The following is a 54,264-nucleotide window of genomic DNA, read 5'->3' as shown; positions in this document are numbered from 1 at the left end:
GTGTCGACCTGGTGCTGGTCTCGCACAACCATTACGACCATCTCGATGCCGCTTCCGTGCTGGCGCTCGACCGGCAGCCCGGCGGCCCGCCGCTGTTCGTGGTGCCGCTGGGCCTCAAGCCCTGGCTGGCAGCACGCGGGATCACCCGCACGGTCGAGTTGGACTGGTGGGACCGGCAGAGCCTGCAAGGGCCGCAGGGCACGGTCGAGGTGGCGCTGGTGCCGGCCCAGCACTGGTCCTCGCGCGGCCCGCGCGACGCCATGGCCACGCTGTGGGGCGGCTTCGTGGTGCTGGCACCCGATTGCCACCTCCTGTTCACGGGCGACACCGGCTATTCGCGCGACTTCGGCGACATCCGCCAGCACTTCAGCGCCCGCCAGACCGTGGCCCAGGGCGGCGGCTTCGATCTCGCGCTGATCCCGATCGGCGCCTATGCGCCGCGCTGGTTCATGCGCGACCAGCACGTGGACGTGGGGGAAGCCCTGCGCATCCACGCCGATGTCGGCGCCAAGCGATCGCTCGGCATCCACTGGGGCGTGTTCCAGCTGACCGACGAGGCGCTGGACGAGCCGCCGCGCAAGCTGGCCGAACTGCGCAGCCTGCGGGGAATGGCCGAGGAGGAGTTCTTCGTCACCGCGCTCGGCCAGACCGCCAGGCTCGCACCGCGCCGCGCCTTCAGCCCGCCTTGCGAAACGTGAGGTTGATGCGCGAGGCGCCCAGCAGCGGATGCTGCGCGTCCTTCAGGGGCAGCACGCCGTGGAAGCTGAGCCGCGCCGGACCGCCCCAGACGACCACGTCGCCATGGGCCAAGGGCACGCGCTGCAGCTTGTCGGTGCGCCGTGTGCCGCCGAACTGGAACATGGCCGGCACGCCAAGCGAAACGGAGACGATCGGCTGGCCGTGGTCGCGCTCGTCGCGGTCCTGGTGCAGCGAAAGCCGCGTGCCGGGAAGGTAGCGGTTGACCAGGCAGGCATCGGGCGCGAAGCCGCCGAAGCCGGCCTCGGCCGCGGCGTCGGCGGCCAGTTGCTCGAACTCGGCCGGCATGGGCGGCCAGGGGCGACCGCTGTCGGGGTCGTGGGTGTCGTAGCGGTAGCCGCGGCGGTCGCTGACCCAGCCCAGCGCGCCGCAGTTGGTCATCGCCACCTGCATCCGGAAGCCGCCCGGCGTGACCAGGTGGCGGAACGGCGCCGCCTCGACCACGGCTTGCACGGCCGCGAGCAAGGCCGCATCGCGGCCGCTGGCGAAGCGCCGCAGCACCACCGCGCCGGGCGCGAGCGGCTCGCGCCAGGGGGCTTCGGTCTCGAACAGTTCCAGCGTCATTCAGGTCGCGTCGTGGAAGACGATGCCCAGCGTATGCCGCCGGCCCGAGCACACGCGACTGACGCCATGCCGCAGGTTGACCCGGTAGACGCCGCGCGTGCCCTGCACCGGCCGCTGGTGCACCGCGATCACCGCTCCGTCGCCCTGATTCAGCGGCAGCACCATCGGCCGCGACTGCATGCGCGGGCGCTGCTCGGTCATGACGAATTCGCCACCCGTGAAATCGCGCCCGGGCTCGGACAGCAGGAGCACCAGTTGCAACGGAAAGACCTGCTCGCCGTACAGGTCCTGGTGCAGGCAGTTGTAGTCGTCGGGCCCGTACTGCAGCAGCAGCGGCGTCGGCCGCAGTTGGCCCGCCGCATGGCAGCGCGCGATGAACTCGGCATGCTGCGCAGGAAACCGCGCATCGATGCCCATGGCCTCGTTCCAGCGGTTGGCGATCGGCGCGAGCCGCGGGTAGATCGATTCGCGCAGGCCCGCGACCCGCGCCGGCAGCGGATAGTCGAAGTACTTGTATTCGCCGCGACCGAAGCCGTGGCGCTCCATCACGACCCGGCTGCGGAAGGGCTTCGGTTCGGCGTACAGCGCAGCCAGCGAGCGGCATTGTTCGGGCGTCAGCAGGCCCTGGATCACGGCGCTCCCCTGCGCGTCGAGATCGCTGCCCACCTGCGCCCAGTCGACGCCGTCCGGATCGCGAGCACTCATGACGGCTCCGCCTCTCGCCGCAGCAGCGCACCCTTGCGCTCCACGCCCCAGCGGTAGCCCGACAGGCTGCCGTCGCTGCGCACCACGCGGTGGCAGGGAATCGCCACCGCCAGCGTGTTCGCGCCGCAGGCCTGGGCCACGGCGCGCACCGACTTCGGTGCGCCGATGCGCTCGGCGATCTCGCTGTAGCTCGCGGTCGTGCCCGCAGGGATCTCGCGCAGGGCCTGCCAGACGCGCATCTGGAAGGCGGTGCCGCGCAGATCCAGCGGCAGTTCGAGCCCCAGGGCCGGGGCCTCGACGAAGCCGATCACCGTCGCGACCAGGGCCTCGAATCCGGCATCGTCGCCGACCAGCCTGGCGTGCGGAAAGCGGTCCTGAAGATCGCGTGCCAGCGCATCGGGATCGTCGCCCAGCGCGATCGCGCAGACCCCGCGCCCGCTCTGCGCCACCAGGATCGCGCCGAGCGCGCACTCGCCGATGGCGAAGCGGATCTCGGTGTCGGCCCCGCCGGCGCGCCAGGCCGTGGGCGTCATGCCGAGGGTGCGGTCGGCGTCGGCGTAGAAGCGGCCGTTGGAGTTGTAGCCGGCGCTGTAGATCGCGCTGGTCACCGAGTCGCTGCGCACCAGTTCTTCGCGCACGCGCCGGGCCCGATGCGCCGCCGCGTAGGCCTTCGGCGTGAATCCCGTGACCTGCTTGAAGAGCCGGTGGACATGGGAGGCGCTGAGGCCGGCACGGTCTGCCAGATCGTCGAGCGTGGGCGGCTGTTCGGCTGACTCGATGAAGCGGCACAGCGCCGCGACCTGCGCCGCCTGCCGTTCCGACCGCGCCGGCTGGTCGGGCTTGCAGCGCATGCAGGGCCGGAAGCCCGCGCGCTCCGCATCCGCGGCCGAGGCATGGAACTCGACGTTCTCGGGCCGCGCCGGCCGCGCCCCGCACGACGGCCGACAGTACACGCCGGTGGTGCGTACCGAGTAGAAGAAGCGGCCGTCGGCGGCCGGGTCGCGCGCGGCCACTGCCGCCCAGCGCGGATCGCTCGCCGTGGCGAGGGCCCGCATTTCGTTGGCGTTGCTCATGTTCATCTGCGTCCTCTGGAGTGCTTGTTGATCGGTGCCTTCAATGTAGAAAAAGGCGATCGGCCACGCACTCCGTGTCTTGCTTTCGAATTCGACTGTAGGACCATGCCGGCATGACGGTTACTTCAGGCTTCGGCCTACGGCCCCCCATGCATCGCGTCGCTAGATTGGGGCCACATGATCGATCGTCGCTCACTTCTCTCGGCCGGTGGCGCCTCGCTGGCCCTCGCCGCCCTCGGACTGCCCGCTAAAGCGCTGGCGGCCGGCGGACTCCGCCTGGGCCAGCCGGCGCCCTTTTCTTTCGATCGCCTGGTCGCACTGGCGAAGTCGCTGGGCGCCAAGCCCCTGGCGGCCGACAGCTCCCTGCCTGCCGATGTGCTGCAGCGCATCGACTACGACGCCCACGGCAAGATCCGGTTCGACACTGCCAACGCACTGTTCAGGGACGGGCCCGGCCAGTTCCCCGTGACCTTCTTCCACCTTGGACGCTATTTCCCGGTGCCGGTTCACATGCACGTGCTCGAGACCGCCGGCAGCGACGCCTTCGCACGCGAGATTCTCTACGACCCCGCCTCTTTCACGATGCCCGCAGACAGCCCGGCGAGGCAGCTGCCGCCGGGCGCCGGCTTCGCGGGCTTCCGGCTGCAGGAAAGCCGCCTCGGCGACCAGGGCAAGCGGCCCTGGGAAAAGAACGACTGGGTGGCCTTCCTCGGCGCGTCGTACTTCCGTGCCATCGGCGAGCTCTACCAGTACGGGCTGTCGGCGCGCGGCATCGCGCTCGATGCCGCGGTGCCCGACCGGGCCGAGGAGTTCCCGAACTTCACGCGCTTCTACTTCGAGCCGCCGGCGCCGGGCTCGGACGCGATGACGGTCTACGCCCTGCTCGAAGGCCCGAGCCTCACGGGCGCCTACAAGTTCGTGATGAAGCGCGGCAAGGGTGTCCTGATGGACATCGAGTGCCGATTGTTCGTGCGCCGCGAGGTCGCCCGCTTCGGGCTCGCGCCGCTCACCTCGATGTACTGGTACTCCGAATCCGTGAAGCCCACCGCCATCGACTGGCGCCCCGAGGTGCACGACTCGGACGGCCTGGCGATGTGGAACGGTGCCGGCGAGCGCATCTGGCGTCCGCTCAACAACCCGACCCAGACCCGGGCCTCCGCGTTCACCGACAACGACCCGAAGGGCTTCGGACTGCTGCAGCGTGACCGCGGCTTCGATCACTACCAGGACGGCGTCTACTACGAGAAGCGTCCCAGTCTCTGGGTCGAGCCGATCGGTGCCTGGGGCGAAGGCGCGGTGCAGCTGATCGAGATCCCGACCGATGACGAGATCCACGACAACGTGCTGGCCTGCTGGGTGCCCAAGGCACCGGTCGTCGCAGGCTCGAGCGTGGTGCTCAAGTACCGGCTGCACTGGACTGCCGAAGAACCTTTCCCCTCGCCGCTCGCGCGCGTTGTCGCGACCCGCATGGGCCGCGGCGGACAGCCGGGCCAGCCGCGGCCGGCGGGGGTGCGCAAGTTCATGGTCGAGTTCATCGGCAAGCCGCTGGAATCGCTGCCCTTCGGCGTCAAGCCCGAACTGGTGCTGACCACCTCGCGCGGCAAGTTCTCGTACATCTTCGCGGAGCCGGTGCCGAACGGCGTGGCGGGGCACTGGCGAGCACAATTCGACTTCGCGGTCGAGGGGACGGAGCCGGTGGACATGCGGCTCTTCCTGAAGAACGGGGATCAGACCTTGTCTGAGACCTGGCTTTATCAGTATCAGCCGCTTTAGGGGCTTGCTGGGCCGGGCGCCCGGCACGCACCGCATGCCGGGCTCAGGGGTGTGCGAACAATCCCAACTTCTCCAACGCCGATGCAACCCCGACGTCTCAGCGGTGGCGGGCGGTATGCCCTGGGCCGGCCGTTGAGGCACCGCCGAGCAGCGCAGCGGCAGGCGGATCAGGGCCGCGCGTGTCTGAGTGGAGCGCAGCGGAGCGAGTTTGCGCGGACCCCGCCTGTCGCGAGCAGCGCAGGGAAGCCCGAAGGGCCGGTGACGTCGGCCGGCCCAGGGCATACCGCCCGCCATCGCCACCCCAGACGCAGCCCGAAAGTGCTGACTACTTCCCCTTGACCCCGATCAGCTCGATCTCGAAGTTCAGCGTGGCATTCGGCGGAATCACCCCGCCCGCGCCGCGCGTGCCATAGGCGATCGCCGGCGGGCAGGTCAGCTTGGCCTTGCCGCCGACCTTCATCAGCTGCACGCCTTCGGTCCAGCACGGGATCACGCCATTGAGCGGAAACTCGGTCGGCTCGCCGCGCTTGTAGGAGCTGTCGAACTCCTTGCCGTCGGCGGGGAAGGTGCCGCGGTAGTGCACCTTGACGACATCGGTGGCCGCCGGCGAGGCGCCCTTGCCGTCGACCAGCGACTGGAACACCAGGCCGCTGGGCTTGGTGACCGGCGCCGATTGCGCAAAGGCGCTCGGCAGGACGAACATCGAAACAACGGCGGCACAAAGAACTGATCGCACGGCAAACCCTTGGTTGATTGGAAAAACGGCCTCATTATTGCCGGGTCGGCGCCGGCCTGGCACCGCTCTTGCACAACGTTGCCAACGACTCATCGAGGCCCTCCACGCCACCATGCGCTACCGCACCACGATCGATTCGCAGGTCTTCGACTTCGACGACCTGAAGCAAGTCATGGCTTTCGCCAGCCCGGCGCGCTCGGGCGACTACCTCGCCGGAATCGGCGCGGCCACCGCGCAGCAGCGCATGGCAGCGCGCCATGTGCTCGCCGAAACGCCGCTCAAGCAGTTCCTCAACGAGGCGCTGATCCCCTACGAAGCCGACAACATCACGCGGCTGATCATCGACGGCCACGACGCCGCGGCTTTCGAGCCGGTGTCGCACCTGACAGTCGGCGACCTGCGCAACTGGCTGCTGTCCGACCGCGCCGATACCGCGAGCCTGACCGCCCTGGCAGCCGGCCTCACGCCGGAGATGGCGGCAGCCGCCTCGAAGCTGATGCGCAACCAGGACCTGATCGCGGTGGCGCGCAAGTGCAGCGTGGTCACGCGCTTTCGCGACACCCTCGGACTGCCCGGCCACCTCGCGGTGCGGCTGCAGCCCAACCACCCGACCGACGACCTGCGCGGCGTCGCGGCATCGACACTCGACGGCCTGCTGATGGGCGCCGGCGATGCCGTGATCGGACTCAACCCGGCCTCCGACAGCATGCCGGTGCTCGGCGAACTGCTGCGCCTGCTCGACGAGGTCATCCAGCGCTTCGAGATCCCGACCCAGAGCTGCGTGCTGACCCACGTCACCAACACCCTGAAGCTGGCCGAATCCGGGGCGCCCATCGACCTCGTGTTCCAGTCCATCGGCGGCAGCGAGAAGACCAACCTCTCGTTCGGAGTCACGCCGGAGTTGCTCGACGAGGCGCATGCGGCGGCGCAGTCTCTGAACCGCGGCACCGTGGGCCGCAACTGCATGTACTTCGAGACCGGCCAGGGCAGCGCGCTGTCGGCCAACGCCAACTTCGGCGTCGACCAGCAGACCTGCGAGGCCCGCGCCTATGCCCTGGCACGGCGCTACCAGCCGCTGCTGATCAACACCGTGGTCGGCTTCATCGGACCCGAGTACCTGTACGACGGCAAGCAGATCATCCGCGCCGGCCTCGAGGATCACTTCTGCGGCAAGCTCCTGGGCCTGCCGATCGGCTGCGATGTCTGCTACACCAACCACGCCGAGGCCGACCAGGACGACATGGACACACTGCTGGTGCTGCTCGGCACGGCCGGCATCAACTTCATCATGGGCGTGCCGGGCGCCGACGACGTGATGCTCAACTACCAGAGCACCTCCTTCCACGACGCCCTCTTCCTGCGCGACACCATGGGCCTCAAGCGCGCGCCCGAGTTCGAGGCCTGGCTGCAGCGCATGCGCATCAGCGACGGCGGCGGCCGCCTGCATCCACCCTCGGCCAACCGCCTGCTGGCCGACATGGGCGCCCTGACGGCGCTGACGCGATGAACGACATCGTCACCCCGAGCCCCTGGAGCGACTGGCGCCGTGCGACGCCGGCACGGCTGGCGCTCGGCCGCGCCGGCGCCGGCATGCCGACCGACGAGGTGCTGCGCTTCGGCTGGGCGCATGCGATGGCGCGCGACGCGATCCATGCGGCGCTCGACGTGCCGGCGCTCGCCGCTGCGCTGGGCGATGGCGGCTGGGCGGTGGCGCAGGCCCGCAGCCGCGCGCCCGACCGCACGGCCTACCTGCGGCGCCCCGACCTGGGCCGCCAGCTCGATGCCGGCGACGCGCAGCAACTGCGCGCCGGCAGCCTCTCGCCGGTCGACCTGTGCATCGTGATCGGCGACGGCCTGTCCTCGCTGGCGGTGGCCCGCCATGCGGCGCCGCTGCTCGCAGCCCTGCGGGAGCAGCCCCCGCCCGGGCTGGCGCTGGCGCCCGTGGTGATCGCGACGCAGGCGCGCGTTGCCCTGGCCGACGAGATCGGCGAGGCCTTCGGCGCGCGGATGTCGGTCATGTTGATCGGGGAAAGACCGGGCCTGAGCTCGCCCGACAGCCTCGGGATCTACATCACCCACACACCGCGGCGCGGCCGCCACGACGCCGAGCGCAACTGCATCTCGAACGTGCGGCCCGAGGGCCTGCCCTACGCCAGCGCCGCCTTCAAGCTCGGATGGCTGCTGCGCGAAGCCTTGCGCCGCGGCCTGACCGGGGTCGAGCTGAAGGACGACAGCGAGCTCGTTCTTCCGCACTCCCTATGATCCTGCGGCTGCCCAGACAAGGGAACCAAGGAGACCCCATGACCGATCGCTACCCCCTGGCCGAACTCAAGGACCTGCCTGACGACATCCGCGCCGCGGTGCTCGAAGTCCAGGAAAAGGCCGGCTTCGTGCCCAACGTGTTTCTCGCGCTTGCCCGCCGGCCGGCCGAGTGGCGCGCCTTCTTCGCCTACCACGACGCGCTGATGCTGAAGGAGGAAGGCTCGCTCACCAAGGGCGACCGCGAGATGATCGTCACCGCCACCAGCGCGGTGAACAAGTGCCTCTATTGCGTGGTCGCGCACGGCGCGCTGCTGCGCATCTACGAGAAGAAACCGCTGGTGGCCGACCAGGTGGCGGTCAACTGGCGCCGCGCCGACATCACGCCGCGCCAGCGCGCGATGCTCGCGTTCGCGATGAAGGTCTGCGAGCGGTCGCACGAGATCGACGACAGCGACTTCGCGCCGCTGCACGCCCACGGCTTCGACGACGAGGACATCTGGGACATCGCCGCCATCACCGCCTTCTTCGGCCTGTCGAACCGCTTGGCGAGCTTCAGCGGCATGCAGCCTAACCCGGAGTTTTTCCTGATGGGACGGCTGCCGCGCGAGAAGAAGTAGCCGCCACCGCATCGTGCCCGCGGCACGCCGCCAGGGCATCGAGCGCCGGCTTGTAGGTCGGCGTCGCCACATCCATCACGCCGAGCACCGTGTGGTACAGGTTGTCGTGCGTGAGCGGCGTGTCCAGGCCCGATTCCATGCAGGCCGTGGAGAGGCGCCGCCGGGCCTTCATGCCGTCGCTGAACCAGGTCACCATGGGCACGTGCTTCTGCACTTCGGGCGCGAAGCCATAGGGCACGCCATGCAGGAACAGGCCGTACTCGCCGAGCGACTCGCCATGGTCGCTCAGGTAGAGCAGCGCCGGATCGAAGCGGCCCGACTGCGCCTTGAGCCAGTCGATGGTCTTGCCGAGGAAGCGGTCCGTGTAGGCGATCGAGTTGTCGTAGCCGTTCAGCAGTTCGTAGTGGCTGCACTCGGCCAGCGCGTTGCTGGTGCACTCGGGCAGGAAGCGCTTCACGTCGGGCGACGAACGCTTGAAGTACGACGGGCCATGGCTCCCCATCTGGTGCATCACCAGCACCACGCCCTTGGCGCGGCGCTCGGCCGGCAGTGCGGCCAGGCGCTCGTCCAGGCCCTTGAGCATGACGTCGTCGAGACACTCGTCGCCCTCGCACAAGGCGCTCTTCACGGCCGGGTCCAGCGGGTCGAAGGCCGAGGCATGGGGAATGCGGTCGCACACGCCCTTGCAGCCGCCGGCCTGGTTGTCGAGCCAGAACACCGCCAGGCCCGAGGCCTGCAACACGTCCATGAGGTTCTCGTAGTCGTCCTTGCGCGCCTCGTAGCCCAGCTTGCCCAGCGGCGAGAACATGCACGGCACGGAGGCCAGCGTGTTAGTGCCGCAGGAATGCACGTCGCGATAGCTCAGCACCTGCCGCGCCGCGAGCTGCGGCGTGGTGTCGCGCGCATAGCCATTGAGGCCGAAGTGATCGGCGCGTGCCGTCTCGCCCACCACCAGCACGAACAGCGGCGGCTTCGCCTGCGCCGCGTAGCTCGCGCCCAGCGCGGTGCCTGCGGTCACCGGGATCAGCTTGCGACTGTGCTTGAAGAGCGGCCGCAGCGTGACGGAGCCGGTCGAGTAGAGGCTCGCCAGCGGGTTCATCATGTAGCGCAGGTGGATGTTGTTCCGCATCAGAGGCGCCAACTGCCGGTTGGCCGCCATCACGCCGCCGGCGGCCAGGGCCGCCACCGCGAGCAGCAGCACGCCGTTGCGCCAGGCCTGCGACACGAAGGGCTGCGGCGTCAGGCGGACACGCCAGAGCGCCCAGGCCGGCAGCGCGCCGACCCACAGCACGTTCAGCGCGAGCCGCCAGCTCAGGAGGTCGCGCACTTCGTTGGCATCGGTCTGCATCGCGTTGGCGAGCATCGTCGGATCCATCACCACGCGATAGCTCAGCATGTAGTGCTGGGCCACCGCGGCCAGCACCACGACGCCGAACCAGATCGGCTTCATCCAGCGCGACCAGGCCGTGAACGACAGCAGCGCGACCGTGCCGCACACCATGAGCAGCAGCATCGTCGCGATCGAAGGCAGGTAGACGCTGGGCGCACCGCCGATGCGGGCCAGTTCGTTCCATAGGGGCCAATTGGCCGCGACCGCAAGGTACAGGCTCAGCCAGACGACGACCCGGCGCGGCGAGCGGGGCCGCGCCAGCCAGTCGTCGATGGCCTGCCAGGGCGTGACGCCCGCGGCCTGGGCGGCGCCGGGGAGCGCACCCTTGGCGGGGGCTGTGTGTTGGGGAAAGGAGGGCGGGCGCGAAGGAATTCCAAGCATCCGCCAAGACTAGGCAGCGGGACTGAAATCCCCCTGAATGCCCGCATCAGCTTTCGTTCAGCTTCGGCAAGGCGGGCGGCAAGTCGCGCCGGCTCGCGCGCGCCTGCACCAGCGAATCGATCGCGAAAGCCGTGACCCAGCACAGCCAGGCGGTCCACAGCGTATGGCTCATGTAGTGCGCGCCGCGCAACTGCTGCGACAGGCCCAGCGCCAGGCCCGCGACCAGCGCGCAGGCGAACCAGGCGCGCGCCACCGCGGGCGAGCGCCGGCGAAAGACGAAATACCCGCCCAGGTAGGCGAAGGCGGCCGAGGCATGGCCGGCCGGAAAGCACTTGCCCGGGCCGCCATCGCGCAGGCCCCAGGCCCAGTGCGACACATGCTGCGCCGTGCCGCCGAAGACCTGGAGGTCCCAGGGGCAGCTGGTCCTGCTGGTGTACTTGAAGGCCGAGATCACGGTGACGGAGGCCAGCGCCGTGAGGGCGAGCTGGATCCTTTCGCCGCGCCCCAGCCGGCGCAGCAGGCCGACCGGCCAGCGGATGGCGACGAAAAGCCCGATCACCAGCAGCCAGCTCAGCGACTTGGCGCCCTCGTGCATCACCTTCACGACGAAGGCGTCGTCGCGCCAGGGAAAGCCCGTCGGCGTGCCGGCCAGCCTGGCCAGCACGAGGTCGAGGCCGCTGGCATCCCAGGCCAGCAGCAAGGCGAGTGCGAAAAGGGTCAGGGCGAGCGGACGGGCAGCGGCAGAGCGAATCATGCGGCGCAAGCTTAGTCGGCACGCATGAACCCAGCCTGAAGCGGCGCCGGACGCCGCGTGAACAGGGCCCGGGCGTGTTCGCTCTAGACTCACTGCTTTTGAAAGGACCGTGTCGTGCGCATATTGCTGGTGGAGGACGACGTCGCACTGGCCGGGGCCGTCTGCAGCTACCTGGAGGCCAAGGCCTTCGTGGTCGACGTCGCGCCCGGTCTTGCGGAAGCCCGTGCCGCGCTGGCCGCCGTGCAGTACGCGGCCGTGCTGCTCGACCTGCACCTCGGCGACGGCGACGGCCTGTCGCTGCTGCCGACCATCCGGGCCCTGCGCGAGCGTCCGATCGTGATCGTGCTCACCGCCCGCGACCAGGTCACGGACCGCATCCGCGGGCTCGACGCCGGCGCCGACGACTACCTGATCAAGCCCTATGACCCGGCGGAACTGCTGGCCCGGCTGCGCGCGGTCGAACGCCGGCGCAGCACCAGCAGCGCCCCGGTGCTCAAGCTCGGAACGCTGGAGATCGACCTCGCGCACGACCTGGTGCGCAAGGACGGCTTCCCGGTCACGCTGACCCAGAAGGAGTGGGCACTGCTGCGCGTCATGGCCACCCGCCCCGAGCGCATCCACACCCGGGAGAACCTGGCCGACGCGCTCTACGGCTTCGGCGACGAGGCCGACAGCAACACGCTGGAAGTCTTCATCAGCCGACTGCGGCGCAAGCTCGGGCGCAAGTACATCCAGACCCTGCGCGGCCTGGGCTACCGGCTCTCGTTCGCACCGGACGAAGAAGAAGAATGAACTTCAAGCAATTGCAGCATGCCGGCGCCGAGCGGCTGAGCCGGCGGGATTCCCTCGCGGGCCGCCTCACGCGCACCCTGATCGTCTGGGTCGGCGGCGTCTGGCTGCTGTGCGTGCTCGGCGTCGTCTGGTATGTGGACCGCGAGATCAACCACAATTTCGACAGCGAGCTTATCGAGGTCTCGCATCGCATGTTCGACATGGCGGTGCACGAGCTCGACAAGCTGCAGCGCGAGAACCCCGATACGCGGAGCCCGCTGATCGCGCCGCCGCAGCTCTATCCGACCGACGCCGTGATGTACCAGGTGGTCAACCTGCACGAACGCGTGCTGCTGCGCTCGGCCGAGGCGCCGGTCAGCGCCTTCGACGTGCCGTTGGCCCCCGGCTTCGCCAACACCGAGCAGTGGCGCATCTACACCGTGCGGCATCCGACGCGCGAGCTGTTCCTTCAGGTCGCCGATCCGCTGGACGAACGACGCAGCGCGCTCAACCGCACCCTGTTCGGCCTCATCATCCCGCTCGGGGCGGTGCTGCCGCTGCTGGCACTGGTGCTGCGCAACGTGGCGCGCAGCGAACTGCGGGTGCTGCAGCAGCTGGCCGGCGAGATCGAGCAGCGCAGCGGCGTCGACCTGCGCCCGATCCGGCTGCCGGGCCTGCCCAAGGAACTGCGCTCCGTGGCCGACCACGTCAGCCTGCTGCTGGAGCGCCTGTCGCAGTCGCTGGACGTCGAGCGCGCGCTGGCGGCCAACGCGGCGCACGAGCTGCGCACCCCGCTGGCGGCGGCGCGCCTGCGGCTGCAGACCGCGCTCGAGCACGACCTCAAGCGCGAGGACGTGCAGGCCGCGCTCGACGCGCTGCAGATGCTGGGCCACCGCACTGAAAAACTGCTTCAGCTGTCCCGGGCCGAATCCGGCGCCGCACTGACGCGCGCGCCGATCGATCTGGTCCAGCTGGCCGGCACGGTGGCGCAGGAGTTCTGGCAGGACCCGCGCGTCAACGAACGCCTGTCGCTCAAGGTGCCCGACAGCGAGCCGCCGATCGCGCTCGGCGATGTCGACGCGCTCGCGATCGCGCTGCGCAACCTGGTCGAGAACGCCTTGCGCTACGGGCGCGGCCGCGTGGTGATCGAAGTGATGGCGCCGTGCACGCTGGCGGTCCGCGATTTTGGCCCCGGCGTCAACCCGGAGCAGCTGCGCACCCTGCAGAACCGCCACGTTCGCCATGGCTCCGACCGCGCCGGCTACGGCCTTGGGCTGTCGATCGTCGGCACCATCGTCGAGAAGCTCGGTGCGCGACTCGACCTGGCCTCGCCGGCCTCGGGGGCCGCCACCGGCTTCGAGGCGCGCATCGTGCTGCGCCCGGCCTGAGCGGGCGCCGCTACGCCGTCACCAGCGTTCGGAGCCAGTCGGGCAGCGGCAGCGCTTTCTGCTTCGGGAAGTCGACCCAGATCGTGGTCGCGCCGCCGGCCGCGCAGATCACATCGGGCGCATCGGCGCGGGCCATCGTGGCCCAGCTCTCGAAGGTGGTGCGGCCTGGATCGCTGACATACATCTTCAGCAGCACGTCGCCCGGGTACTCGAGCTGGCGGTAGAAGTTGCAGAAGGCGTTGACGATCACCATGCCATGCCCTTCCGGCTCGGGCTCGTGGCCGATCGAATGCATCCAGTCGATGCGCGCGATCTCCAGGTAGCGGAAGTAGCTGGTGTTGTTGAGATGGCCCATCGCGTCCATGTCGCCCCAGCGGATCGGGATCGACATCTCGTACACGAGCTTCTTGGTGGCGGGAATTTCATATCTCATCGGTGTGCCCTGATCGAAGCCATGATGCCGAGGACGAACAGCACCGCGGCGGCCGATTCGCTCGCCGCCGGCCAGCGGCCGTCCCAAAGAAAAGAATAAAGCAGGGCGAACAGCGTCTCGCTGACGATCAGCTGGCCGCAAAGGCTGGCCGACAGCCGCTGGCTGGCGAGGTTCCAGAGCACGGTGGCCAGCCACGAGGAGCCGATGCCGCCGGCCAGTGCCAGCAGCAGGAACAGCGCGCCGTTCGGCTGCGCGCGCAGGGTCTGGATGTCGGACCCCGCGAGCAGCCACAGCGCGGCGGCGCCGAGCCCGGTCGCGACGCCGAGCCAGTTGGCCCAGTCGGCCGCATGCACCTCGGGGTGGCGCTGGAGCCAGGCCGCATTGAGCAGCCCGAAGGCGGTCCAGCTCGCCATCGCGAGCAGCGCCAGCGACAGGCCCCAGCCGAAGCGCGCGCTGCCCGCGCCCTCGACGCCGCCCTCGGGCCAGGACCCGGCGACCATCATGCCGATGCCGGCGGCGGTCAGCGCCAGCCCCGGCAGCAGCGCCTGCAGGCGCAGGCCCGCGGGCCGGCCGAGCAGCATCATCCAGACCGGGATGGTGCCGATGATCAGGCTCGGCACCGCGGTGCCCGAGGCCTCGATCGCGAAGGCCAGCAGCAGGTAGTAGCCGGTGAAACCGAGCACGCTGAGCCCGAGCGCCGAGACCGCCTGGTGCGCGGTCGGCCAGCGCCGCGAGGCCGGGCGCGTGGCGGCGATCACGCCGGCAACCGCGCCGAAGACGACGAAGCGCCCGGCGGCGATATCGACCATGCCGAAGTTGCCGACCATGCGCGGCGCCACGAAGACCAGGCCCCAGAGCGCGCCCGCGGCCAGCCCGGCCGCGATGCCGATGACCGCGCGCCGCCTCAGAGCGCGAATCCGTCGTCGGCGGCGATCACCGCGCCATTGACGAAATGGCTCTGGCCGCTGGCCAGCAGCACGATCAGGCCGTCGAGGTCTTCGGGCTTGCCCACCCGCTTGCGCGGCAGCATGCCGACCAGTTTCTGGCCGCCGTCGGTGACCCAGTGCTCCTCGTTGAGCTCGGTGGCGATGTAGCCCGGGCACAAGGCGTTGACGTTGATGCCGAAGCGGCCCCATTCGAGCGCCATAGCCTTGGTCATCTGCACCAGCGCGGCCTTGCTCATGCAGTAGACGCCGATCTGGGGCAGCACCTTGAGGGCGGCCACCGAGGCGATGTTAATGATCCGCCCACCGATGTAGGTGCCCGGCGCGGCGCCCTTGGCGCGCGCCAGCATCCGCTTGCCGACCTCCTGCGCGACGAAGAAGGAACCCTTGACGTTGGTGTCGAAGATGAAGTCGTAGTCGTCGCCCGTGACGTCCTGCAGGCGCTGGGTGGTGCTGACGCCGGAGTTGTTGACCAGCACGTCGATGGGGCCGACCTCGGTCTCGGCGCGCGCCACCGCGGCCTTGATGCTGCCGAGGTCTGTGACGTCGAGCTCGACCACGTGGGCATCGCCGCCCTCGCCTTCGATGCGCGCGCGAAGCTCCTTGAGGCGGTCGGTGTTGCGGCTGGCCAGCACCACCGCCGCGCCGGCCCGGGCCAGCGTCTTGGCGAACTGGGCGCCGAGCCCGCTCGACGCCCCGGTGACGAAGGCCACGCGGCCGGAGAGATCGATGCTGTAAGCCATGGAAGAAACGTCCTGTTGGAGTCGCCGAGGCGACGCCCCGGAACGCACGCGGGTGACGCATAAAATGGCCCGGCCCGCCGCGGTGCCTCGCACCCTCAAATCATTATCGACGAGACCCCACATGACGCATGACGAAATCCTCGCCCAGTTCGGCCCCCGCGAAGCCATGGAATACGACGTGGTCGTGGTCGGCGCAGGCCCGGGCGGCCTGGCGACCGCGATCCGCCTGAAACAGCTGGCTGCTTCGCACGGCAAGGAGATCTCGGTCGTCGTGCTCGAGAAGGGCTCGGAGCCCGGCGCCCACATCCTGTCGGGCGCCATCATGGACCCGCGCGCCCTGTACGAGCTGCTGCCCGACTGGGAGGAGCTCGGCGCGCCGCTGAACCAGCCGGTCACGCGCGACACCTTCCTCATGATGACCGAGACCGGTGCCACCCGGACGCCGAACTTCATGCTGCCGAAGAACTTCCACAACGAAGGCAACTACATCGTCAGCCTGGGCAACGTCGTGCGCTGGCTGGCGCAGCAGGCCGAGGCGCTGGGCGTGGAGATCTTCCCCGGCTTCCCTGCGGCCGAGGTGCTCTACACCGAGGACGGCCGTGTGCGCGGCGTCGCCACCGGCAACCTCGGCATCGGCAAGGACGGCGAGCCGACCGAGAACTTCCAGCTCGGCATGGAGCTGCTCGGCAAGTACACGATCTTCGCCGAGGGCGCGCGCGGCCACCTGGGGCGCCAGCTCATCGCCCGGTACAAGCTCGACGACGGCAAGGACCCGCAGAGCTACGGCATCGGCATCAAGGAGCTGTGGGAGATCGATCCGGCGCGCCACGAGCCGGGCCTGGCGGTGCACACGGCCGGCTGGCCGCTGCCCTCGGACACCTATGGCGGCTCCTTCCTGTACCACGCCGAAAACAACCAGCTGATCATCGGCTACGTGGTCGGCCTGGACTACCAGAACCCGCACATGAGCCCGTTCGAGGAGTTCCAGCGCTTCAAGACGCACCCCAACATCCGCTGGTACTTCGAAGGCCAGGACAAGGGGCTCAAGGCGCCCAAGCGCCTGAGCTACGGCGCCCGAGCGATCACCGCGGGCGGGCTGCTGTCGCTGCCCAAGACCGTGTTCCCGGGCGGCGCGCTGGTCGGCTGCGAGGCCGGCTACCTCAACGCCAGCCGCATCAAGGGCAGCCATGCCGCTATCAAGACCGGCATGCTGGCCGCCGAGGCCGCCTACGACGCCGTGATGGCCGGGCGCCAGCACGACGAGCTCGCGGCCTACCCGGCCGCCTTCGAGAAGAGCTGGCTGCACGCCGAGCTCAACAAGGCGCGCAACTTCAAGCAGTGGTTCAAGAAGGGCCTGGGCGTCGGCACGGTGATGACCGGCATCGAGCAACTGGTGCTGCGCGGCCACATCCCGTGGACCATCCACCGCCACCAGGCCGACCACGAGCGCCTCAAGCCGGCCGCCCAGTGCAAGAAGATCGCCTACCCAAAGCCGGACGGCAAGCTCACCTTCGACCGCCTCTCCTCGGTGTTCGTCAGCAACACCAACCACGAAGAGAACCAGCCGGCCCACCTGACGCTCAAGAACGCCGCGGTGCCGACCACCATCAACCTGCCCGAGTACGCCGGCCCCGAGAGCCGCTACTGCCCGGCCGGCGTGTACGAATTCGTGCCGGACTCGGAAGGCAAGGAAAAGCTGCAGATCAACGCCCAGAACTGCGTGCACTGCAAGACCTGCGACATCAAGGACCCGACGCAGAACATCGTCTGGGTCACGCCCGAGGGCGGCGGCGGCCCGAACTACGTGGGGATGTAGCGCGGGAGGGCGCGTTGCTATTCGCGGAACTGGGCCTGGATGTCCTGGGCACCGTGCAGGATCCGCACGATCAGCAGCACGTCATCATGTGATTGAAAGTAGATCACGTAGCGGCCATGCGCGCAGGAGCGCAGCCCCTCGGCAAGTTCCTGCCTTGGCCGATACGCCTGTGGACTGGATGCAATCTTCTTGCAGTGGTCGCCCAACTCCTCGATGAAGCTCAACGCACGGCGAGGGTTGTCCAGCGCAATGTAGTCACCGATGGCTTCGAGATCCGCCTGCGCAAGCCGCGTGAAGACGATGTGGCTCACGCCTTGCTGCCGGCGCGGGCCTTGGCCTTGTACTTGGTCTCGAGCCGAGTGAATACCTTCTCGGCGTCCTCGCCCGCGCCGCTGTCCAGACCCGCCGTGATGGCGTTCTTGAGTTCGGCCAGCTTCAAGTCGTTGAGCCGCTCCTGGTCCTCGAGCAAGCGCAAGCCTGCACGCACGACTTCGCTGACATTGTTGTAGCGGCCGGCTTCGACCTGCTCTCGAATGAACGACTCGAAATGGGGGCTCAGGGCAACACTGGTCGGCATGGGGTCTCCACTAACAGTTAATAACTATTATGGGAGATTCCTCATTTCCCCACCAGTTGCGTCAGCCGCTCGGCCTCGAAGCACTCGTCCCGGGCCGCGTCGCCCGGCACGCAGTCCTTCTTGCCGGGCTGGGCCGAGAGCGCCTCGATCGCCTTCCAGAGCAGCGCGATCTGGTGCTCCTGGCTCGAGGCGTTGTCGATCAGGCCTTTCATGGCCTGACTCAGGGGGTCGTCCTCCAGCGTGATGCCGTAGGCCGAGAACTTCGGTGCCGCCGGGCTGGCCAGATCGGCGCTCTCGCCGGTCTTGGACGGGATGATCCGGGCCGGGATGCCGACCGCCGTGGCGCCGGCGGGCACCGGCTTGATCACCACCGCATTGCTGCCGATCTTGGCGCCATCGCCGACCACGAAGCCTCCGAGCACCTTGGCGCCGGCGCTCACCACGACATTCCGGCCCAAGGTCGGGTGCCGCTTGGCGCCCTTGTAGAGCGAGGTGCCGCCCAGGGTCACGCCCTGGTAGATCGTGCAGCCGTCGCCGATCTCGGCGGTCTCCCCGACCACCACGCCCATCGCATGGTCGAAGAAGACGCGTTCGCCGACGATCGCGCCCGGATGGATCTCGATGCCGGTGAGCCAGCGCGAGACCTGGGAGACGAAGCGGCCGAACCACTTGAGCCCGTGGCCCCAGCACCAGTGCGCGAGCCGGTGCAGCACCACGGCATGCAGGCCGGGGTAGAGGGTCAGGACCTCCCAGCGCGAGCGCGCCGCGGGATCGCGATCGAGGATGCACTGGATGTCGGAACGCAGCCGCGAGAACATGCTTCTTGTCGTTATATGGATATCGGGCCGGCAGTCTAAAGCCCCGGCTCTTCGCGCACAGGGGATGGGGTTTTCGCTCCACCGCCTGCCGCCGCCTCCGACATCGCCTTGGCGATGCCGCGCAGGATGTGGATCTCCTCGGGCGTCGGCTGGGCACGGTTGAAAAGCTGCTGCAGGCGCGGCATCAGCTTCTTGGGCGCGCCCGGATCGAGAAAGCCGATATCGACCAGCGAACGCTCCCAGTGGTCGAGCATGCCCGCCACCGCCTTGGCATCGGCCGCGAGCGCTGCCGGCGTGGCGTCGCGCACCGCGTAGCCGCCCAGGGCCAATCGCCACTCGTAGGCGATCACCTGGATCGCGGCGCCCAGGTTCAGCGAGCCGAAGCTCGGGTCCGTGGGGATGCTGAGCGCGACATTGCAGCGATAGACATCCTCGTTGCGCATGCCGAAGCGCTCCGACCCGAACAGGAAGGCGACGTGCTGCTCGTCGCCGCCGGCGAGCGGCTCGAGGTGCTCGCGCGGGGTGCGGGTGGGCGGGCCGAAGTCGCGCGGGATCATCGCGGTCGCGCACAGGTGGGTGACGCCGTCGAGCGCCTCGTCCAGCGTGTCGACGATGCGGGCGTTGTTCAGCACGTCGAGCGCACCGCTGGCGCGCTGGATGGTTTCCTCGCGCCGCAGCACGTTGGCCCAGCGCGGGGCCACCAGCACCAGGTCGCTGAAACCCATGGTCTTCATGGCACGGGCGGCGGCGCCGACATTGCCGGCATGGCTGGTCTGGATCAGGATGAAACGGGTACGCATGGGGGGCTCGGCCAGGGGTTCGGGACACCGGCTTCGCGGAGCCGGTAAAATCCCCCGATTCTCGCCGCCCGCATCGCCGGGCCGCATTCCAGGGGGCAGCCGCATCAACCGATGGTCCCTTTTCCGTTCTTCACACAATTCATGTCGTCCCCCAACCTGCACCCCATGCTCAACGTGGCCGTCAAGGCCGCCCGCGCCGCCGGCGCCATCATCAATCGCGCCGCGCTCGACGTCGAAGCGGTGCGCATTTCGCAAAAGCAGGTGAACGACTTCGTCACCGAAGTCGATCATGCGAGCGAGCGAGCGATCATCGAGACGCTGCTCACCGCCTACCCGGGGCACGGCATCCTGGCCGAGGAATCGGGCACCGAGCACGGCGCCAAGGATTCCGACTACGTCTGGATCATCGATCCACTCGACGGCACCACCAACTTCATCCACGGCTTCCCGGTCTACTGCGTGTCGATCGCGCTGTCGGTGCGCGGCAAGATCGAGCAGGCGGTCATCTACGATCCAAGCCGCAACGACCTGTTCACCGCCACCAAGGGCCGCGGCGCCTTCATGAACGAGCGCCGCATCCGCGTCAGCAAGCGCACTCGCCTCAACGAGTGCCTGGTCTCGACCGGCTTCCCGTTCCGCACCGGCGACAACTTCAAGCAGTACCTGGCGATCATGGCCGACCTGATGCCGCGCATGGCCGGCCTGCGCCGCCCGGGCGCCGCGGCGCTTGACCTGGCCTATGTCGCGGCCGGCTTCACCGACGGTTTCTTCGAGACCGGCCTCAACATCTGGGACGTGGCGGCCGGCTCGCTGCTGGTCACCGAGGCCGGCGGCCTGATCGGCAATTTCACCGGCGAGCCCGAGTTCCTCGACCAGCGCGAATGCCTGGCCGGCGCACCGCGCATCTACGGCCAGCTGGTGCCGCTGCTGGCCAAGTACTCCAAGTTCGCGGGCATCGACGACAAGCTGCGCGCCAGCGACCGCATGCGCGCGGTCGACCCGTCGGCCCAGTCCGGCGACACCTACGCCCGCAGCACCATCGAGGCCGCGCCGACCCCGCCCGCCGCCGACGAGCCCGCGGCCGACGCGGCGCCCGCACCGCGCAAGCTCACCCGCATCCGCCGCGAAGCCCCCGTGACGCCCGCCGAGGGCGACGCCGCCGCGAAGTGATGGAGGCGCAGCGCGCGGCCGCCGTCCGCAGCCGCGCCGCCATGCGCGTGGCGCTGGGCCACTACATCGCCAACGGGATCTCGGTCGCCTTCGGGCTGCTGCTGATCTCCGGCGGCGTGCATCTGGTGCTGGGCACGCTCGCGGCCTCGGCCGCCTCGGTGGGCGTGATCGTCACCGCGCCGCCCGACCTGCCGGGCCCGCGCCGCGGCAAGCTGCTGCAGATGCTGCCGGCGCCGCTGATCGGGCTGCCGCTGTTCTTCCTCGTACAGCTGCTGCATGCGGCCCCGCTCAAGCTCGGCCTGGTGCTGGTGCCGGCCACCTTCCTGGCCTTCCTGGCGATGGCCTGGGGCAAGCGCGGCATCCCGATCGCGATCGCCGTGATGTTCTCGATGATCTTCTCGATGGCCACGCAGAAGCCCGCCGACATGGCCGAGGCGGTGCAGCGCACCCTGCATTTCGGCCTCGGCGCCGGCCTCTACGTGATCTATGCGGTGCTCGCCAACCTGGCGCTCAACGCCCGCTACCGGGTGCAGGTGATGGCCGACCTGCTGCTGTCGCTGGCGGCGCTGATGCGCACCGAGGCACGCCAGTTCACGCCGGTCGACGAATCCGGCGATGTGCGCGAGGTGCCGGCCTCGCTGCTCGGCCAGTTGCTGGGCCAGCAGGCGGCCCTGGCCGACCAGCTGCAGGCGGCCCGCGACATCGTGCTCGAATCGCCGCGCACGCCGCAGCGGCAGCGCCTGGCGGGCATGCTGATGACGGTGCTCGAGCTGCGCGACCTGCTGCTGGCCAGCGAACTGGACCTCGATGCGCTCAAGGCCCACCCGGGCCACGCGGCGGCCCTGGTCGAGATGCGGCGCATCCTCGAAGCCCTGGCCGGAGACACCGCCGCCCTGGCCGACGCCCTGCTGCTCGGGCGCCACCCCGAACCCGTGCCCGACCGGCGCCACGACCTGACCGCGATCCACCTCGACAAAGACGCCGCGTCCCAGCGCAGCTACACCGGCCCGACGCCGGCGATGCTGGCGCGCGGGCTGGCCAGCCGCATCGGCCACATCAACGACGAGGTGCTGCGGCTGTCGGCCCTGGCGCGCGGCGACCGCGAGCCCGACCTAGCGGTGGTGCGGGCGAGCTGGCAGATGTTCGTGAGCCCGACCGAATGGTCGCTGCGACCCTTCCTCGCGCTCTGGCGCTGGGATGCGCCGCCGCTGCGCCACGCGATCCGGGCCGCGCTCGCGATCGCCGCCGGCTACGGCGTCGCCCTCGCCCTGCCCTGGGGCTCGCACGACTACTGGATCCTGCTGACCATCGTGGTGGTGCTGCGCGGAAGCCTCTCGCAGACGCTGGAGCGGCGCAACAGCCGCGTCGCCGGCACCCTGCTGGGCTGCGTCTTCGCGGTCGCCCTGCTGGCGGCTCAGCCCAGCCCGCTGGGCCTGCTGGCCGCGATGACCGTGGCCCAGGCGATCGCCCACGGCTTCGCGGTGCGGCGCTACCTGATCACCTCGGTGGCGGCCACCGTGCTGGGGCTGGTCCAGGCCCACATGCTGAACACCGGCATGAGCACCACCTTCGCTCTCTTCGAGCGCGTTGCCGACACCCTGATCGGCGCCGCGCTGGCCTGGGGCTTCTGCTACGTGCTGCCGTCCTGGGAGCGCGGCCAGATCCCGGCGCTGGTGGCCCGCGTGCTGAGCGCGCAGGCGCGCCATGCACGGCTCGCGCTCGGGCTCGGCCAGCTGCGCTCGGTCGGCATCACCCCCGAACTCGAATGGCGGCTGGCCCGCCGCGAGGCCTACGACAGCCTGTCGGCGCTGGTGCAGGCAACCCAGCGCTCGCTGTCCGAGCCGCGCGCCGTGCGCCCGCCGCTGGAGCCGCTGGAGCATCTGCAGGCCCACAGCTACCAGCTGCTGGCCCAGTTGAGCGCTGTGAAGTCGATGCTGGTGCTGCGGCGCGACCGCCTGACGCCGTCCGAGATCGAGGGCCCGCTGGCGCGCACCTCGCAGCGCATCGAGGCCGCCATCGGCGCCACGCCCACCAGCGGCCCGATGATGCCCGAGGGCGCGCCCGCCACCACGCTGGCCGGCCCGATCCGGCTGCCCGATCCGTTCGACAACGACATCACGCCGTGGCTGCTGCGCCGGCTCGACCTCGCCACCGGCATCGCGGCCCAGTTGCGCGACGACGCGGCACGCATCCTGCAACCCCTCGCCGAGCAAAGCCCCCAGCCCGCCTGATGTTCCTGAAACTGCTTGCCTATCCCTGGGCGGCCCCGCTGCTCGTCGCGCTGCTGGCACTGCCGCTGGCGCTGCTGGCGCACCGGGTCGCCGCGCTGGTGCTCGACCGCCTCACGCGGTCGGTGCCGACGCTCCACGCCACGCTGCTGGCGATCCGGCGGCCGGCGCAATTCGTGCTGCCGCTGATCGCCTTGCAGCTGATCTGGCAGGCGGCACCCGACGACCTGCGCTTCATCGGCAATGTGCGGCACCTCAACGGCCTGCTGCTGATCGCGGCGGCGACCTGGCTCGCGGTGCAGGCGGTCAACGGCTTCGCCGAAGGCATGGTCAGGCAGCATCCGTCGGACGTGCGCGACAACCTGCAGGCGCGCCGCATCCTCACGCAGGCGCGGGTGCTGGCGCGCACCGCCAACTCGGTGCTGCTGGTGGCCGGCGCGGCACTGATCCTGATGACCTTCCCGGGGGCGCGCCAGGTCGGCGCCAGCCTGCTGGCCTCGGCCGGCGTGATCGGCATCGTGGCCGGCCTGGCGGCCAAGCCGGTGTTCAGCAACCTGATCGCGGGCCTGCAGATCGCGCTGGCGCAGCCGATCCGCATCGACGACGTGCTGGTGGTCGAAGGCGAATGGGGACGGGTGGAGGAGATCACCGGGACCTTCGTGGTGCTGCGCATCTGGGACGACCGCCGGCTGATCCTGCCGCTCACCTACTTCATCGAGAAGCCCTTCCAGAACTGGACCCGGCACGACTCGCAGCTGCTCGGCTCGGTCTTCGTCTACGCCGACTACGGCATGCCGCTGGCGCCGCTGCGCGCCGAGGTCGAGCGCATCGTGAAGGCGGCGCCCGAATGGGACGGCCGCTTCTTCAACCTGCGCGTGACGGACACCACCGAACGCGCGATGCAGATCCGCGTGCTGTGCACGGCGGCCTCGTCGGCGCTGGCCTTCGACCTGCGCTGCACGGTGCGCGAAGGGCTGATCGGGTTCATGCAGCGCGAGTACCCGCAGTTCCTGCCGCGGATGCGGATCGAGGCCGACGACGGGCGGCCCCCTGCTGCGGCTGCTGCGCCCGCGGAGCCGCCGCGGCCCTGAGCCCGCTGCGGGCGCGGCGCGGCGCGGGGCGCCGCTCAGCCGCCGCGCCGGCCGCGGTCGGCCTTGGGCAGATCCGCCTCGCCGGCCATGCGCTCGGCGCGCGCCTGCAGCCGCCGCAGCGCATCGTCGAGCCCGGCCACGGCATCGGCATCCAGCGCGGCCATGAGTTCGGCATTGATCTGCGTCACCAGCGGGAACAGCTGCTCGTACACCGCCTGGCCGCGCGCCGTTAGGCCCAGCAGCACCTGGCGCCGGTCGCCCGCCGGATGGACGCGCGACAGCAGCCCCTTGGCCACCATCGAGCCCACCGCCTTCGAGGTCCGCGCGCGGTCGAGCTGCGCATGCTCGGCCAGCTGCGAGGAACTCAGTTCGCCGCGGCTGGCCAGCGTGGCGAGCAGCCGCCACTCGCGCCGCGTGATCCCGAAGCGTCCCTCGCACAAGCGGATGACCATGCTGCCGCCGACCGCGAGCAGGCGCGACAGCCGGTACAGCAGCAGGTCGTCCAGGGGCCGGCGTGGCTCGCTCATCTAGTGGTAAATCCTTGGAATGGTTGATTTGATCAATCGAATGCCCTGACTCTAAAGTCAATCCGAAGGAGACCAGAACCCCATGCACCACGGAATCGACCGCCGCCATGTCCTGGCGGCCCTCGGCGGCCTCGCGCTGTCGCCGCTGGCGCGCGCCCAGGCCTTCACGCCGGGCCAGCCGATCAAGGTGCTGATCGGCGTCCCCGCCGGCGGCACCCAGGACGTGCTGACGCGGGCCATCGCGCACGAAGTGCGCGACTCGCTCGGCCCGCTGATCGTCGACAACCGCTCCGGCGCCGCCGGCCGCATCGCGGTCGAGGCGGTGAAGAACGCCGCGCCCGACGGCCGCACGCTGCTGCTGGGCACGGCCAGCATGATGACCATGTTCCCGAGCGCCTACCGCAACCTGTCGTACGACCCGATGAAGGATTTCATCCCGATCGTCAACGCGGCCCGCTTCGAGCTCGCGCTGGTGGTCGGCAAGGAGGTGCCCGCCAACACGCTGCCCGAGTTCCTGGCCTGGGCCAGGGCGCAGGGCGACAAGCTGAGCTTCGCCTCCTATGGCGCCGGCACGCCTTCGCACTTCCTCGGCGAGATGCTGAACCGCTCGGCCGGGCTCAAGATGGTCCACGTGCCCTACCGCGGCTCGACGCCGGCCCGCCAGGACGCGATGGGCGGCACCATCCCGGTGTACTTCGACACCGTCGGCGGCGCCTTGCAGATGCTGCCCACCGGGCGCGTCAAGGTGCTGGCCACCAGCGGCGACAAGCGGTCGCCATTGATGCCCGACCTGCCGACCTTCGCCGAAGCCGGGCTCAAGGACGTGGTCGCGACCGCCTGGTTCGCGTACTACGCCCCCCTGAAGACGCCGCAGCCGATCGTCGACAAGCTGCGCGCCGAGTTCACCCGGGCGGTCAACTCGCGCGAGGTGCGCCAGCAGCTGGTGCAGAACGGCATGTACCCGGTGGGCGACGGCCCCGAGGCGCTGTTGAAGACAATGCGGGAGGACACCGCCCGCTGGGGCGGCATCATGAAGGCCGTGAATTTCCAGGCCAACGACTGACCTCGCCCATTGGAGCCCCCATGTTTTCTCGTCGAATCATCCCCCGCCTCGCTGCCGCGCTCGCTCTCGGCGCCTCCCTGGGCGTGCAGGCCCAGGCCCTCGAAGGCGGACCGCTGCGCATCGTGGTGGGCTACGCCGCCGGCGGCGCCACCGACCGCGTGGCGCGCATCGTCGGCGACAAGCTGCAGGCCAAGCTGGGGGTTCCGGTGGTGGTCGACAACAAGCCCGGTGCCGGCGGCCGGCTGGCGGCGCAGCAGGTCAAGGCGACGCCGCCCGGCCAGAACGTGCTGATGGTCGCCAACCCGGCCGTGATGGTGGTGGCGCCGCTGGTCTTCAAGGACAACGGCTACGACGCCGAGCGCGACTTCGTGCCGGTCTCGCACGTCAACGACTACGAGTTCGCGCTCGCGGTCTCGACCGCGGTCCCGGTGCGCGAACTGTCGCACCTGCTGGCCTGGATGCGCGCCAACCCCGAGAAGGCCAACTTCGGCGTGCCGGCGACCGGCAGCCTGCCGCACTTCTTCGGCCTCATGATGGGCGACAAGGCCAAGGTGCGCGCCGAGGTGATCGGCTACCGCGGCTCCGCCCCGCTGCTGACCGACCTGATCGGCGGCCAGGTGCCGATGGCCTTCGACACCTTCGACGTCGACCTGCCGCAGCACCAGGCCGGCAAGATTCGCATCCTGGCGGTTTCGGGGGCCAAGCGCTCGCCCTTCGCGCCCGAGATCCCGACCTTCAGGGAAGCCGGGCTCGACCTGGTCGCCACCGGCTGGAACACCTTCTTCGCGCCGGCCGGCATGCCGAAGGACAAGGTCGCGCGGATTTCGCAGGCGATCCGCGAAGTGATGCAGGACCCCGACACCCAGCGCCGCTTCAAGGACACGCTGATGACGCCGGTGGTCAGCACCCAGGCCCAGACCGAGGCCATGCTCAAGGCCTACCGCGCGCAATGGGCGCCGGTGGTGCAGAAATCCGGCTACCAACCTTGAACCACATGCAAAGACCCAACATCATCTTCATCGTCGCCGACGACCTCGGCCATGCCGACCTCGGCTGCTACGGCGGCCGCGATGCGGCTTTCGGCCCGGTCTCGCCGGTGCTCGACGGCCTGGCGGCGAAGGGCATCCGCCTCACGCAGGGCTATGCCAATTCGCCGGTGTGCTCGCCGACCCGCTTCGCGATGATCACGGCCCGCTACCAGTACCGGCTGCGCGGCGCGGCCGAGGAGCCGATCAACAGCAAGAGCCGCGGCAGCGCCACGCTGGGCCTGCCGGCCGACCACCCGACCCTGCCCTCGCTGCTGCGCGGCGCCGGCTACCGCACGGCGCTGGTCGGCAAGTGGCACCTGGGCTATCCGCCGAACTTCGGCCCGCTGCGCTCGGGCTACGAGGAGTTCTTCGGCCCGATGTCGGGCGGCGTCGACTACTTCACGCACTGCGACTCGAGCGGCCGGCACGACCTCTGGTCGGGCGAGGCGGACAGCCCGCAGGAGGGCTACCTGACCGACCTGCTGTCGCGCCGCGCGGTCGACTATGTCGAGCGGATGGCGCAGCAAGTGGCGCCCTTCTTCCTGAGCCTGCACTACACGGCGCCGCACTGGCCCTGGGAAACGCGCGACGACGCGGCCAAGGCGCCGGCCGTGAAGGACAACCTGTTCGACCTCGCGGGCGGCAACATCGAAACCTACCGCCGCATGATCCACCACATGGACGAGGGCATCGGCTGGATCATGGCCGCGCTCGAGAAGCACGGCATGGCCGACAACACGCTGGTGGTGTTCACCAGCGACAACGGCGGCGAGCGCTTCTCGGACAACTGGCCGCTGGTCGGCGGCAAGATGGACCTGACCGAAGGCGGCATCCGGGTGCCCTGGATCGCGCACTGGCCGAAGGTGATCGCCGCCGGCTCGGTCAGCGAGCAGCAGTGCCTGACGATGGACTGGTCGGCCACGATGCTCGACGCGGCCGGCGTGCAGGCCGACCCGCAGTACCCGCTGGACGGCGTGTCGCTGCTGCCGGTGCTGCGCGATCCGGGTCAGACCTTCGCGCGGCCGCTGCACTGGCGCATGAACCATCGCGGTCAGCGTGCGCTGCGCGACGGCGACTGGAAGTACCTGCAGGTCGACGGCAACGAGTATCTGTTCAACATCCCGGCCGACGAGCGCGAACGGGCCAATCAGGCGAAGAAGGAGCCCGGGCGCCTGGCCGCGATGCGCGAATCCTGGCTGGCCTGGAATGCGATGATGCCGCCGATTCCCGAAGATGCAACCGTGAGCCTCGGCTACTCCGTCAAGGACATGCCGGGCAGATAGGCTCGCCCGAGGTTGCGCCGGGCGTGAAAAAGCCCGCCGGAGCGGGCTCTTCCGGAGACCGCTCGACTCAGCTTGCTTGCAGGGCTTGCGCGGGGCGCTGGGCCGAGGCGCGCAGGAAGTGCACCGTGCGCACCAGGGTCCAGAAGGCGGCGCGCAGGCGCTTCAGGGCCGGGGCGAACACCGAGGGCTCGTCGCGACCGAGGTGGTTGGCCTCGTCGTTGGCGAGGTCGCGCTCGAAGGCGTCGGTGAACTTGGGGTTGCGGGGGAAATAAGCAGTGGAAGCGGTCATGGGCTCTATTTTAGGGGTTTACCCTAGTTTTCAAGACCCTTGGCCCGGATGACCACGCGCCCGAAACGGCAATTCGTCACGTTCTGGCGGCCTCTGCGGCGCTGGAAGCCCATTGCACGGTCAGGATGCTGCCCAGCACCAGCAGCAAGCCGACCAGCGACAGCCCCGTCATCGACTGACCCAGCAGGGCCCAGCCGAGGGTCACCGCCGTCAGGGGGCTCAGCAGGCCCAGCGAGGACACCGCCACCGGGGGCAGCTTCGCGATGCCGCGAAACCACAAGGCATAGGCCAGCATGGCGCCGACCAGCGAAAGGTAGGCGTAGGCCAGCCCCTGGCTCGCGCTGAGGGCCTCGAGCGGTGGATCGATGGCCCAGGCCAGCGGCAGCAGGATCAGGCCGCCGGCCAGCAATTGCCAGCCGGTGAAGGCCAGCAGCGGCACCTCCGGACGCCAGCGCCGCGCCAGGAAAGTGCCCGCCGCCATGCACGCCGCCCCGGCCAGCGCCGCGGCGATGCCGATCGGATCCCAGGCGGCCCCCGGCGACAGCAGCAGCGCCGCCATCCCGAGGATCCCGGTCAGCGCGGCCGCCACCGCCAGTCGGGCGGGCCGGCGTCCGTCCAGCGCCCAGGCCAGGCCCATCACCAGCAGCGGCTGGATCGCGCCGACCACTGCCGCCAGGCCGCCGGGCAGCCGGTACGCCGCCACGAACAGCAGGGCCTGGAAGAAACCGATGTTGAGCGCCGACAGCAGCGCCAGCCTGCCCCAGTCCCGCCGCGCGGGCAGTTGCCGCACGAACAGCGTGAGCAACAGGCCCGCCGGCAGGCAGCGCAGCAGCGCCGCAGTGAACGGCCGGTCGGGTGGCAGCAGTTCGGTGGCGACGATGTAGGTCGAGCCCCAGATGACGGGCGCGAGCGCCGTCAGCAGGATCTCGCTCCAGCGAAGAGGCTTGGATTTCATCTTCATTTATCTTCAATTCAAGATATCAAGCCTAGCAGATAATCTCGACTTCAAGATAAATGAGGTTTGAGAATGGGTACGCAGCGAGAGCCCGACGCGGTGGATGCCATCCTGGCCCAGTGGCACCGGGAGCGGCCCGACCTGGACGTCACGCCCATGGGGCCGATCGGGCGCATCAACCGCTGCTCCGCGCTGCTGCAACGCAGGCTGGACCAGACCTTCTCGGCCTTCGGGCTGACGAATTGGGAGTTCGATGTGCTGGCCACCCTGCGCCGCTCCGGCGCGCCGTTCCGGCTGGCGCCGACCACGCTGTTCTCGGCCTTGATGGTCAGCTCCGGCACCATGACGCACCGGCTCAAGGGCCTCGAGGCGCGCGGCCTGGTGCAGCGCCTGGCCCATCCTGACGACGCCCGCAGCCTGCTGGTGCAGTTGACTCCCGACGGGCTCGCGCTGATCGACCGCGCGGTGGCGGCACACGTGGCGAACGAGCATCGGATCCTGGCCGGCTTCAAGGGGTCCGAGCTTTCAGCCCTGGACGCGCGCCTGTCGAAACTGCTGGCGCTGCTCGAATCCGCCGGCGAGTGACGCCCGAGCGATGCCCTACAGCGCCCGCACGGGCATGCACAGTTCGCACTCGAAGGCGCCGGTCTCGGCATCGATCGCGAAATCCTTGCCGTAAACCTCGACCGGCGGCGCTTCGTCGGCCTGGAAGCCGCTGTCGGGCAGCCAGTCGCACAGCCGGACCCAGGCGCCATGGATCTCGCCCGAAGTGCCCGAGAACCCGACGCAGGCGAAGCGCCCGCCCCTGAGCGCCTGCACGCCGATTTCGCCGGCGGGCCGGAAATCGGCGTCGACCTCGATACAGGCGTCGTAGCGGCATACAGCCGGCGGCGTGAGGTCCGCGTTGTCCTGGCTGATGCCGTACATCAGGCGGCGCGGCTGCATGAACCCCTGCCCGGCGCACCAGCCTGCGAAGCGCTGCCACAACTGCGCGATGCCCGAGCTCCCATAGGGGCCGACATGCCGCATGTAGGCGACGCGTGCTGGCGCGAGGAGCTTGATCTCGACCTTCATCGGCGCTCCTGAACTGCGAGGGAGCGGAGCCTGCGGCCAGGAATGCGCATCCTGGCCGAAGGCGTCGATGACGGCTCGAGGACTCATGCGGTCCGCTTGATGGATCTTGCGCAGCTGCATGCGGCGGCCCTCTGCCCAGGCGCGGAAGGCGCCGCGCCGCCAGGCCGTCGGCGTGACATCGAAATGGGCGCTGAACGCGCGCGTGAACACCGCCGCCGACCCGAAGCCGACATCGAGCGCGATCGCCAGCACGGTTTCGGGCGGCGCGATCAGGAGCCGCGCGGCCGCCACCTCCAGCCGCCGCCGCCGCACCCGGTCGGCCAGCGTCTCGCCGGTCATGGACTGGAACACGCGATGGAAATGCCAGGCCGAAAAGTGCGCCACCGAGGCCAGCGTCGCCAGGTCGAGCGGCTCTGCCAGATGGCTGTCGATGTGATCGGTCACGCGGTTGATGCGCGCGACGTAGGCACGACGCGGGTCGTCCACGACTTGACTCCGATGCTATTTCGATATATCTTTACTGAATCAGATAACAGATTGAAGGATCTCTTCCATGCGAACTCACAGGGGCTTTTTACACGGCAATCCACGCGGCGAACACGGCGACGGGCTGGGTGGCGGACGAGCCGGCGCGATCGACCACCGGGGTGGGCGAGGCGGTGGCGGCGGCCGGATCTTCGGCCACGGCGGGCTGCGCTTCGTGCTGCTGCAACTGATCGCCGACAAGCCGAGCCACGGCTACGAACTCATCAAGGCCATCGAGGAACGTCTGGGCGGCCGCTACAGCCCGAGCCCCGGCATCGTCTACCCCACCCTGACGCTGCTCGAGGAACTGGGCTATGTCAGCGTCGATGCCGCGGATGGCGGCGGACGCAAGCGCTACAGCGTCACGGCGGCCGGCCTCGATTTCCTGGCTGCCAACCGCGCGATCACCGACGAGATGATGGCCCGCATGTCGGGCGGCGTCGACGGTGCCGGCCCGCGCGCCGGCCGGCCGCCCCAGGTGGTCCGCGCACTCGAGAACCTCAAGCTCGCGATGCGCCTGCGCCTGGCGGCCCCCCTCACCGAACAACAGGCCCACGAATTCGCCGCGGTGCTCGACAGCGCCGCACAGCAACTGGAACGCATTTGAACGCCATGAACGAACCCTCTTCCGTTTCCCCCGCCCCCGACCGTCTGCCGCGCCGCGTGCGCCACGAACTGCGCTTTCGCAAGCTCGAGGTGCGTGCGGTGCAGCGCATCACGCCGCACCTGATCCGCATCACGCTCGGCGGCGACGACCTGGCGGGCTTCAACAGCCCCGGCTTCGACGACCACGCGAAGCTGTTCTTCCCCGACCCGGCGACCGGGCAGCTCACGGTGCCCACGTCAGGACCCGAAGGCCCGGTCTGGCCGCCCGGCCAGAAGCCGGCGATGCGCGACTACACGCCGCGCCGCCACGACAGCGCCGCAGGCACGCTCGAGATCGACTTCGCGCTGCACGATGCCGGTCCGGCCACGCAATGGGCCGAATCGGTCCGCCCCGGCGAGATGGTGGGCGTGGGCGGCCCGCGCGGATCCTTCATCATCCCTACCGCCTTCGACTGGCACCTGCTGGTCGGCGACGACACCGCCCTGCCCGCGATCTCGCGGCGCCTGGCCGAACTGCCGGCCGGCTCGCGTGCCGTGGTGCTGGCCGAAGTCGACAGCGAAGCCGACGAGATCCCCTTCGAGACCCAGGCCGCGCTCGAACTCCGATGGGTGCACCGGCGCGGCGCCGAGCCCGGCACCGGATCGCCGCTGCTCGATGCGCTGCGCGGCATGCAGTTGCCCGAGGGCGATTTCCATGCCTGGGTGGCCTGCGAGTCCGGGGCCGCCAAGACCCTCCGCAGCCACCTGGTGGGTGAGCGGGGCGCGCATCCGAAATGGGTCAAGGCCGCCGGTTACTGGCGCCGCGGCAGCGCGGCCACGCACGACACGCACGACGACTGACTCGCAGCCCCCCCCCAAACGCGCTATGCCACGCGGCCGTTTGACGGTGCCCCTGCAGCGCTCGAAAATCCAGCCTTCTGAGTACTTACGAATTAATTGCTGACGAAGCCAAGGGGGCGAGCAAGAGATGAGCATCGGACCTGCACACTGGCAGTTGCTGATTGCCGTGTTGACCGGGGCGCTGCTGCTGGCAGTTGCCATGTGGGGTTGGCGGCGAGTCGCGATGCGCCGCGAGGCGGAGCGGCGCATCGAAGCCGCGAGAGTGCGCTCCGGCCATGTGCCGCTGGAGATCCCGACCGTGCGTGGCGGGCCCGGGCCGGCGGGCGACTCGGTCCCCGACACCTTGCCCGAATGGTTCATCCAGGGCAAGGGCGAGCACGCCGTCGTCGACGAAACCCCTCGTATCCGGGTCCGCTATGTCGACGGCCACGACCGCAAGATCGAATGCGTGCTGCAGGTCGATCATCTCGACCTGCAGAAGAAGCTGATCATCGGCCACGGGGAGCTCCCCGGCGACGCGCGACGGCTGCAGTTGCATCGCATCATCTCCGCCCGCATCGCGGACTCGGGCCAGCGCTTCAACGTCGACACCTGGGTCGATGCGGTGCGCGTCGCCCGCCGGCGCCGCGGCCAGGCCTGAGCCTGGAAGCCAGGGACTCGCGGCGCGGTCTTGCCGAGGGTGAATCAGCCGGCGATCCGGATGTGATCCGGCGGCAGGCCCTGGCTGTGCCGCTGCCACATGGCATCGAATGCCGACTCGAGCCGCCGTGCAAAGCGCTCCGAATCGAACAGCGGCGCCGTCGTGCGCAGATGCTGAAGCCGCTCGCGCAGCGCGGCCAGGCGCTGCGGCGAGCCCGCCAGTTCGAGGGCGAGGCCCTCGTACGCCGCCACGCTGCGGGTCACGAGTTCGGGCAGACCGACCGCCGCCAGCAGGCTGGCACCGACGCGCGCCGGGAAACTGGCGCCGGCCAGCGTCAGCACCGGGACGCCGCCCCACAGCGCGTCGCAGCAGGTCGTGTGCGCGTTGTAGTGGAAGGTGTCCAGAAACAGGTCGGCATGCCGGTGGCGCGCCAGGTGGTCGGCCAGCGGCAGGCGTCCGGCCCAGACGATGCGCTGCGGATCGACGCCGCGCCGGACTGCCTCGGCGACCAGCGCACGCTGGGCCTCGTCGTTGCTCTTGAGCAGCCACAGCACGCTGCCGGGCACGGCGCGCAGCAGGCGCATCCAGACCTCGAACACATCGGGCGTGATCTTGTGGTTGCTGTTGAAGCAGGCAAACACCATGGCGTCCGCCGGCAGGCCCTGGTCGGCGCGAGTGCCCGGCGCGCTGCCGATCGCCTTGGTGTCGTCGTTGGGGAAATAGCTGTCGGGCAGCCAGACCACCTTTTCCGCGTAGTGGCCGAATTCGTCCTCCGGGATGACGGTCGCGTCGGCCAGGATGTAGTCCATGAAATCGCAGCCCATCGACCCCGGAAAGCCCAGGTAGTTGACCTGCACCGGCGCCGCGCGGCCGGCGAAGATGTTCGGCCGCCCGCCCTCGCTGAAGCCGTTGAGGTCCACTGCGATGTCGATGCCCTGTGCCCGCGCCAGCGCCGCGATCTCGGCGTCGCTGCGCGCGGCAACGTTGCCGAAGTGCTCCAGCGCCGCGGCGATGCGCGCGCCGACGGCGTCCGGCGGATGCGTGCCGAGCGCGAAGCCGAAGGTCTCGTAGCGGTCGCGGTCATGGCATTCGAGCACGCGGGCGATCAGCTGCGACATCGGATGGTTGCGGAAGTCCGACGAGAAGTAGCCCACGCGCAGGCGGCGTGCCGCATCGCGAGGCGCGGCGGCGCTCACCGCCAGCGGCTGCGGCGGACACTGGTCCTGCGCATAGATGCGCGCCGATCGCAGCAGGACGGCCGGGCCGGCGGGCACCGGCATCAGGGTGAAGGGCGTCGCGGCCCTTTCGCCGGCTTCGACCCGGGCCAGCGTCCGCTCCACCTGCTGCGCCCATTCGTCCCACCGGCACACCGCCATCGCGGCGTGCAGCCGGTGCCCGGCCAGGTAGTCCCATTGCGGCGCCAGCCGCTCGACCTGGTCGTAGCACGACAGCGCCTCGGCCGGCCGCTTGAGCAGCGTCAGCGTGGTGGCCTGGTTCATCCATGTCGGGACGTCCTGCGGCGCGAGGGCCAAGGCCCGGCGGTAGCTTTCGAGGGCTTCGCCGCCGCGGCCGAGTTCGGTCAGCGCGGCGCCGCGATCGGCCCAGTCCTTCACGCGCCCAGGAGCGAGCGCCAACGCGCGCTCGTAGTGCGGCAAGGCGTCGCTGAACCGGTGGAGGGCGGCCAGCGTGCCGGCGAGGTTGGACTGCAGGTCCGGGGAGCGGGGATTCAGCCGCTCGGCGCGGCGAAAGGCATCCAGCGCCTTCTCGTGTTCGCCAAGGGCACCGTGGGCCACGCCCAGTTCGTGCAAGCCCTCGAAGTAGGTGCCCGCCAGCTTGAGCGAACGGCCGAAGGAGCCGATGGCCTCGCGTGCGCGGCCCTGCTGCAGGTGTACTCGTCCGAGATAGAACAGCGCCTCCGGGGAGCAGGAAGGCAAGGCCGCGGCCTTCTGCAGCCAATCCTCGCAGGCCGCGAGCTCCTGGCGGTTGCCGCAGATGTAGGCAAGCAGTTCGCAGGCCCGGCCGTTGCGCGGATCGAGCTCGAACGCCTGGCGCAGCAAGGCCTCGGCCTGCGCGATCCGTCCGGCACGGAAATGGGTCTCTGCCTGTGCGACCAGTTGCATGAGGTCTTCGTCCAGCGCTGCGAAAAACAAGGTCCGGGCAGAAGCACAGCGCGAGGCGCCCTCCCCGCATCGTCCACGCCTATCGGGCGCCGCCATTGTGCGGCCCCGTCCCGCTGGAAGACAAGCTCGGGTCCGCCGCCGCAGGCAGCTGGCCGGCTACACGGCCACTCGAGTTGCCTGCGAGCAGATGAGATCACATCGCCTAACACCATCGCCTTGACCTCGCGCTCGGTGTTCGTCGTGGGATAGTCGGACGACCTCTTGCCACCAAGCACCAGAAACTCGGACGCGTCTGGTGCGGTGTTTGGCAAGTTCATGCCGATAGTCGATGGCCTGCGTGCAATCCTCGCGCTGGAGGGTCTGGTTAGAGATCTAGAGCGAAAACTCAGGACCGAACAGCCAGAGATTTTCGCTCGATCGACTTGTGCATGGCCGCCATGCCTGAGCGATTTGCATCTCTCGTCCCTACTGAACCTTGTGAGAGCAACCTTGAGCAGTGGTTGCGCGCTCTCCTGTACACGCCCCGGGAGTTCGCAGTTTTCCTTGAACGCATCCCCTCCGGTCGTCAGGTGCTCGCGGAGTCCATCAGCCTCGATCTCCATGCAGCCGCTTCAGCAGCTTCGGGGGGGAAAAATCTGAGCCGCGTGAGCGCTAGGGAATCTCCCTAACCATCAGTCGGCGTTGCAGCGTTGAAACTGTGAGAGCACATCAAAAAAAAAGGAACCCGAATGCCCAGGAGGATCGAGTCGGTTCAGGACCTCGCACAACTTCCACAGCCTGAGCTTCTTCCCTGTTTGATGGCGTTGCGAAAAGCGATAGAAAAAGCCAGGCAATGCCACGCTGACGATTGTCTCCATGGCCGATCCCCAGCAGAAGCGCCACTGCGCTTCGACGCGTTTGAATGGGGCGTCCGGAGAAAGACGGGGGATCTCGATCAACCCATTCGATTGGACCCGTCCACGCCCATCGACGAGATTCCATTGAGGAGAGAGGCCCGGGCCGCACTCAACAGCTTGGGGATTTACTACGTAGAGGACCTGTCGGCGATCAGCGAGCAGGAGCTGCTGGTCAAGAATTCGATAGGGCGCCAGACCGCGGGGCGCCTGAGAGCGGCGTTGCTCCGAGTCGGCATGGATTTTCTGCCGAACGACAGTTGAGCGCCCAAGCGGACGGATGGCCCGGAATCCTTGCTTAAAAAAAAAAAGAAACCCGCGGGATGCGGGCTTGAGGGCTGCCGCGAGTCAAGAGGAACCGAGGAGGGCGGCAACAGCGTGAGTATCTGCGCTCCCGAGCACAAAGGGGCAGGGCCCCGGAGAGACCAGACCAATACGGCGTAGTCGGGGACGTTTCCAAGCGTAAGAACACGCCTCTATGGCAACGGACCCAAGGCCAGTGTCACGCTCGGGAACTCCTAGGCACCGCAGTTCGCATCGGCTCCCTCTTTCAGCGCAAAAATCTCGACTGCTGGCGGCCGAGCCGCACCTCAGCGGCCGGTTCCCCGGCTGCACGGCATTCCGCGGATTCTGCTGGACGACCCCGACCTGGTGATCCGCCATCGCGAGGCCGATGGCGAGTTCTATGTCTACGTCGAGGACGTCCGCCGCCGGCAACTGGCCGGCTACACGGTCTTCAACCGCCTGATCGAAGTGCATCGGCGCGCCGACCGCTACGTGCGCGCCCCGCACTCCAAGTACGACCCGCAGTACCAGCGGCGCGGGCTGGCCACCGCCATCTACCGCTGGGGGCTGGATGCGGGACTGTGCATGCTCACCGGTGCGCGCCAGTCGCCGGCCGCCCATGCGCTGTGGCACAAGCTGGCCGCCCGGTACGAGCTGGGCTACGTCGACCTGCGCGACAAGACCTTGACCTATCTGGGCCCCGAGATCTCGCCGCAAGTGCTGGGCGACCTGCACACGCGCATGCTGCTGCTGGGCCGCGGCTGGACGCTCGGCAAGTTCTCGGCGGCCACCGGGATGCGCTGACATCGTGGAGATGCCGTACCGGCGGAAGGAATCACCTGCCCCGATATAATCGCCGCCCTCACGGTCCCGCCCATGCTGAACAGCCCGCACGCCAACTCCTGCCGCCCCGCCCTGCGTGGCGCAGCGGCGCGCGCACGTTCGGCTTGCGGTTCGACCGCCCTGCTTTCCCACGCCGTGCGGGGAAAGCAGGAAGCAGCCACTTCCTGATCTCCCTCGCACGGCCGCCTGCACGCCTGCGCCGCGAAGTGTTCGCGGCGTTCAACTTTGCACGCCCGGGATCGTCATGGAACTCACCAAGAATTTCGTCAAGGCCAAGCGCCCCTGCGCCGACGGCTACCGCTGGTTCATCCGCCACGGACAAGACAACTGCGACTATCAACACCTGCTCGACGCGCTGGTCGCCGACGGCCGCATCGACGACGCCTGCTGGCTGCTGACCCAGTTCGGCCCGACGGACGCGGTGCTCGCGCTCGATGCGCTCGAGGCCGATGCGATCGTCTTTGCCGGCTCGCTGCAGGTGCGCACCGGCATCGATGTCGAGGGCATCGTGCGTGCCGGCCGCGCGATCCGCGCGGGCGCAGGCATCCGTGCCGGCGGAGCGATCGGCGCCGGCGAGGACATCGAGTCCGGCGCCGGCATCTTCGGGGGCGCCGCGCTCGACGCCGGCGGCCACGTCAAGGCCCGTTGGGGCGTCGAGGCCGAAGGCCCGATCCGCTGCGGCGGCAATCTGCGCGCCGGCTGGGACCTGCGTGGCGCCGACGCCATCGAGATCGCGGGCAACGCATGGGTCGGGCAGAACCTGATCGCCCAGGGTGCGCTGCGCTGCGGCAAGGGCATCAGGGCCGGCGGCGGCGTCGATGCCCGCGGCACGGTGTGCGCGGGCCACGGCATCGAGGCCGGCGGCTCGATCGAATGCGGCCGCCACCTGGAGGCGGGCTGGGGCATCCGCTCGCGCGGCGCGATCCTCGCCGAGGGCGCGATCAAGGCCGGCGAGAGCCTGCATGCGGAGGACGAGATACGCGCCGGCGCCGGCTACGGGATCTTCGCGGGGCTGGATGTGCAGATCGACGCCTGGAAGGCCAGCGCAAAGGTGTTCGCAGGGCGCAGACCCGAGGGACTGATGAGCGGGTGGTGGGAAGGATCCGTCGTGTAGCCGCCGGTGCTTCTCAGTTGACGTGCGCTGCGCGCCTCGACAGCGGCTAGGATGCCGGAGATGGAAGCCAGCCCCCTCGCCCGCGAGCTCATCGTCATCGCGCTGACCATTTCCGGGCCGGTCGGCGCGGGCTTGCTATGGATACGCAGCCGGCGAGCATCCGCGGTGCTCTGCTTCCTTCTCTTCGCCGCGGTGGCAAGCTGCCTGGTTGCGCGCTGGAACATCACGGTCGGGCTGTAGCGCCTTCCGCGCATCGGAAATATCTGAGTTCTCGACCGATAACTCGTGCATTGGCGCGAGCGCGCCCGCGAGCGCCACGAACCGCCGGACTGACCCTAGGATGGCGCTCCATGCTCGTCACCATCTTCATCGTCATCCTCGCCTCGCTTGCCATCGTGGTGTGGGTTGGCGCGTTGCTGTTCCCGCTGGCAATGATGTCGGGCGTCTTGGCGCACTGCAGCGCGAAGGAACGCAGCGCCAAGGCCGAGGAGGTCGAGGCCCTGTTCGCCAAGGACTGACAACCTTCACTTTCTCGATCCCCATGGAACACTCGATCGCCTACCGCAGCAATTCCGACGATCTCGGCAAACTGCTTCTTCGCCTTGTCACGGGCGGGCTGATGCTCTTTCACGGAATCAACAAGATCGTCAATGGGACATCGGGGATCGAGAACATGGTGTCCGCAATCGGACTTCCCTCGGTGCTCGGCAAACTGGTGATCGTCGGTGAACTGATCGCGCCGATTCTGCTGATGCTTGGAATCTTCACGAGGCCGGCCGCCCGCGTGATCGCGCTCAACATGGCGTGCGCGTTCGTGCTGGTTCACACCTCGCATCTGTTCCAGCTTTCTCCGACCGGCGGGTGGCGCCTCGAACTGCAGATGTTCTATTTCGCCACGGCCGTCATCATTGCAATTCTTGGCCCGGGGCGCTTTGGCATCAGGACCGGGCAAAGGCCTCTGGCCTGATCAACTGGCGCGCCCTCTGCAGGCGGAAAGGCAAGGGCCAGCGAGCCCGGACGGACACCAGCGCCCGGGCCACGTCCACCATAATGTGCCGACCCGGCTGCAAGCGCTTCTCAGCGCGCGAAGTGCAGCCATGTCCTCCCAGGTGCCCGCAAGTTGAACCAGACCGTCATCCCTCGCGCTACTCCCGATGAAATCAACGGGATAGCGCAAAAGTCTCCCTCGAATCAAGCGGCTGCGAAGCCAGACCTTTCGGGTCACACGCCGATGATGGCCCAGTACCTCGGCCTCAAGGCGCACCATCCGGACACCCTGCTCTTCTACCGGATGGGCGACTTCTACGAACTTTTCTACGGCGACGCCGAAAAGGCCGCGCGCCTGCTCGACATCACGCTGACCCAGCGCGGCCAGTCGGCGGGCCAGCCGGTCGTGATGTGCGGCGTGCCCTTCCATTCGGTCGACACCTACCTCGGACGGCTGATCAAGCTCGGCGAATCGGTCGCGATCTGCGAGCAGGTCGGCGAGGTCGGTGCCAGCAAGGGCCCGGTCGAGCGCAAGGTGGTTCGCGTGGTCACGCCCGGGACGCTGACCGACGCCGAGTTGCTCAACGACAAGAGCGAATCGCTGCTGCTCGCCGTGCATGCGGGCTCGCGCAACTTCTGCGGGCTCGCCTGGCTCAGCGTCACCGGCGCCGAACTGCGGCTGGCCGAGTGCCCCACCGATGCCCTCGAAGCCTGGATCGCCCGCATCGCGCCGAGCGAGTTGCTCTACAGCGCCGAGGTCACGCCGGCCTTCGAGCAGCGCCTCAAGGCCGCGCGCGCCGCCACGCCCTTCACGCTGTCGCTGCGGCCGGCCTGGCAGTTCGACGGCGGCCTCGGCGAGCGCAAGCTGTGCGAGCAACTGGGCAGCGCCAACCTGGCCGCCTGGAACGCCGAATCGCTGGGCAACGCGCATGCCGCCGCGGCCGCCCTGCTCGGCTACGCCGAGCACACCCAGGGCCGGGCGCTGGCCCACGTGCAGCGGCTGGCCGTGGAGCGCGATGGCGAACTGATCGAGCTGCCGCCGACGACCCGCCGCAACCTCGAGCTGGTCCAGACCCTGCGCGGCGAAGAGTCGCCGACCTTGTTCTCGCTGCTCGACACCTGCATGACCGGCATGGGCAGCCGGCTGCTCAAGCGCTGGCTGCTGGCGCCGCGGCGCGACCGCAGTGCCGCCCAGGACCGGCTCGAAGCCATCGCCGCGCTGCAGGCCACGCCGCCCGGCGCGACGGCCGCGCCCTGGCGCACGCTGCGCGAACAGCTCAAGAACACCAGCGACGTCGAACGCATCGCGGCCCGCATCTCGCTGCGGCAGGTTCGTCCGCGCGAGCTGGTCGCGCTGCGCATGGCGCTGGCCAAGGCCGAGCAGCTGGCGCCCGCCCTGCCGGGCTCGGCCGCGCTGCTGGCGCAGATGGCCGGCCAGCTGGCACCCCCGGCCGGCTGCGTCGAGCTGCTGGTGGCGGCGATCACGCCCGAGCCCTCGACGCTGATCCGCGACGGCGGCGTGATCGCCAATGGCCACGACGCCGAGCTCGACGAGCTGCGCGCCATCAGCGAGAACTGCGACGACTTCCTGCTCAAGCTCGAGGCCAGCGAGCGCGAGCGCACCGGCATCAGCAACCTGCGGGTGCAGTTCAATCGCGTCCACGGCTTCTACATCGAGGTCACGCAGAGCGCGCTGGCCAAGGTGCCCGACAACTACCGCCGCCGCCAGACGCTCAAGAACGCCGAGCGCTTCATCACGCCCGAGCTCAAGGCCTTCGAGGACAAGGCCCTGTCGGCCCAAGACCGCGCGCTGGCCCGCGAGAAGTGGCTCTACGAGCAATTGCTCGACGCCTTGCAGCCCTCGGTCGCGGCGCTGGCCCGGCTGGCCGGCGCGATCGCCACGCTGGACACCCTCTGCGCGCTGGCCGAGCGCTCGCACACGCTGCACTGGCGGGCGCCGAGCTTCGCCTCGCATCCGTGCATCGAGATCGAACAGGGGCGGCACCCCGTGGTCGAGGCCCGGCTGGCCGAGAAATCATCGGGCGCGTTCATTGCGAACGACACCCGCATGGGTCCGCAGCAGCGCATGCAGGTCATCACCGGTCCCAACATGGGCGGCAAGTCGACCTACATGCGACAGGTCGCGATCATCGTGCTGCTGGCTTCCATCGGCTCGCACGTGCCGGCCGCCGCCTGCAGGCTCGGTCCGATCGATGCCATCCACACCCGCATCGGCGCCGCCGACGACCTGGCCAACGCGCAGTCGACCTTCATGCTCGAGATGACCGAGGCGGCGCAGATCCTACATGGCGCCACGGCCCATTCGCTGGTGCTGATGGACGAGATCGGCCGCGGCACCAGCACCTTCGACGGCCTGGCGCTGGCCGCCGGCATCGCCGCCCAGTTGCACGACCGCACGCGCGCCTTCACGCTCTTCGCGACCCACTACTTCGAACTCACCGAGTTCCCGGCCACGCACCACGGCGCGGTCAACATGCACGTGAGCGCCACCGAGGCCGGCCGCGACATCGTCTTCCTGCACGAGATGCAGCCCGGCCCGGCCAGCAAGAGCTACGGCATCCAGGTCGCGCGGCTGGCCGGCATGCCCGCCGCGGTGGTCAACCACGCGCGCCAGGCACTCGAGGCACTCGAGGCCCAGCAGACCCGGACCCGGGCCCAGGTCGACCTGTTCGCGCCCCCTCCGGCCGCCGAGGCGCCGCTGGCGAGCGCCGTAGAATCCGCGCTGAACGCGCTCGACCCCGATGCGTTGAGCCCCCGCGAGGCGCTCGAAGCGCTCTATACATTGAAGAAACTGCAGGCGCGCGAGCAGGGCTGATGGTCCGATTCGTGCGAGAAGAACTCATGACCTACTGCGTCGGCATCAAACTCAACGCCGGATTGGTGTTCCTGTCCGATTCGCGCACCAATGCGGGCGTGGATCACATCAGCACCTTCCGCAAGATGATCGTCTACGAGCAGCCGGGCGACCGCGTCATGGTGCTGCTGTCGGCCGGCAATCTCAGCATCTCGCAGTCGGTGCGCGAAATCCTCCAGATCGAGGAGCTGCGCGAGACCAAGGAAAACGGCGAAGAAAGCCCGCCGATCACGATCTGGAACGCCAAGAGCATGTTCGACGCTGCCCGCGTGCTCGGCTCGGCGGTGCGCCACGTCTACGACCGCGACGCCGAGGCGCTGAAGCATGCCGGGCTGGACTTCAACGTCTCCTTCGTCTTCGGCGGCCAGGTCAAGGGCGAGGGCATGCGCCTGTTCCTGGTCTATGCGGCCGGGAACTTCATCGAGGCGACCACCGAGACGCCCTACTTCCAGGTCGGCGAGTCGAAGTACGGCAAGCCGGTGCTCGACCGCGTGCTGACGCCCGAGACGCCGCTCGACGAAGCCGCCAAGTGTGCGCTGGTGTCGATGGATTCGACCATGAAGTCGAACCTCTCGGTCGGCCTGCCGCTCGACCTCGTGGTGTACGAGGCCAACACCCTGCGCACCGACAAGGTGGTCTGCATCGATGCCGACAACCCCTACTACCGGATGATGCACAACAGCTGGGGCCAGAAGCTGCGCGAAGTGTTCGACAGCATCGAGGACCCGGTCTGGGACGACGCCTTCACCGAGCACCCGCTGAAGATGCCCGCCACGCGGCACAGCCCGCTGCGCAAGATCTCGACGCCCGAAGAAAAGCTGATCTAGGCGCGGCGATGGGTTTGCCGCCAGTGATCTTCTCTCACGGGAACAGCTTTCCCGCGAGCACCTACCGCGTGATGCTGGACAGCCTGCGCAACCGCGGCTTCGAGATCGACGCGATCGAGAAATTCGGCCACGACCCGAAGTACCCGGTGACCGACAACTGGCCGCACCTGGTGCAGCAGCTGGCGGATTTCGCCAAGCAGCGCAGCGAGCGCGCGGGCAGCCCGGTGCTGCTGGTCGGCCATTCGCTCGGCGGCTTCCTGAGCCTGATGTGCGCCGCGCTGCATCCCGGGCTCGCCAAGGGCGTGGTGCTGCTCGATTCGCCGATCATCGGCGGCTGGCGCGCCGGCACCATCAACCTCATGAAGCGCACGCCGCTCATGAAGAGCGTCACGCCCGGGATGATCAGCCGCAAGCGCAGGAACAGCTGGGAGCACCGCGAGGCGGTGTTCGAGCACTTTCGCAGCAAGAAGGCCTTTGCCAGGTGGGACGAGCGCGTCCTGCGCGACTACATCGAGCACGGCACCTTCGACCTCGACGATGCGAGCGACGCCCGACCCAATTCGCGGGCGCTGAGTTTCGACCGCGATGTCGAGACAGCGATCTACGAGACCATCCCGCACAACCTCGGCGCCCTGCTGCGCGCCCATCCGCTCAAGTGCCCTGCGGCCTTCGTCGGCGGCCGCCAGTCGGTGGAGATGAAGCGCGTGGGCATGACGATGACGCAGCAGGTCACCAAGGGCCGCATCATGATGCTGGACGGCACGCATCTGTTTCCGATGGAAAAGCCGATCGCCACCGCGGCGGCGGTCGAGGCGGCGCTGCGCAATCTGCTCGCCTGAGGGCCCGGCTTTTTCTTGGAGTGAACCACACATGGCCTGGATCTGTCTTGTCATCGCCGGCATGCTCGAAGTGGCCTGGGCCTATTCGATGAAGCTCTCCGAGGGCTTCAGCCGCCCGTGGCCGACGGTCCTCACGCTGGTCCTCATGATCGCAAGCTTCGGCCTGCTGTCGATCTCGATGCGCTCGCTGCCGCTCGGGACCGCCTACACGATCTGGACCGGCATCGGGGCCGTGGGCGCCTTCGTGGTCGGCATCGCCGTGCTCGGCGAGCAGGCCAGCCTCATGCGGATCGCCGCGGGCGGCCTGATCGTCTGCGGCATCGTGCTGATGAAGCTCTCGTCACCGCACTGAGCCCTGCCAGGGCCTGTTCACGCTACTCTGCCCAGGTCACCACGCCGCTCCAGGCGGTCGCCAGCACCACGATGCCGAAGGCGATGCGGTACCAGGCGAAGGGCACGAAGTCGTGCGTGCTGATGTAGCGCAGCAGCCAGCGCACGCACAGCCAGGCGCTCAGGAACGAGAACAGCAGCCCCACCGCGAACAGCGGGATGTCGGCCGCCGACAGCAGCGCGCGCTCCTTGTAGAGGCTGTAGGCGCCGGCTCCGATCAGGGTCGGGATGGCGAGGAAGAAAGAGAAATCGGTCGCCGCCTTGCGCGACAGCCCGAGCAGCATGCCGCCGATGATGGTCGAGCCGCTGCGGCTGGTGCCGGGGATCATCGCGAAGCACTGCACCAGGCCGACCTTGAGCGCGTCCCAGGGCGTCATGTCGTCCACGTGCTCGATGCGCACCGAGCCGGGCGGCCGCTTCTCGGCCCACAGGATGATGAAGCCGCCGATGATGAAGGTGCTGGCCACCACGGTCGGCGTGAACAGATGCGCCTTGATCGCCTTGCCGAACAGCAGCCCCAGCACCACCGCCGGCAGGAAGCCGATCAGGACGTTGAGCGCGAAGCGCCGCGCCTTCGGCTGGCGCGGCAGCGCGACGATGGTCGAATGGATCTTCTGCCAGTAGACCAGGATCACCGCGAAGATCGCACCGGTCTGGATCGCGATGTCGAAGACCTTGGCCTTGTCGTCGTCGAAGCCGAGCAGCGAGCCCGCAAGTATCAGGTGGCCGGTCGACGAGATGGGCAGGAACTCGGTCAGTCCCTCGACGATCCCCATGATGGCGGCCTTGGCCAGCAAAACGATATCCACGCGCACTCCTTGAAAGAGCGTCGATTATCGCGATCGGGCAAGTCAGCTTGCGTTCAGCTCAGCAGGGCGAGATCACGCGCACGACGACTTCGCGATGGTCGCGGAATCCCATGCGGGCGTAGAGCGCATGGGCACCCTCGTTGTCGCGCATGACATGCAGGAAAGGCGTCTCGCCGCGCTGCAGCTGGCGGCGGATCAGTTTCGCGGCCAGCCGGCGCGCGAGGCCGCGGCCCTGGAAGTCGGGATGCGTGCAGACGCCGCTGATCTCGCGCAGCGTTCCGGCGCACATGCGCTCGCCCGCCATGGCGATCAGGCGATCGCCCTCGAAGCAGCCGAAGTAGTCGCCGAGTTCGGGCGTCCTCGGGCCGAAGGGGCCCGGACGGGTCAGTGCGGCGAGTTCGACCGCCTGCGCCGCGTGTTCCGGACGCAGCGGCACGGCGTCCAGCTGCGGGTCGTCGTCCGGCAACGCGCCCTGCCAGACCATCCTGAACATGGTCGAGTCGAGATCGATCTGCCAGCCGGCGGGTGCGCTGCCGGACCAGTCCATGCAATAGAAGTGGTCGCCCGGCTCGCAGAACGGCGCCAGGTCGGCCAGGTCAGGCTGCTGCGGATTGGCGAAGCCGACGATCGGCGAAAAGCCGGGGGAATAGCGCCGGGCGCGATCGGTGCCCGTGGCGAAGCCGGCGTGGGCACCGGAAAGCGTGTTCCAGGCGATGTTGTCGAGGAGCGGATTCATCGTGATGCGATCCTACTGCCCCGCATCCGCAATGCGGCACGCCCGGATCGCAGGCACGCCGAAATCAGACCAATCGCCGCCGCAATGCGCGCACCGCGCTGTCGACCGTGGTCAGCACGGGCAGGCCGGACGCCGCCTCGCAGGCCGCCCGAGCCCGCGCCAGGCTGAACTGGGCCAGCGCGATGCGGGTGCATCCGCGCTCGCTCAAGGCCCGCGCATGGGCGGCAACCTGCAGATCGTGGCGATCGGCGTCGCCGGCGATCAGGGCTTCGAGCGCACCCTCGGCCAGCGCCAGTTCGAGCGCCACGTCCGGCGGAAACTCGGTCGGCATCGATTCGAGCGTCGGCCGGAAACTCGCGATCAGCCCCAGCTTGCCGGTGCCGGCGGAGGCTTCCTCGATCATCGCCTCGTTCGGCTTCAGCACCGGCATCCCCGCGTGCCGCCGCGCCACCGCCTCGATGCACGGCCCGAAGGCCGAGCAGGTGAACAGAATGCCTTGTGCGCCGCTGTCCACGGCATATTGCGCGAGGCGCTGGAAACGCTCGTGCATGGCTTCGTCTAGGCCGCGCCCGTTGCGGGCGAGATCGGCAGAGAGGCTGTCGTCGAGCAGGTTCATGCGGATGGCCTCGGGCCAGTCGCGCGCCATCGCCTCGTTGATCGGGGCGACCGAATGCGCCAGTGCGTGGATGAGTGCGATGCGGGTCATGGCCGGGGCTCAGATCCCCTTCGACGAAGGATTGGCGAACGCGTCCCGGGTCTCGGCATTGAGCGGATAGTTGATGTTGATGTTCTTCGGCGGGATCGGCGCCATAAACCAGCGGTTGTAGAGCTTTTCCATCTCGCCCGATTTCATCATGCCGCCGACCACGCGGTCCACCAGCGCCTTGAACTCGGGATCGTCCTTGCGCAGCATCAGCGACTGGTTCTCGGTGCGCAGGCTCTCGCCGGCGATCAGGAAGTCCTTCGGGTTGCGCGCATTGGCGATCTGGCCCGCCAGCAGGATGTCGTCCAGCACGAAGGCCTGCGCCCGGCCGTTCTCGACCAGCAGGAAGGATTCGGTGTGGTCCTTGGCCGCGACGTTGACGACCTCGAGGTTCTTGCCCTTGTCGGCCTCGCGCAGCAGCCGGAACGAGGTGGTACCGGTGGTGGTGACCACGGTCTTGCCCTGCAGGTCGGCGATGCTCCGGATTCCCGAATCGGCCTTGACCAGCATGCGCACGTTGTAGCGGAAGATGTCGGGCGAGAACGCCACCTGCTTCTGCCGCTCGACCAGGTTGGTGGTGGAGCCGCACTCGATGTCGACCGTGCCGTTGGCCACCAGCGGGATGCGGTTGGCCGAGGTCACGGCCTGGTAGCGGACCTCGATGGCAGGCATCCGGAGTTCGGCCTTGAGCGCCTCGACGATGCGGTTGCAGATGTCGATGCTGTAGCCGACCGGCTTCAGGTTGCCATCGAGGTAGGAGAAGCCGAAGGACGATTCTCGGTAGCCGAAGGTGATCGCGCCGCTGGACTTGACCTTGGCGAGCGTGCCGCCCTCCTGGGCCTGGGCGGCGGTGAGCGGGAGCAGCGCGCAGGCCATCAGGGCGGCGCAGGCAAGCGTGGACAGACGAGCGAAGACCATGGAGCAACTCCTCGGAACGGATGGAAGGACGGGAAGGGGAAAAAGGTCGGGAGCGCTTCAGTGCGCCCGGGTCGCATCGACCGCGCGCGTGACGAAGTCGACCGCACCGGCCAGCCGGCTCGCGATCTCCTGCAGGTCGTCGCGCGTCGCGATGAAGGGTGGCGCCAGCAGCACGTGGTCGCCCTGCCGGCCGTCGACCGTGCCGCCGAAGGGATAGCACAGCAGGCCGCGCGCCATCGCCTCCTTCTTGATCCGGGCATGCAGTTGCAGCCCCGGCGCGAAGGGCGTCTTGCCGGCCCGGTCGGCCACCAGTTCCACGCCCCAGAAGAAGCCACGGCCGCGGATGTCGCCCACGTGGGGATGGTCGCCGAGTGCGCTGCGCAGCATGGCACCGAAGACTTCACCGTCTTCGCGCACCTTGGCCAGCAGGCCGTCGCGGCGGATCACCTGTTGCACCGCGAGTGCGGCGGCACAGGCCACGGGATGGCCGAGGTAGGTGTGGCCGTGCTGGAAGAAGCCGCTCCCCTTGGACATCGCCTCGACGATCCGGCGCTGCGCGAGCACCGCGCCGATCGGCTGGTAGCCGCCGCCGAGCCCCTTGGCGACCGTGACCAGGTCGGGCACCACGCCCTCCTGCTCGCAGGCGTACAGCGTGCCGCAGCGGCCCATGCCGCACATCACCTCGTCGAGGATCAAGAGCACGCCATGGCGGTCGCAGACCTCGCGCACCGCCTTGAAGTAGCCCGGCACCGGCGTCAGCACACCGGCGGTGGCGCCGCCGACGGTCTCGGCCACGAAGGCGATCACGCGGTCCGCACCCTGCGCGAGGATCGCCGCCTCGAGTTCGGCGGCGAGCCTCCAGCCGTACTGCTGGGCGCTCTCGCCCTCGCGCTGCTCGCGGTAGGGATAGCAGGGCGCGACATGCGTCGCCGGCACCAGGATCGGCGCGAAGGGCTCGCGCCGCCAGGCATTGCCGCCGACCGCCAGCGCACCGAGCGTGTTGCCGTGGTAGCTCTGGCGGCGGGCGATGAAGTGCGTGCGCTGCGGCTGCCCGATCTCGACGAAGTACTGGCGCGCCATCTTCAGCGCCGACTCCACGGCCTCGGAGCCGCCGCTCACCAGGTAGACGTGGCTCATGCCCTCGGGCGCGGTGCGAATCAGTTCGTCGGCAAGCTCCTCGGCCACCTCTGTGGTGAAGAACGAGGTGTGCGCGTAGGCGATGCGGTCGATCTGCGCATGCATCGCCGCGATCACGTCCGGATGGCCGTGCCCCAGCGAGGAGACGGCAGCGCCGCCCGAGGCATCAAGGTAGTCGCGCCCGGAAGCGTCGCGGATCGTCATGCCGCTGGCGGAAACGGCGGCCGGCGGCGTGTGGCGGAGATGGCGATGGAAGACGTGCGTCATGTCGTTGAGCGATGGAACCAATGTACCGAGTCAATTATTGTTTGGAACATTTGTTCCGTCAAGCCTTTCTGGAACACATCTGTTCCATCCGGTACATTCGTTCCAAACCCGAGACAGAGGAATTTCATGGGCGTCAAGGACGATCTCCGCCAGCGCTTCGCCAGCCTGAGCCCCGCACTGCAGCAGGTGGCCCGCTATGTGCTGGACCACCCGAACGACGTGGTCACGCATTCGATGCGCACGGTCGGCACGCGCGCGGGCGGCACCCCCGCCACCCTGGTCCGCTTCGCGCAGCACCTGGGCTATGCAGGCTGGCCGCAGTTCAAGGAAGCGGTGGCCTCGGACATGGGGCTCGGGCCCGAGGCCTACGGCGAGCGCGCCCGCACGCTGGTGGGCCGGGCCGCCGACCATGGGCTGGTCGAGGAGATGTTCGAGGTGCAGCGCCACAACCTCGAGGCCACGCAGCGCCAGAGCGCGGACTCGCTGCACAAGGCCTGCGCGCTGCTCGAGAAGGCGAACACCGTGCACGCGGCGGGCTTCAGGGCCTCGTTCCCGATCGCTTTCGCCTTCGTCTACGTCTACCGCATGTTCCGCAGCAGCGTGCAGCTGATCGACGGCCAGGGCGGCTCGCTCGAGATGCAGCAGCGGGCGATGGGCAAGGGGGACGCTTTGGTCGTGGCCAGCTTCGCGCCCTACTCGCGCGAAGCGCTGCAGGTGGCGCAAGCGGCCAAGGCGGCCGGCTGCAAGCTGCTCGCGCTGACCGACAGCGCGGCCTCGCCGCTGTCGCTACTGGCGGACGAAACGCTGCTGTTCGCGATCCGGAGCCCATCGTTCTTTCCCTCGGTCGCCGCCGGCATGGCACTGGCCGAAGCCCTGCTCGAGCTGCTCGCCAGCCGTGCCGGCAAGCCGGTGGTCAAGCGCATCGACCAGGCCGAGACCCAGCTCTTCGAGTCCGGCGCCTACCTCCAGGCGCCGCGGCTGCGCGGAGGCTGACTCAGGACCTGGCCGGCGCCGTCGCCGCGACCGGCTTGGGCGACGGCTCCATCCACTCGGCATGCCAGCCGCCGCCGAGCGTCTGGATCAGCGTCACCGCCGCGAGCTGGCGATTGACCTGCACCTGCAGCAGGGTGCGCCGCGAATTGAGCGCCGACACCTGTGCCACCACCACGCTGGTGTAGTCGATGGTGCCGGCACGGTAGCGGTTCAGGAACTGCTGCTCGGTGCGGTCGGCCGCGGCCGAACTCTCGCGGCGCAGCACCTCCTGCTGTGCCAGGCTGGTGCCGGCGGTGAGCTGGTCCTCGACGCTCTGGAAGGCGGCCAGCACGGTCTGTCGATAGCGCGCCACCGAGGCCTCGTGACCCGCCTTCGCGGCATCGACGCTGGCGCCGATCGCCCCGGCGTCGAACACCACCTGCGCCACCGAGAGGCCCAGCGACCACAGCGTGTTCGAGGCATTGAACAGGTCGCCCACGCGCGAGGCGCTGGTGCTGATGCCGCCGCTCAGGCTGAAGTTGGGGTAGTAGGCCGAGCGGGCGATGCCGATCTGCGCATTGGCGGCCGCCACCTGGCGCTCGGCCGCGGCGATGTCGGGCCGGCGCTCCAGCAAGGTCGAGGGCAGCTCGGCCGGCACGCCGGGCACCGTCATCTTCCACTCGCCCGCAGGCAGGCTGAAATCGGCCGGCGCCACGCCGACCAGCACCGCGATCGCATGCTCGAGCGCATCGCGACTGCGCTTCAGCTGCGCCCGCTCGGCCCGCGTGTTGGCGTACAGCGTCTCGGCCTGCAGCACGTCGCTCTGGGCCGCGATGCTGGCGGCATAGCGGTTGCGCGTGATCTGCAGGCTGCGCTCGTAGCCCTCCAGCGTGTCGTCGAGGATGCGCAGTTCGGCATCGGCTTCGCGCAGCGAGAAATAGTTGCTGGCGAGCTCGCCGACCGACGACAGGCGCGCTGCCGCCAGATCGGCTTCGCTGGCCTGGGCGCTGGCCTGGGCGCTGTCGACCGCCTTGCGCAGGCGGCCCCAGACGTCCGGCTGCCAGTCGACGCCCAGCGCGGCGGCCGAGGCGGTGGCGGCCGAGATGTCGCGGCCCCCGGTGCGGCGCGCGCTGCCGTCGAGCGTGACCTGGGGGAACAGCGCCGCGCGCTGGCCGCGCACCAGTGCCTGGGCCTGCGCGTAGTTGGCGACCGCGGCGGCGATGTTCTGGTTCGAGATCTGCACGCGCGCCGCGAGTTCGTCGAGCGTGGCGTCGCCGAAGAGCTTCCACCATTCGCCGCGATCGAAGGCATCGGCCGGCGCCGCCGGCTGCCAGCCGGCTTCGGCGGGAGCCGACTTCCAGGCCGCCGGCGCGGCCACCGGCGGTCGCTCGTAGGTCGGCCCGACGGCACAGCCGGCCAGCAGTGCCGCCAGGGCCAGGGCGACGGGAAGTCGGTGATAGGGACGTTGGGCTGCAGTCATGGGTTCGATGCGATCTCGGGGGCGCCGGTCAGCGGGGAAGTGGCGCCGCGGCTCAGGGACTTTTCGTTGGCGGGCCGGCGGCGCAGCTTGTCGAGCAGCACGTAGACGACCGGCGTGGTCAGCAGGGTCAGCAACTGGCTGGCGATCAGCCCGCCGATGATGGCGACGCCCAGCGGCTGGCGCAGCTCCGAGCCGAGGCCGAAGCCGATGGCCAGCGGCAATGCGCCGAGGGCGGCGGCCAGCGTGGTCATGAGAATCGGGCGGAAGCGAAGCAGGCAAGCCTCGCGCACCGCCTCGACCGCCGTGAGTCCGCGCGAGCGCTCGGCCTCGAGCGCGAAGTCGATGATCAGGATCGCGTTCTTCTTGACGATGCCGATCAAGAGGAAGACGCCGATCAGCGCGATGATCGAGAACTCCATGCGGAACAGCAGTAGCGCCAGCACCGCGCCGACGCCGGCCGAAGGCAGCGTGGTCAGCACCGTGATCGGATGCACCAGGCTCTCGTACAGCACGCCCAGCACGATGTAGATCACGATCAGCGCCGCGAGGATCAGGAACCACTGCTGGCCCTGCGACTGCTGGGCCGCCAGGGCCGTGCCCTGGAAGCTCCCGCGCACGTTGATCGGCATCGCGATGTCGGCTTCGGCCTGGGCCACGATGCGCTTGGCGTCCGACAGGCTCACGCCGTCGGCCAGGCTGAACGACACGGTGCTCGCGAGCTCGGTGTCCTGGTGGTCGATCGATGTCGGCACCGCCCGCTCGCTGAGCTTGGCGAAGGCCGACAGCGGCACCATCAGCGTGGTGTCGGTGGCGAGTTGCTGTCCGGTGGAGGCGGTTCGCGACGCCGGGTTGGCCGACACCGTGGTCGAGGTGCCGGTGTTGGCATCGGTCGTGTTCTTGAGCGAACTGGTGATCGACTGGCCGCTGGCATCGGTGGTGGTCTGCAAGGTCGAGGGCACGTACATGTCCTTCAGCGCGATCGGCGCGCGCTGGAAGCGCGGCGCCCACTCCATCACCACCGAGTACTGGTTGAGCTCGTCGTAGATGGTCGCCACCGAGCGCTGGCCGTAGGCGTTGTAGAGCGCGCTGTCGACCGCGGCCGAGGTCACGCCGAGCCGGGCCGCGGCGTCGCGGTCGACTTCGACGTAGGTCTCGACCCCGTTGTCGGCATCGTCGCTGTCGACGTCGGTCAGCGCGGTCTCGTCGCGCAGCCGGTTGGCGAGCTTGGTCGACCAGGCGCGCAAATCGGCCAGGTTGTCGCTCTTGAGCGTGTACTGGTAGCTCGAGTTGCTCGAACGCCCGCCCATGCGCAGGTCCTGCACCGGACTCAGGAACACGCGCAGGCCGGTCAGCTGGTTGAGCTGCGGCCGCAAGCGGTCGATCACCGCCTGCGTCTTCTCGCCGCGCTGCGACGGCGGCTTCAGATTGACGAACATGAAGCCGCCGCCCGACCGGCCGCCGCCCGAGAAGCCGACCACGGTGTCGACCGCCGGGTCCTTGCGGATGATGTCCACCGCCTGGCGCAGCTTGTCGGCGATCGCGCCCGACGAGATGCTCTGGTCGGCGCGCAGGCCGGCGTTGAGCTGGCCGTTGTCCTGCTGCGGGAAGTAGCCCTTCGGGATGGCGTTGAAGAGATAGATGTTGAGTCCGATCACCGCCAGCAGCACCGCGACGACCACACCCTTGCTGGCCAGCGCCCAATCGAGGCTGTGGGCATAGGTGCGCAGCGTGCCGTTCCAGGCCCGCTCGCCGACCCGGGCGAACCAGGCGCGCAGGCGTCCGGGCGGCTTGCCCCCGGCCTCCTCGGCCTCGCTGCGCAGCAGCATCGCGCACAGCATCGGGGTGGTGGTGAGCGAGATCACGAGCGAGATCAGCACCGCGGACGACAGCGTGACCGCGAACTCGCGGAACAGCCGGCCGACCTGGCCGCCCATGAACAGCAGCGGGATGAACACCGCCACCAGCGACAGGCTGATCGACAGCACCGTGAAGCCGACTTCGCGCGCGCCGCGCAGCGCCGCCTCGATGCGGTTCATGCCGGCCTCGACGTGGCGGGTGGTGTTCTCGAGCACCACGATCGCATCGTCGACCACGAAACCGGTCGCGACCGTGAGCGCCATCAGGCTCAGGTTGTTGAGGCTGTAGCCCAGCAGGTACATGACGCCGAAGGTGCCGAGCAGCGACACCACGGTCGCCACCGCGGGCACGATGGTGGCGCGCGCCTTGCGCAGGAACAGGCCGACCACCAGCACCACCAGCGCCACCGAGATCATCAGCGTGGCCTCGATCTCGCGCAGCGAGGCGCGGATGGTGTTGGTGCGGTCGGAGGCGACCTGCACGTCGATGTCCTGCGGCAGCTGCGCACGCAGTTCGGGCAGCAGCTCGCGCACGCCGTCGACGGTCTCGATGATGTTGGCGCCGGGCGATTGCGTGACCAGCACGATCACCGCGGGCTCGCCGTTGAAGAGGCCCAGCGTGCGCGTGTTCTCGACGCTGTCGATCACGCGCGCGACGTCGCCCAGGCGCACCGCGGCGTTGTTGCGCCAGGCGATCACCATGTCGCGGTACTCGGAGGCGTGGCGGCCCGGCGCCGGCGTGTAGATCTGCAGCCGGCGGTCCGCGCTCTCGATCGCGCCCTTGGGGCGGTTGGCGTTGTTGGCCTGGATGGCGGCGCGCACGTCCTCGGTGCTGATGCCGAAGCGGTTGAGCGCAAAGGGCTCGAGCTCGACCCGCACCGCGGGCAGCGAGCCGCCGCCGATCTCGACCTCGCCGACCCCTTCGACCTGCGACAGGCGCTGGCTCACGATGTTGGAGACCGCCTCGTAGATCTGGCCGGGGGTGCGGGTCTTCGAGGTCAGCGCGAGGATGATGACGGGCGCCGCGGTCGGATTGCGCTTGCGATAGGTCGGGTTGCTGCGCAGGGTGGCAGGCAGGTCGGCGCGGGCAGCGTTGATCGCCGCCTGCACCTCGCGCGCGGCGCTGTCGATATTGCGGCTGAGGTCGAACTGCAGCGTGACGCGGGCCGAGCCGTTGGAGCTGGTCGATGTGAGCTCGTTGACGCCGGGGATGATGCCGAGCCTTCGCTCCAGCGGCGTCGCGACGCTCGAGGCCATCGTGCTCGGGCTGGCCCCCGCCAGGCTGGCCTGCACCGAGATCGTCGGGTAGTCGACCTGCGGCAGCGGCGACACCGGCAGCACGAAAAAGGCGACGATGCCGGCCAGTGCGATGCCGATGGTCAGGAGCATCGTGGCGATGGGGCGCTCTACGAAGGGCTTGGAGAGGTTCATTGGGCCTCTCCCGATGCGGATTCGGGACGGCGGCGGCGGGCGGTATGCCCTGGGCCGGCCGACGTCACCGGCCGCTTCGCGGCTGCCCTGCGCTGCTCGCGGTACGCGGGGTCCGCGCAAACTCGCTCCGCTTCGCTCCACTCAAACACGCGCGGCCCTTTT

At 69.1% G+C, this 54,264-nt stretch carries 53 protein-coding genes and 1 pseudogene (1 of these 54 only partly in view); 29 read left to right on the top strand and 25 right to left on the bottom strand.

Going from position 1 to position 54,264, the window contains the following annotated elements; all coding sequences use genetic code 11:
* On the top strand, nt 1-698 hold the 3' portion of the coding sequence (locus QTI45_RS34635; RefSeq protein WP_286657575.1) for an MBL fold metallo-hydrolase. 376 nt of this gene lie to the left of the window's left edge; the window shows 698 of its 1,074 coding nt (coding positions 377-1,074); the start codon falls outside the window, past its left edge; the stop codon is at nt 696-698.
* On the opposite strand, the gene alkB is transcribed toward QTI45_RS34635, so the two are convergent.
* Genes alkB through ada form a run of 3 tightly spaced genes read right to left on the bottom strand, consistent with a single transcriptional unit; the run spans nt 676 to nt 3,104 of the window.
* A complete protein-coding gene (gene alkB / locus QTI45_RS34630; RefSeq protein ID WP_286657574.1) occupies nt 676-1,320 on the bottom strand; it encodes a DNA oxidative demethylase AlkB in 645 nt (214 codons plus the stop codon). The genes QTI45_RS34635 and alkB overlap by 23 nt on opposite strands.
* Entirely contained in the window at nt 1,321-2,025 is a 705-nt protein-coding gene (locus QTI45_RS34625; protein ID WP_286657573.1) for a 2OG-Fe(II) oxygenase, read from the bottom strand.
* Nucleotides 2,022-3,104: a bifunctional DNA-binding transcriptional regulator/O6-methylguanine-DNA methyltransferase Ada gene (ada, locus tag QTI45_RS34620; RefSeq protein WP_444813343.1), complete on the bottom strand. Its 1,083-nt coding sequence runs from the start codon at nt 3,102-3,104 to the stop codon at nt 2,022-2,024. The genes QTI45_RS34625 and ada overlap by 4 nt, the downstream gene beginning before the upstream one ends.
* Nucleotides 3,105-3,275: 171 nt before the next feature.
* Between ada and QTI45_RS34615 the strand changes: the two genes are divergently transcribed.
* Nucleotides 3,276-4,871 carry an OpgD/OpgG family glucan biosynthesis protein gene (locus tag QTI45_RS34615; RefSeq protein ID WP_286657572.1) on the top strand — a complete coding sequence of 532 codons (1,596 nt, stop codon included), beginning with the start codon at nt 3,276-3,278 and terminating at the stop codon, nt 4,869-4,871.
* 325 nt (nt 4,872-5,196) lie between these two features.
* On the opposite strand, the gene QTI45_RS34610 is transcribed toward QTI45_RS34615, so the two are convergent.
* Nucleotides 5,197-5,574 carry an FKBP-type peptidyl-prolyl cis-trans isomerase gene (locus QTI45_RS34610; protein ID WP_286657571.1) on the bottom strand — a complete coding sequence of 126 codons (378 nt, stop codon included), beginning with the start codon at nt 5,572-5,574 and terminating at the stop codon, nt 5,197-5,199.
* 145 nt (nt 5,575-5,719) lie between these two features.
* Here QTI45_RS34610 and QTI45_RS34605 point away from each other — a divergent pair, with 145 nt between their 5' ends.
* Genes QTI45_RS34605 through QTI45_RS34595 form a run of 3 tightly spaced genes read left to right on the top strand, consistent with a single transcriptional unit; the run spans nt 5,720 to nt 8,486 of the window.
* Complete coding sequence (locus QTI45_RS34605) at nt 5,720-7,114, top strand: ethanolamine ammonia-lyase subunit EutB (RefSeq protein ID WP_286657570.1); 1,395 nt, start codon at nt 5,720-5,722, stop codon at nt 7,112-7,114.
* Complete coding sequence (gene eutC / locus QTI45_RS34600; protein ID WP_286657569.1) at nt 7,111-7,869, top strand: ethanolamine ammonia-lyase subunit EutC; 759 nt, start codon at nt 7,111-7,113, stop codon at nt 7,867-7,869. The genes QTI45_RS34605 and eutC overlap by 4 nt, the downstream gene beginning before the upstream one ends.
* A 38-nt stretch (nt 7,870-7,907) precedes the next feature.
* On the top strand, nt 7,908-8,486 hold the full coding sequence (locus QTI45_RS34595; RefSeq protein ID WP_286657568.1) for a peroxidase-related enzyme: 579 nt from the start codon (nt 7,908-7,910) through the stop codon (nt 8,484-8,486).
* Here the strand turns inward: QTI45_RS34595 and QTI45_RS34590 are convergent.
* Both QTI45_RS34590 and QTI45_RS34585 read right to left on the bottom strand, forming a co-directional pair.
* Nucleotides 8,437-10,257: a phosphoethanolamine transferase gene (locus tag QTI45_RS34590; RefSeq protein ID WP_286657567.1), complete on the bottom strand. Its 1,821-nt coding sequence runs from the start codon at nt 10,255-10,257 to the stop codon at nt 8,437-8,439. The two genes, QTI45_RS34595 and QTI45_RS34590, sit on opposite strands and share 50 nt — an antisense overlap.
* A gap of 46 nt (nt 10,258-10,303) precedes the next feature.
* Nucleotides 10,304-11,011, bottom strand: a complete 708-nt coding sequence (locus QTI45_RS34585) for a phosphatase PAP2 family protein (protein WP_286657566.1) — start codon at nt 11,009-11,011, stop codon at nt 10,304-10,306.
* 114 nt (nt 11,012-11,125) lie between these two features.
* Here QTI45_RS34585 and QTI45_RS34580 point away from each other — a divergent pair, with 114 nt between their 5' ends.
* Nucleotides 11,126-11,803: a response regulator gene (locus QTI45_RS34580; RefSeq protein WP_286372586.1), complete on the top strand. Its 678-nt coding sequence runs from the start codon at nt 11,126-11,128 to the stop codon at nt 11,801-11,803.
* Nucleotides 11,800-13,170, top strand: coding sequence for a sensor histidine kinase (locus QTI45_RS34575; RefSeq protein ID WP_286657565.1), 1,371 nt, complete (start codon nt 11,800-11,802; stop codon nt 13,168-13,170). The genes QTI45_RS34580 and QTI45_RS34575 overlap by 4 nt, the downstream gene beginning before the upstream one ends.
* Before the next feature lie 10 nt (nt 13,171-13,180).
* Here the strand turns inward: QTI45_RS34575 and QTI45_RS34570 are convergent, their stop codons facing one another.
* From QTI45_RS34570 to QTI45_RS34560, 3 genes are read right to left on the bottom strand one after another with little or no spacing between them, the layout of a single operon-like run.
* Nucleotides 13,181-13,603 (bottom strand): acyl-CoA thioesterase, encoded by a 423-nt coding sequence (locus tag QTI45_RS34570; RefSeq protein WP_286657564.1) that lies wholly within the window; start codon nt 13,601-13,603, stop codon nt 13,181-13,183.
* A complete protein-coding gene (locus QTI45_RS34565; RefSeq protein ID WP_286657587.1) occupies nt 13,600-14,487 on the bottom strand; it encodes a DMT family transporter in 888 nt (295 codons plus the stop codon). The genes QTI45_RS34570 and QTI45_RS34565 overlap by 4 nt, the downstream gene beginning before the upstream one ends.
* A gap of 20 nt (nt 14,488-14,507) precedes the next feature.
* A complete protein-coding gene (locus QTI45_RS34560; protein ID WP_286657563.1) occupies nt 14,508-15,290 on the bottom strand; it encodes an SDR family oxidoreductase in 783 nt (260 codons plus the stop codon).
* A gap of 121 nt (nt 15,291-15,411) precedes the next feature.
* On the opposite strand from QTI45_RS34560, the gene QTI45_RS34555 reads away from it, so the two are divergent.
* Entirely contained in the window at nt 15,412-17,106 is a 1,695-nt protein-coding gene (locus QTI45_RS34555; RefSeq protein WP_286657562.1) for an electron transfer flavoprotein-ubiquinone oxidoreductase, read from the top strand.
* Between the two features lie 17 nt (nt 17,107-17,123).
* On the opposite strand, the gene QTI45_RS34550 is transcribed toward QTI45_RS34555, so the two are convergent.
* From QTI45_RS34550 to QTI45_RS34535, 4 genes are read right to left on the bottom strand one after another with little or no spacing between them, the layout of a single operon-like run.
* Nucleotides 17,124-17,417 (bottom strand): type II toxin-antitoxin system RelE/ParE family toxin, encoded by a 294-nt coding sequence (locus tag QTI45_RS34550; protein ID WP_286657561.1) that lies wholly within the window; start codon nt 17,415-17,417, stop codon nt 17,124-17,126.
* Nucleotides 17,414-17,683: a type II toxin-antitoxin system ParD family antitoxin gene (locus tag QTI45_RS34545; RefSeq protein WP_286657560.1), complete on the bottom strand. Its 270-nt coding sequence runs from the start codon at nt 17,681-17,683 to the stop codon at nt 17,414-17,416. Before QTI45_RS34545 ends, QTI45_RS34550 begins: the two co-directional genes overlap by 4 nt.
* A 41-nt stretch (nt 17,684-17,724) precedes the next feature.
* Complete coding sequence (gene cysE, locus QTI45_RS34540; RefSeq protein WP_286657559.1) at nt 17,725-18,501, bottom strand: serine O-acetyltransferase; 777 nt, start codon at nt 18,499-18,501, stop codon at nt 17,725-17,727.
* Nucleotides 18,502-18,536: 35 nt separating this feature from the next.
* A complete protein-coding gene (locus tag QTI45_RS34535; RefSeq protein WP_286657558.1) occupies nt 18,537-19,301 on the bottom strand; it encodes an RNA methyltransferase in 765 nt (254 codons plus the stop codon).
* Nucleotides 19,302-19,442: 141 nt separating this feature from the next.
* Between QTI45_RS34535 and QTI45_RS34530 the strand changes: the two genes are divergently transcribed.
* The 3 genes from QTI45_RS34530 to QTI45_RS34520 are packed head-to-tail and all read left to right on the top strand — an operon-like array spanning nt 19,443 to nt 23,790.
* The gene (locus tag QTI45_RS34530) at nt 19,443-20,471 is read left to right on the top strand and encodes an inositol monophosphatase family protein (protein ID WP_286657557.1); all 1,029 of its coding nucleotides are present in this window, start codon (nt 19,443-19,445) and stop codon (nt 20,469-20,471) included.
* Nucleotides 20,471-22,702 (top strand): FUSC family protein, encoded by a 2,232-nt coding sequence (locus QTI45_RS34525; RefSeq protein ID WP_286657556.1) that lies wholly within the window; start codon nt 20,471-20,473, stop codon nt 22,700-22,702. Before QTI45_RS34530 ends, QTI45_RS34525 begins: the two co-directional genes overlap by 1 nt.
* Nucleotides 22,702-23,790 carry a mechanosensitive ion channel family protein gene (locus QTI45_RS34520; RefSeq protein ID WP_286657555.1) on the top strand — a complete coding sequence of 363 codons (1,089 nt, stop codon included), beginning with the start codon at nt 22,702-22,704 and terminating at the stop codon, nt 23,788-23,790. The genes QTI45_RS34525 and QTI45_RS34520 overlap by 1 nt, the downstream gene beginning before the upstream one ends.
* Before the next feature lie 35 nt (nt 23,791-23,825).
* On the opposite strand, the gene QTI45_RS34515 is transcribed toward QTI45_RS34520, so the two are convergent.
* Nucleotides 23,826-24,317 (bottom strand): MarR family winged helix-turn-helix transcriptional regulator, encoded by a 492-nt coding sequence (locus QTI45_RS34515; RefSeq protein ID WP_286657554.1) that lies wholly within the window; start codon nt 24,315-24,317, stop codon nt 23,826-23,828.
* Between the two features lie 82 nt (nt 24,318-24,399).
* Here QTI45_RS34515 and QTI45_RS34510 point away from each other — a divergent pair, with 82 nt between their 5' ends.
* The 3 genes from QTI45_RS34510 to QTI45_RS34500 are packed head-to-tail and all read left to right on the top strand — an operon-like array spanning nt 24,400 to nt 27,691.
* The gene (locus QTI45_RS34510) at nt 24,400-25,380 is read left to right on the top strand and encodes a Bug family tripartite tricarboxylate transporter substrate binding protein (RefSeq protein WP_286657553.1); all 981 of its coding nucleotides are present in this window, start codon (nt 24,400-24,402) and stop codon (nt 25,378-25,380) included.
* A 20-nt stretch (nt 25,381-25,400) separates the two neighbouring features.
* On the top strand, nt 25,401-26,369 hold the full coding sequence (locus QTI45_RS34505) for a Bug family tripartite tricarboxylate transporter substrate binding protein (RefSeq protein ID WP_286372598.1): 969 nt from the start codon (nt 25,401-25,403) through the stop codon (nt 26,367-26,369).
* Nucleotides 26,370-26,374: 5 nt separating this feature from the next.
* Nucleotides 26,375-27,691: a sulfatase family protein gene (locus tag QTI45_RS34500; protein WP_286657552.1), complete on the top strand. Its 1,317-nt coding sequence runs from the start codon at nt 26,375-26,377 to the stop codon at nt 27,689-27,691.
* 67 nt (nt 27,692-27,758) lie between these two features.
* Here the strand turns inward: QTI45_RS34500 and QTI45_RS34495 are convergent, their stop codons facing one another.
* Together QTI45_RS34495 and QTI45_RS34490 are read right to left on the bottom strand one after the other, a co-directional pair.
* Nucleotides 27,759-27,980 (bottom strand): hypothetical protein, encoded by a 222-nt coding sequence (locus QTI45_RS34495; RefSeq protein WP_286372600.1) that lies wholly within the window; start codon nt 27,978-27,980, stop codon nt 27,759-27,761.
* Nucleotides 27,981-28,056: 76 nt separating this feature from the next.
* Nucleotides 28,057-28,935: an EamA family transporter gene (locus QTI45_RS34490; RefSeq protein WP_286657551.1), complete on the bottom strand. Its 879-nt coding sequence runs from the start codon at nt 28,933-28,935 to the stop codon at nt 28,057-28,059.
* A gap of 72 nt (nt 28,936-29,007) precedes the next feature.
* On the opposite strand from QTI45_RS34490, the gene QTI45_RS34485 reads away from it, so the two are divergent.
* Nucleotides 29,008-29,520, top strand: a complete 513-nt coding sequence (locus QTI45_RS34485) for a MarR family winged helix-turn-helix transcriptional regulator (RefSeq protein WP_286657550.1) — start codon at nt 29,008-29,010, stop codon at nt 29,518-29,520.
* Nucleotides 29,521-29,535: 15 nt separating this feature from the next.
* Here QTI45_RS34485 and QTI45_RS34480 read toward each other — a convergent pair whose 3' ends face one another.
* On the bottom strand, nt 29,536-30,495 hold the full coding sequence (locus QTI45_RS34480) for an AraC family transcriptional regulator (RefSeq protein ID WP_286657549.1): 960 nt from the start codon (nt 30,493-30,495) through the stop codon (nt 29,536-29,538).
* Nucleotides 30,496-30,562: 67 nt separating this feature from the next.
* On the opposite strand from QTI45_RS34480, the gene QTI45_RS34475 reads away from it, so the two are divergent.
* The 3 genes from QTI45_RS34475 (at nt 30,563) to QTI45_RS34465 (ending at nt 32,620) form a co-directional block, all read left to right on the top strand.
* The gene (locus tag QTI45_RS34475; protein ID WP_286657548.1) at nt 30,563-31,141 is read left to right on the top strand and encodes a PadR family transcriptional regulator; all 579 of its coding nucleotides are present in this window, start codon (nt 30,563-30,565) and stop codon (nt 31,139-31,141) included.
* 5 nt (nt 31,142-31,146) lie between these two features.
* Nucleotides 31,147-31,980 carry a siderophore-interacting protein gene (locus tag QTI45_RS34470; protein WP_286657547.1) on the top strand — a complete coding sequence of 278 codons (834 nt, stop codon included), beginning with the start codon at nt 31,147-31,149 and terminating at the stop codon, nt 31,978-31,980.
* 127 nt (nt 31,981-32,107) lie between these two features.
* Entirely contained in the window at nt 32,108-32,620 is a 513-nt protein-coding gene (locus tag QTI45_RS34465; protein WP_286657546.1) for a hypothetical protein, read from the top strand.
* 44 nt (nt 32,621-32,664) lie between these two features.
* Here the strand turns inward: QTI45_RS34465 and QTI45_RS34460 are convergent, their stop codons facing one another.
* Nucleotides 32,665-34,740: an O-linked N-acetylglucosamine transferase, SPINDLY family protein gene (locus tag QTI45_RS34460; RefSeq protein ID WP_286657545.1), complete on the bottom strand. Its 2,076-nt coding sequence runs from the start codon at nt 34,738-34,740 to the stop codon at nt 32,665-32,667.
* A 728-nt stretch (nt 34,741-35,468) separates the two neighbouring features.
* Here QTI45_RS34460 and QTI45_RS34455 point away from each other — a divergent pair.
* The 10 genes and pseudogenes from QTI45_RS34455 to QTI45_RS34410 all read left to right on the top strand — a co-directional run bounded on the left by QTI45_RS34455 (nt 35,469) and on the right by QTI45_RS34410 (nt 43,755).
* Nucleotides 35,469-35,897: a helix-hairpin-helix domain-containing protein gene (locus tag QTI45_RS34455; protein ID WP_286657544.1), complete on the top strand. Its 429-nt coding sequence runs from the start codon at nt 35,469-35,471 to the stop codon at nt 35,895-35,897.
* A 330-nt stretch (nt 35,898-36,227) separates the two neighbouring features.
* Nucleotides 36,228-36,722, top strand: a pseudogene (locus QTI45_RS34450) (N-acetyltransferase); the annotation flags it as partial.
* Nucleotides 36,723-37,005: 283 nt separating this feature from the next.
* Complete coding sequence (locus tag QTI45_RS34445) at nt 37,006-37,875, top strand: hypothetical protein (protein WP_286657543.1); 870 nt, start codon at nt 37,006-37,008, stop codon at nt 37,873-37,875.
* Nucleotides 37,876-37,935: 60 nt separating this feature from the next.
* Entirely contained in the window at nt 37,936-38,115 is a 180-nt protein-coding gene (locus QTI45_RS34440; RefSeq protein ID WP_286372610.1) for a hypothetical protein, read from the top strand.
* A gap of 110 nt (nt 38,116-38,225) precedes the next feature.
* Complete coding sequence (locus tag QTI45_RS34435; RefSeq protein ID WP_286372611.1) at nt 38,226-38,393, top strand: hypothetical protein; 168 nt, start codon at nt 38,226-38,228, stop codon at nt 38,391-38,393.
* A gap of 23 nt (nt 38,394-38,416) precedes the next feature.
* The gene (locus QTI45_RS34430) at nt 38,417-38,842 is read left to right on the top strand and encodes a DoxX family protein (RefSeq protein WP_286657542.1); all 426 of its coding nucleotides are present in this window, start codon (nt 38,417-38,419) and stop codon (nt 38,840-38,842) included.
* A 264-nt stretch (nt 38,843-39,106) separates the two neighbouring features.
* The gene (mutS, locus tag QTI45_RS34425; RefSeq protein WP_444813342.1) at nt 39,107-41,698 is read left to right on the top strand and encodes a DNA mismatch repair protein MutS; all 2,592 of its coding nucleotides are present in this window, start codon (nt 39,107-39,109) and stop codon (nt 41,696-41,698) included.
* 26 nt (nt 41,699-41,724) lie between these two features.
* The gene (locus QTI45_RS34420) at nt 41,725-42,564 is read left to right on the top strand and encodes a proteasome-type protease (protein WP_286372614.1); all 840 of its coding nucleotides are present in this window, start codon (nt 41,725-41,727) and stop codon (nt 42,562-42,564) included.
* A gap of 8 nt (nt 42,565-42,572) precedes the next feature.
* The gene (locus tag QTI45_RS34415; protein ID WP_286657540.1) at nt 42,573-43,403 is read left to right on the top strand and encodes an alpha/beta hydrolase; all 831 of its coding nucleotides are present in this window, start codon (nt 42,573-42,575) and stop codon (nt 43,401-43,403) included.
* Between the two features lie 31 nt (nt 43,404-43,434).
* Nucleotides 43,435-43,755 carry a DMT family transporter gene (locus tag QTI45_RS34410; protein WP_286657539.1) on the top strand — a complete coding sequence of 107 codons (321 nt, stop codon included), beginning with the start codon at nt 43,435-43,437 and terminating at the stop codon, nt 43,753-43,755.
* A 22-nt stretch (nt 43,756-43,777) separates the two neighbouring features.
* Here the strand turns inward: QTI45_RS34410 and QTI45_RS34405 are convergent, their stop codons facing one another.
* From QTI45_RS34405 to QTI45_RS34385, 5 genes are all read right to left on the bottom strand, one after another.
* The gene (locus QTI45_RS34405; protein ID WP_286657538.1) at nt 43,778-44,602 is read right to left on the bottom strand and encodes an undecaprenyl-diphosphate phosphatase; all 825 of its coding nucleotides are present in this window, start codon (nt 44,600-44,602) and stop codon (nt 43,778-43,780) included.
* Between the two features lie 58 nt (nt 44,603-44,660).
* Nucleotides 44,661-45,338 (bottom strand): GNAT family N-acetyltransferase, encoded by a 678-nt coding sequence (locus tag QTI45_RS34400; protein ID WP_286657537.1) that lies wholly within the window; start codon nt 45,336-45,338, stop codon nt 44,661-44,663.
* A gap of 64 nt (nt 45,339-45,402) precedes the next feature.
* On the bottom strand, nt 45,403-46,044 hold the full coding sequence (locus QTI45_RS34395) for an aspartate/glutamate racemase family protein (protein WP_286657536.1): 642 nt from the start codon (nt 46,042-46,044) through the stop codon (nt 45,403-45,405).
* A 9-nt stretch (nt 46,045-46,053) separates the two neighbouring features.
* On the bottom strand, nt 46,054-46,959 hold the full coding sequence (locus tag QTI45_RS34390; protein ID WP_286372620.1) for a transporter substrate-binding domain-containing protein: 906 nt from the start codon (nt 46,957-46,959) through the stop codon (nt 46,054-46,056).
* 57 nt (nt 46,960-47,016) lie between these two features.
* Nucleotides 47,017-48,363, bottom strand: a complete 1,347-nt coding sequence (locus QTI45_RS34385) for an aspartate aminotransferase family protein (protein WP_286657535.1) — start codon at nt 48,361-48,363, stop codon at nt 47,017-47,019.
* Between the two features lie 126 nt (nt 48,364-48,489).
* Here QTI45_RS34385 and QTI45_RS34380 point away from each other — a divergent pair, with 126 nt between their 5' ends.
* The gene (locus tag QTI45_RS34380) at nt 48,490-49,356 is read left to right on the top strand and encodes a MurR/RpiR family transcriptional regulator (RefSeq protein WP_286657534.1); all 867 of its coding nucleotides are present in this window, start codon (nt 48,490-48,492) and stop codon (nt 49,354-49,356) included.
* A gap of 1 nt (nt 49,357) precedes the next feature.
* Here QTI45_RS34380 and QTI45_RS34375 read toward each other — a convergent pair whose 3' ends face one another.
* Together QTI45_RS34375 and QTI45_RS34370 are read right to left on the bottom strand one after the other, a co-directional pair.
* Nucleotides 49,358-50,815 (bottom strand): efflux transporter outer membrane subunit, encoded by a 1,458-nt coding sequence (locus QTI45_RS34375; protein WP_286372623.1) that lies wholly within the window; start codon nt 50,813-50,815, stop codon nt 49,358-49,360.
* On the bottom strand, nt 50,812-54,102 hold the full coding sequence (locus QTI45_RS34370) for an efflux RND transporter permease subunit (RefSeq protein WP_286657533.1): 3,291 nt from the start codon (nt 54,100-54,102) through the stop codon (nt 50,812-50,814). The genes QTI45_RS34375 and QTI45_RS34370 overlap by 4 nt, the downstream gene beginning before the upstream one ends.
* Between the last annotated feature and the right edge of the window lie 162 nt (nt 54,103-54,264).

It is taken from the genome of Variovorax saccharolyticus (assembly GCF_030316765.1).
In the GTDB taxonomy this organism is placed as follows: domain Bacteria; phylum Pseudomonadota; class Gammaproteobacteria; order Burkholderiales; family Burkholderiaceae_C; genus Variovorax; species Variovorax saccharolyticus.
This window is presented reverse-complemented; position numbering and strand designations above follow the sequence as displayed.

What these genes read in the sequence shown, in the direction of transcription:
- QTI45_RS34410 (WP_286657539.1), top strand. Translation starts at nt 43,435, where the DNA reads ATGGCCTGGATCTGTCTTGTCATCGCCGGCATGCTCGAAGTGGCCTGG.
- QTI45_RS34440 (WP_286372610.1), top strand. Translation starts at nt 37,936, where the DNA reads ATGGAAGCCAGCCCCCTCGCCCGCGAGCTCATCGTCATCGCGCTGACC.
- QTI45_RS34610 (WP_286657571.1), bottom strand. Translation starts at nt 5,574, where the DNA reads ATGTTCGTCCTGCCGAGCGCCTTTGCGCAATCGGCGCCGGTCACCAAG.
- QTI45_RS34455 (WP_286657544.1), top strand. Translation starts at nt 35,469, where the DNA reads ATGCCCAGGAGGATCGAGTCGGTTCAGGACCTCGCACAACTTCCACAG.
- QTI45_RS34495 (WP_286372600.1), bottom strand. Translation starts at nt 27,980, where the DNA reads ATGACCGCTTCCACTGCTTATTTCCCCCGCAACCCCAAGTTCACCGAC.
- QTI45_RS34435 (WP_286372611.1), top strand. Translation starts at nt 38,226, where the DNA reads ATGCTCGTCACCATCTTCATCGTCATCCTCGCCTCGCTTGCCATCGTG.
- QTI45_RS34525 (WP_286657556.1), top strand. Translation starts at nt 20,471, where the DNA reads ATGGAGGCGCAGCGCGCGGCCGCCGTCCGCAGCCGCGCCGCCATGCGC.
- QTI45_RS34465 (WP_286657546.1), top strand. Translation starts at nt 32,108, where the DNA reads ATGAGCATCGGACCTGCACACTGGCAGTTGCTGATTGCCGTGTTGACC.
- QTI45_RS34380 (WP_286657534.1), top strand. Translation starts at nt 48,490, where the DNA reads ATGGGCGTCAAGGACGATCTCCGCCAGCGCTTCGCCAGCCTGAGCCCC.
- QTI45_RS34515 (WP_286657554.1), bottom strand. Translation starts at nt 24,317, where the DNA reads ATGAGCGAGCCACGCCGGCCCCTGGACGACCTGCTGCTGTACCGGCTG.
- QTI45_RS34535 (WP_286657558.1), bottom strand. Translation starts at nt 19,301, where the DNA reads ATGCGTACCCGTTTCATCCTGATCCAGACCAGCCATGCCGGCAATGTC.
- QTI45_RS34500 (WP_286657552.1), top strand. Translation starts at nt 26,375, where the DNA reads ATGCAAAGACCCAACATCATCTTCATCGTCGCCGACGACCTCGGCCAT.
- QTI45_RS34595 (WP_286657568.1), top strand. Translation starts at nt 7,908, where the DNA reads ATGACCGATCGCTACCCCCTGGCCGAACTCAAGGACCTGCCTGACGAC.
- QTI45_RS34415 (WP_286657540.1), top strand. Translation starts at nt 42,573, where the DNA reads ATGGGTTTGCCGCCAGTGATCTTCTCTCACGGGAACAGCTTTCCCGCG.
- QTI45_RS34590 (WP_286657567.1), bottom strand. Translation starts at nt 10,257, where the DNA reads ATGCTTGGAATTCCTTCGCGCCCGCCCTCCTTTCCCCAACACACAGCC.
- ada (WP_444813343.1), bottom strand. Translation starts at nt 3,104, where the DNA reads ATGAACATGAGCAACGCCAACGAAATGCGGGCCCTCGCCACGGCGAGC.
- QTI45_RS34545 (WP_286657560.1), bottom strand. Translation starts at nt 17,683, where the DNA reads ATGCCGACCAGTGTTGCCCTGAGCCCCCATTTCGAGTCGTTCATTCGA.
- QTI45_RS34485 (WP_286657550.1), top strand. Translation starts at nt 29,008, where the DNA reads ATGGGTACGCAGCGAGAGCCCGACGCGGTGGATGCCATCCTGGCCCAG.
- QTI45_RS34625 (WP_286657573.1), bottom strand. Translation starts at nt 2,025, where the DNA reads ATGAGTGCTCGCGATCCGGACGGCGTCGACTGGGCGCAGGTGGGCAGC.
- QTI45_RS34395 (WP_286657536.1), bottom strand. Translation starts at nt 46,044, where the DNA reads ATGACCCGCATCGCACTCATCCACGCACTGGCGCATTCGGTCGCCCCG.
- QTI45_RS34575 (WP_286657565.1), top strand. Translation starts at nt 11,800, where the DNA reads ATGAACTTCAAGCAATTGCAGCATGCCGGCGCCGAGCGGCTGAGCCGG.
- QTI45_RS34560 (WP_286657563.1), bottom strand. Translation starts at nt 15,290, where the DNA reads ATGGCTTACAGCATCGATCTCTCCGGCCGCGTGGCCTTCGTCACCGGG.
- QTI45_RS34475 (WP_286657548.1), top strand. Translation starts at nt 30,563, where the DNA reads ATGCGAACTCACAGGGGCTTTTTACACGGCAATCCACGCGGCGAACAC.
- QTI45_RS34370 (WP_286657533.1), bottom strand. Translation starts at nt 54,102, where the DNA reads ATGAACCTCTCCAAGCCCTTCGTAGAGCGCCCCATCGCCACGATGCTC.
- QTI45_RS34420 (WP_286372614.1), top strand. Translation starts at nt 41,725, where the DNA reads ATGACCTACTGCGTCGGCATCAAACTCAACGCCGGATTGGTGTTCCTG.
- QTI45_RS34505 (WP_286372598.1), top strand. Translation starts at nt 25,401, where the DNA reads ATGTTTTCTCGTCGAATCATCCCCCGCCTCGCTGCCGCGCTCGCTCTC.
- QTI45_RS34555 (WP_286657562.1), top strand. Translation starts at nt 15,412, where the DNA reads ATGACGCATGACGAAATCCTCGCCCAGTTCGGCCCCCGCGAAGCCATG.
- QTI45_RS34570 (WP_286657564.1), bottom strand. Translation starts at nt 13,603, where the DNA reads ATGAGATATGAAATTCCCGCCACCAAGAAGCTCGTGTACGAGATGTCG.
- QTI45_RS34430 (WP_286657542.1), top strand. Translation starts at nt 38,417, where the DNA reads ATGGAACACTCGATCGCCTACCGCAGCAATTCCGACGATCTCGGCAAA.
- cysE (WP_286657559.1), bottom strand. Translation starts at nt 18,501, where the DNA reads ATGTTCTCGCGGCTGCGTTCCGACATCCAGTGCATCCTCGATCGCGAT.
- eutC (WP_286657569.1), top strand. Translation starts at nt 7,111, where the DNA reads ATGAACGACATCGTCACCCCGAGCCCCTGGAGCGACTGGCGCCGTGCG.
- QTI45_RS34490 (WP_286657551.1), bottom strand. Translation starts at nt 28,935, where the DNA reads ATGAAATCCAAGCCTCTTCGCTGGAGCGAGATCCTGCTGACGGCGCTC.
- QTI45_RS34530 (WP_286657557.1), top strand. Translation starts at nt 19,443, where the DNA reads ATGTCGTCCCCCAACCTGCACCCCATGCTCAACGTGGCCGTCAAGGCC.
- mutS (WP_444813342.1), top strand. Translation starts at nt 39,107, where the DNA reads ATGATGGCCCAGTACCTCGGCCTCAAGGCGCACCATCCGGACACCCTG.
- QTI45_RS34615 (WP_286657572.1), top strand. Translation starts at nt 3,276, where the DNA reads ATGATCGATCGTCGCTCACTTCTCTCGGCCGGTGGCGCCTCGCTGGCC.
- QTI45_RS34520 (WP_286657555.1), top strand. Translation starts at nt 22,702, where the DNA reads ATGTTCCTGAAACTGCTTGCCTATCCCTGGGCGGCCCCGCTGCTCGTC.
- QTI45_RS34510 (WP_286657553.1), top strand. Translation starts at nt 24,400, where the DNA reads ATGCACCACGGAATCGACCGCCGCCATGTCCTGGCGGCCCTCGGCGGC.
- QTI45_RS34375 (WP_286372623.1), bottom strand. Translation starts at nt 50,815, where the DNA reads ATGACTGCAGCCCAACGTCCCTATCACCGACTTCCCGTCGCCCTGGCC.
- QTI45_RS34470 (WP_286657547.1), top strand. Translation starts at nt 31,147, where the DNA reads ATGAACGAACCCTCTTCCGTTTCCCCCGCCCCCGACCGTCTGCCGCGC.
- QTI45_RS34400 (WP_286657537.1), bottom strand. Translation starts at nt 45,338, where the DNA reads ATGAATCCGCTCCTCGACAACATCGCCTGGAACACGCTTTCCGGTGCC.
- alkB (WP_286657574.1), bottom strand. Translation starts at nt 1,320, where the DNA reads ATGACGCTGGAACTGTTCGAGACCGAAGCCCCCTGGCGCGAGCCGCTC.
- QTI45_RS34460 (WP_286657545.1), bottom strand. Translation starts at nt 34,740, where the DNA reads ATGCAACTGGTCGCACAGGCAGAGACCCATTTCCGTGCCGGACGGATC.
- QTI45_RS34445 (WP_286657543.1), top strand. Translation starts at nt 37,006, where the DNA reads ATGGAACTCACCAAGAATTTCGTCAAGGCCAAGCGCCCCTGCGCCGAC.
- QTI45_RS34385 (WP_286657535.1), bottom strand. Translation starts at nt 48,363, where the DNA reads ATGACGCACGTCTTCCATCGCCATCTCCGCCACACGCCGCCGGCCGCC.
- QTI45_RS34585 (WP_286657566.1), bottom strand. Translation starts at nt 11,011, where the DNA reads ATGATTCGCTCTGCCGCTGCCCGTCCGCTCGCCCTGACCCTTTTCGCA.
- QTI45_RS34605 (WP_286657570.1), top strand. Translation starts at nt 5,720, where the DNA reads ATGCGCTACCGCACCACGATCGATTCGCAGGTCTTCGACTTCGACGAC.
- QTI45_RS34390 (WP_286372620.1), bottom strand. Translation starts at nt 46,959, where the DNA reads ATGGTCTTCGCTCGTCTGTCCACGCTTGCCTGCGCCGCCCTGATGGCC.